A 56,630-nucleotide genomic window follows, 5' to 3' on the forward strand; every position below is an offset into this window, starting at 1 on the left:
CGGCATGACGCCGGAGATCATTTTTTCCAACAGCGACGCGGGGGGCATCGGCGGTGCGCTGGGCGGGATCATCGGCGGGGGCAGCGGCCGCGCGATCGGCGCGCTGGGCGGGGCGCTGAAGACGCGGGAGGCGAGCGCGATGCTGACGCTGGTGGACAACCGCTCGGGGGTGCAGGTGTCGGTGTCGGAGGGCAGTGCCTCCAAGAGCGATTTCGCGGGCTTCGCGGGGCTGTTCGGGGGCTCGGCGGGGGGCACGCTGGGCGGCTACCAGAACACGTCGCAGGGCAAGGTGCTGACGGCGGCGTTCATGGACGCGTACAACCAGATGGTGATGGCGCTGCGCAACTACAAGGCGCAGAGCGTGCAGGGCCAGGGGCTGGGCGGCGGGGGCCGGCTGGGGGTGGATGGCGGCGCGGCGCCGTCGCAGACGAAGGCGGGCACGGCGATGTCGGTGCGCGAGGCGCAGGCGCGGCTGAACGCGCTGGGCTACGACGTGGGAACGCCCGATGGCTCGGCGGGCCCGAAGACGGCGAACGCGTTGCGCACGTACCAGAAGGACAAGGGTCTGCCGGTGACGGGGCGGCTGGACACGGCCACGGCGGACGCGCTCTCGCGCTGAGCCGACGGCCCGGGCCCAGGCCCCTCGGCCCCCGGCCCGGCGCTACACTCCGCGCCCGGAGGAACCCCCCAACATGCGATATGCCGTCCCGCGCCTTGCCGGCGCCGCCTTGGTGCTGGCCGGGGCCCTGGCCGTGCCCTGCGCGGCCGTGGCCCAGCCCGCCGCGCACACCGCCCACGCCGCGCACGCTGCGTCCCATCCGCAGGAAAGCAGCGCCCGCGCCGCGGACCCCGCGTTCTCCCGGCCGGAGGCGGCCCGGCTGCCCGACCCGCCCATGCTGCGCGCCTTCCTGGCGGAGCTGGGCCAGGCGCGCCGCGCGAACACCTTCTGCTTCGTGCAGCAGCGGCTGTCGCCGCCCGAGACCGCGGAAGACGGCACGAGCGTGCTGTCGATGGTCTGGAACGAAGGCCAGCGCATCTACCTGGTCAACCTCGTGCGGCCCGGGCAGCGCTACCAGCCCGTGGAAGACCCCGTGGCCGAGGGCCAGGCGCTGGCGTCGTCCGGCAGCAGCGTGGATCTGCGCAAGGACGTGGTGCCGACCGACGCGGACGTGGGCTCCAGCACGACGCTCGTGAGCCGCGCCTGGGTCGATCGCCTGCGCGCGCAGTGCCGCCGCGTGGGCACCGTGGTCCGGGTGCCGGCCTTCCGGCCGCCGCCGCGCTCGCCCTGAGGCGGCCGCGCGATCGCCTCCACCCCACCGCTTCCTGGCCGCGCCCAGCCCCGGCGCCCGGGCCGCCGGCGCGGGGTTTTCCGCGGCCTGCCGCATCCGTCACCTGCCAAGCAACCTTCTCTCGCCATGCCCAACGCCCTGCTGAAATACATCTACGACGCTCCCCTGCCCGCATCGGTCACCCTCGTGGAGGGCAATGTGCTGCGCGTGAAGCTCGAAGCCATCGACAAGCGCTACACGCTCGTGGCCGTGAGCGACTTCCCGAACGTGCTGGAGGTCACCGGCACCCAGCACAACACGCGTGTGGATTCGTGGGCCTTCACCATCACCGCGGGGAAGGCGGGCAATGCCAAGCTGGCCGTGCAGGTGGGCGGCGGTGCGGGCGGGCCGGCGCTGACCATCACGCCGGCGCTGGTGAGCGTGACCGTGAAGCGCAAGACGGTGCTGCCCGAGGCCAACACGGACGAGGGCCTGCTCGTGCGCCTCTTCCTCGTGGAGGTGCCCGCGCCGCAGGAGTGGCGGGCCTCCGGCATCAACGGGGCCGAGGAGGCCCTGGAGATCATGCGCATGATGCGCCGCGTGATCGTCAACCGGCTCAACTCCGGCAACACCAAGGAATTCATGGCCGCGGGCGCGCGCGACATCCGCGGCATCGTTACGGCGAGCGACAGCGGCAAGGTGCAGTTCGCGGGCTTCGACACCTACCCGAACATCACCGGCGCGAAGCAGAAGATGATCGAGGCCCGCATGGCCATCGTCAACGACGCCACCAACACCCAGTGGTACCCCAAGTACGCGGCGTTCTACGAGGCCGCGTTGACCGCCGCCACCGAACCCCTGCCGGCCGACCCCAGCCCCACGGGCCTCTTCGGCTGGCGCACCGAGGGCCGCGGCGCGCCCTCGTCCGAGTACCTGCCGTTCCGGTCGCTGGGGCGCAACACGTTCTTCACGCACCAGCGCTACCGCATCAACGGGCGGTGAGAGAAACGGCCCGCCAGAGCGGGCATTGGGCGGGCACTGAGCGGGTGCCGGCTCAGCCCCCCGCGCCTTCCCGCGTGAGCCCGAGGAAGTGGTCCAGCATGTGGAAGTGGTCCTCGAAGAAGGCCTCCTCCAGCGTGGCCAGCGCGGCGATCGGGAGCCACTCCACGTGCGCCGCGTCGTCGTCGGCGCGCACGTCGGGGAAGGGGGCTTCGCCCAGGTCGAAGTAGTGCGCGTGCGTGATGGTGCGGCCGCGCTGGCTGCGGTCGGGGTGGTCGAAGACGGCCACCTCGCGCAGGGCGGCGCGCATGCGGGCCTCGGGCAGTTCGCAGTGGGTCTCTTCGGCCAGCTCGCGCAGGCACGATTGCCACACGGTCTCGCGCTGCTCGATGAAGCCGCCGGGCGCGGCCAGCTGGCCCTTGCCGGGCGCGTGGGCGCGGCGGATGAGCAGCACGTGGTCCTGGCAGCGCAGCACGGCGTCCACGGTGACGAACACGGGCGGGTAGGGGGCCTGGGCCCAGGCCTCGCGGTAGCCGCGCAGCATGCGCCATTCCTCCTGCAGCGCCGCGTAGTGCGGGCCCTGCGCGAAGGCGTGCAGGAAGTCGAGCGTGCTGTCCGGCACCTGCCCGGCGACCGGACCCAGGGCGGTGAGCAGCGTGTCCGGCGTGGCGGCGAAGTAGGCGTCGCGGATGGCGGTGGCGTCGATGCTGCCCTGGCGCTCCACGGCGATCAGGTCCCAGCCGGGGAAGCGGCGCAGGTAGCTGCTGGTGGCGTCCTTGAAGTGGCCCACGAGGCCGATGCGCGCATCGGGCGCGGTGTGGCGCGACACGGCGCCCAGCACGGCGGCCACCCAGGCGAGTTCGTTGTAATGGTCGCGCACCGGCAGCACGGTGAGGCGCGCGCGGTCGGCCTCGGGCAGGGCGTTGCGCAGCATGGCCTCGCGCTCCTGCCAGGTGAAGGGGTTCTTGGGCGAGCGGGCCTGCCAGGCCGAGCCCGCGATGACGATGGCGTGGCGCGCGCTGTCCAGCGCGCGGCGCAGCAGGGCCAGGTGGCCGTGGTGGACGGGCTCGAAGCGCCCGATGAGGATGGCGGTGTCGTACATGGCGTGGATGCGGGGCCTGCGCGCGCGGCGCGGGACCCGGGGGCGGGATTGCGGGAAATGTAGCCGCCTTGCCGGCGCCGGGTTCCCGGCCGGAAAGGGGCGGGAGGCCCTCCGGGGCCTGTTTCCAGGCCCTGAGGGCTCCATGTCGCCGTATTTTCTATATTGTTTGCTATTAATTTGGTAGCGATGGCGGTGGGCGGGAAAGCCTCACACGTACTGCGCCGCGATGGGCATTTGCCGTCCGTTGCCGAAGGCCTTGGCGCGCACGCGCAGGATGGGCGGGGCCTGGCGGCGCTTGTACTCGTTGCGCGCGACCATGCCGCGCACGCGCTGCACCAGCGCGCGGCCGGCCTCGTCCTGCTGCAGCCGGGCCGAGAACGCCAGCGCGGCCTCGTACTCGGCGCGCGAGAGGCCTTCGCCCTCGATGAGGAGCTTGAGCACCTCGTCGAGCACGGGGTAGGGCGGCAGGCTGTCCACGTCGCGCTGCCCGGGCGCGAGCTCGGCCGAGGGCTCCTTGTCGATGATGGCCTGCGGGATCCGCTCGCGGCCCGCGTGCGCGTTCACGTGGCGCGCCAGCGCGAACACCTCGGTCTTGTAGAGGTCGCCCAGCAGGCCCAGGCCGCCGTTGGTGTCGCCGTAGAGCGTGCAGTAGCCCACCGAGATCTCCGACTTGTTGCCGGTGGTCAGCAGCAGGTGGCCGAAGGCGTTCGAATATTCCATGAGGATGGTGCCGCGGATGCGCGCCTGCAGGTTCTCCAGCGGCAGGCCCGCGAGCGGCTGGCCGAAGCTGGCCTCGAACTGCGCGGCGTAGCCCGCCACCAGGTCCGCGATGGGGTGGGTGTGCAGCGCGATGCCGAGGTGGGCGCACAGCCGCGCCGAGTCGTCCACCGAGCCGCTGGACGAGAAGCGCGAGGGCATGGTGATGGCCGCCACGTTCTCCGGCCCCAGCGCCTCCACGGCGAGCGCGAGGGTGAGCGCGCTGTCGATGCCGCCCGAGCTGCCCACCACCGCCCGCGCGAAGCCGCAGCGCCGCGCGTAGTCGCGCAGGCCCAGCACGATCTGCTGGCGGTAGAACTCCATCGTGGGCAGGCCCTCGGCGGGCACCGGCGCCGGCGCGCCGCCGTCCTCCGCGAGGAAGCGGCCGTCCGTGAAGCGCAGCGTGCGCACGTCCTGCGCGAAGCGCGGCGCCTCGAAGACCACGCCGGCTTCGGGCTCCACCGCGAACGAGGCGCCGTCGTAGACGATCTGGTCCTGCCCGCCCACCTGGTTCACGTACAGCAGGGGCAGCCCGTGGCGCCGCGCCGCGTCGCCGAAGATCCGGTGGCGCTCCTCCCGTTTGCCGATGTGGCTGGGGCTGGCGTTGATGCTCACCACCAGATCGGGCGCGGCGTCGGCCAGGCGCTGGAAGGGGTTGGTGGCGTAGTCGGCCAGGGCGTCGTTCCAGCCGTCCTCGCACACCAGGAAGCCGATCTGCGTGCCGCCGATGCGCAGCACGCGGGCCACGTCGGGGCCGGGCTCGAAGTGGCGGCGCTCGTCGAAGATGTTGTAGGTGGGCAGCAGCTGCTTGGAATAGGTGAGCCGCACGGCGCCCTGGTGCAGCACGAGCAGGCTGTTGTGCAGCCGCTTGCCGGGGCCCTGCGCGCGCGTGGGCGCGCCCACCACCCAGTGCAGGCGCGGCGTCTCGCGCGAGGCGGCCTGCAGTGCGGCGATGCCGGCCTCCACGCGCGCCAGGAAGCCGGGCTCTTCCAGCAGGTCGCCGGGGTAGTAGCCGCACAGGGCGAGTTCGGTGAACACCACGAGGTCGGCATCGGCCCGCGCCGCCTGGCGCGCGGCATCCACCATGCGCTGCGCGTTGCCTTCGATGTCGCCCACGGTGGGGTTGAGCTGGGCGAGGGTGATTCGGAGCATGTCGGTTCCTTGGCGGGGGGATGCGGAGCGGAAGGGGGTCATACGGGTTTGCAATCAAAGAGAGAACAAGGCGCGAAGCCGCAGACAGTGCTGTAGCACAGGCCAAGGCGAAGCAACGCAGTTATCTTTTTGATTGCTAAACCGTATCAGGTGCCGGCGGGCAGGCCGAAGACCTGCCGCAGATAGGCCAAGTAGGTCGCATCGTCGCACAGCGTCTTGCCCGGGCTGTCGGACAGCTTGGCCACCGGCTGGCCGTTGGCGCGCGTGATCTTCATGACGATGTTGAGCGGGGCCGGGCCCAGGTCGTTGCTGAGCTGCGTGCCGATGCCGAAGCCCAGTTGCACGCGGTCGCCGAAGTGGCGGTGGAGGGCCAGCGCGCGGTCCACGTCGAGCCCGTCGGAGAACACCAGCCGCTTGCCGTGCGCGTCGATGCGCAGCCGCGCATAGTGCGCGAGCGCCTTCTCGCCCCAGGCGACGGGGTCGCCCGAGTCGTGCCGCAGCCCGTCGAAGAGCTTGGCGAAATAGAGGTCGAAATCCGCGAGGAAGGCGTCCATGCCCACGGTGTCGGTGAGCGCGATGCCCAGGTCGCCCCGGTATTCCTGCACCCAGTCCTCCAGCGCCGCCTTCTGGAAGTCGCGCAGCCGCACGCCCAGGGCCTGGTAGCTCTGCAGGTACTCGTGCGCCATGGTGCCGATGGGCACGAGGCCCAGGTCGCGCGCCAGCAGCACGTTCGAGGTGCCCTTGAACCACTGCGGCGCCCCGGCGGCGAAGGCCTGCACCACCTCGCGCTGCCACGCGCCGCTGTAGCGCCGGCGCAGGCCGAAGTCGAACATCTCGAACGGGTGCGCGCGCGGCGCCTCGCCGGCGAGCTGCCGCACGCGCGCGATCTTGGCGGCGAGCCGGCGGCGGCCTTCGTCCAGCGCCGCGTCGGCGCCTCCCAGGCGGCGGAAGTACAGCTCGTTGACGATGGCCAGCACGAAGATCTCGAAGCCCATCACATGCACCTGCGGCCCGCGCGCCACGATCGACAGGTGGGGCCCCTCGGCCCGCGCCTCGATGAAGGCGCGCTGGAACTGGAAGATGCGCAGGAAGTCGATGAAGTCGCTCTGGAGGTAGCGCAGCCCGCCCAGGTACTCCAGCTCGGCCGGCGCGAAGCGCAGCGCGCAGAGCGCGTCCAGCTCGGCATTCACGGCCGGCAGCAGGTCCGCGAGGGGGAAGGCCGGCGCGTTGCGGCACACGAAGCGGTATTCGGCCTGTGTCTGCGGGTGGCGGTGCAGCAGCGCCTGCCACATCGTGAACTTGTAGAGGTCGGTGTCCAGCAGGCTCTGGATGACGGGAACCATGCTTGCTCCTTGATTGATAGCTGAATGCCCAGTATTCGCGGCGACTAGACGGCGATTTCGCTCGAAGCCGCCAGTTGCACGCCCTGTGCGCGCATCGCATCGAGGAAGGCGCCGTGCTGTGCCTCGAAGCCGGCCACGGGGCTCATGCAGTCGGTCAGCAGCACCACCCGCGCGGGCGTCCAGCCCGGGCACAGCCGGGGCAGGTGCTCCACGATGTGCTCGGTGGTGGCGCGCACGCAGTGGCTGCTGGCCTCGCCCGCGATCACCAGCCGCTCCGCGGCGGCCAGGCGCTCTAGCAGCGGCCGGTTGAGCGCGGTGGCCGGGTCCTGCGGGTCGGGCACTTCGGCCTGGATGGCGCTGTAGTGCTCGGTCCAGGGGTTCATGCCCTTGAACACGGCGTGCACGGCCTGGCCGCGCGCCGCCTGCCATTCGGCGCAGGCCGCCAGCACGTCGGCATGCACCCCGTGGCCCCAGCCGCCGATCTCGCAGTGCACGGGCCAGACCATGAGCGTGTAGCGGCCCCGGGCCTCCAGCGCATCGAGGTAGTCCAGCACGCGCGGCAGGGCGGTGGCATCGCGCGGCGCGAAATCGCCCGCCCGCACCTGGGCGGCGGTGATGGGCGTGAAGGGCGGCACGGCCGCGCCGCCGCGCGCCTGCCAGAACGGCGGGTGCGCCACGTCGTGGCGCTGGTGCGAATCGAGCGTGACCGTCACGGCGCCGATGCGATCGCCCGCGCGGCGGATGAAGCCGGCCAGCCGCCGCAGGTCGGCATGCGCGCCCGCCACGGGCAGCGCGGGCGCGAGGCGGCGGCCGGTGAGCGGGTCGGCGGGGCACCAGGCCTCGGGCAGGTCGCAGAAGTCGTTCTGTGGATCGATCGCGAGCAGGTGGAGGGGGGCGGGGGAGGTCATGCAAGGCTCCGGAGCGGAAAGAGGGAAAGGGTGTGTGGCGCCCATTGTAGGCTGTTAGTTTAATTTTGCAACTAAGTGCCGGGAAGGGCCACGCAGGCCCGGTGATACGCTCGCCCGCATCGCCTTGCCCCGCCATACGTCCCCCTTGCCTTCCATGCCCTCCGCCGCGCCGGCCCCCGCTGTCATCTGCACCGTGGACGTGGTGCTGCTCACCCTGCGCGACGGCGCGCTGCAGGTGCTGCTGGCCCGCCGCGAGCGCGCGCCCTTCCAGGGCGCCTGGGCGCTGCCCGGCGGCTACGTGCATGCGCAGGAGGACGCCGACGCGCACGCCAGCGCCCTGCGGGTGCTGCGCGAGAAGGCGGGCGTGCGCGGCCCGTACCTGGAGCAGCTCGCGACGTTCTCCGGCGCCGGGCGCGACCCGCGCGGCTGGTCCGTCGCGGTGGCGTACTGCGCGCTCGTGCCGCCCGGCTGGGCGGATGGCGGCCCGGAAGGCGGCCTTGAAGGCGCCGCGCCGCGCCCGGGCGTGCGCTGGGCGGGCGTGGAGGAGGGCGCGCTGCCCGACCTGGCCTTCGACCACGCCGCCATCGTGCGCGCCGCCGTCGCGCGCGTGCGCAGCAAGAGCCAGTATTCGTCGCTGCCGGTGTACCTGTGCGGCGAAACCTTCACGCTGCCGCAGTTGCAGGCCGTGTACGAGGCCCTGCTGGGCGAGCCGCTCAACAAGGTGAGCTTTCGCCGCAAGGTCGAAGAGATGGACATGCTCGAACCCGTGCCGGGCGCCGTGCGCGGCGGCGCGCACCGGCCCGCGCAACTCTACAGGCTGCGCGACGAACTGCGCAGCCGCTACGCGCTGTCGCTGTCGCAGCGCGGGCTCTGAAGCCCCGCGGGGGGGCGCTTCACTTCAACGCGCGCCGCGCCGCCCCCACGCCGATGGCCGCCAGCACCACGAAGACCACGGCGACCACCAGGAACAGGAAGAACAGGATCTTGGCGATGCCCGCCGCGCCCGCGGCCACGCCGGTGAAGCCGAGCGCCCCGGCGATGAGGGAGATGATGGCGAAGAGGATGGCGTACTTCAGCATGGCGGGGCTCCGGTGGATGGGGTGGGGAATGGGTGCATCTTCCCGGTACCGCCTTGCCGCCGCCGTCAGCAGGCAATGGCTCCGCCTGTAGGAGAAAGGTGTGCGGGGCGAGGTGCCGCAGCGTGGCGGCGTGGTGTCGGCGCCCGGCGAGGCGTCCGTCTGCCGGGCAACGCTATCGGCCTCCCGCAGAGGGCTTGAACAGCTGCAGCACCTCCTCATGGCCTTTCGACCGCGCTGCCTTCACGGCCTGGGCGATTCCGTCCCTGGCACCGGCCTCCAGCAGCAATCTCACCACGCCAGCGTGCCCGTTCGCGGCGGCCATCACCAGTGCCGTGTCGCCGTTGAAAGCGCGATGCTCCACGCCGCAAATCTTGTGGCGCAGCAGCAGTTTGACCATGTCGGCGTGACCGTTGGCTGCCGCCCGCATGACGGGGCTTATGTGGTTGTCCTCGGTGGGCTCCCATCGCAAATCTTTCGGGGCGTTCCTGCGCAGCAGGGCCTCGACAGTCTCGATATGGCCATTGCCTACCGCCTCCTGGAACGGCTTCTGGCGGATGCCGGCCAGGTATTCCCAGTGATCTGCGTCCAGCAGCAGTTCGAGGGCGGCCGTGCAGCCATGGCTGGCCGCGGCGATGACGTCCCCCACGTCCGGCTTTCCGCCGGATTGGAGCAGCAGGGCCACCATCTCCGGCTGGCCCTTGATCGCCGCCGTTCTCAGCGGATCGGCGCCTAGCAGAGAGCCTTTCACCTTGGCCCCGGCGTCGATCAGGAACTTGGCGGCGCGCATGTTCTTCTGGTTCACCGCGCGCCCCAGTGCGCCGTGCCCGTCCCAATCGGGCTGGGAGAGATTGCTCTTCGGTGCGAGCAAAGCGGCCATCTCGTAGTGGCCACGATCGAGCGCCTCCATGAGCGGCGTGACGCCACCGTTGAGGATCCCCGTGTAGGCGTTGGGATTGGCGCGGGCATCCAGCAGCATCCGGGCGCAATCCATGCGGCCGTGGCGCGCGGCCTCGTGCAGGGCCGTGGTGCCGTCGCTGCTGAAGGCATCCACTTTGGCGCCCGCGCTGTGCAGCATCTTCACGATGGCGGTCTGGCCGGAAGCCGCGGCGGCCATCAAGGGCGTGCGGCCGGTCCGAGAGGCCGCATCCAGCATGCGGTGGCCCTTGGCGTTTTGCAGGCTGGCTTTCACCAGCACGCCCACCGAGGCCGCATCGCCTGCCTGCACGGCGAGGTAGAGCGCGGTCTCGCCCTTCTGGTTGGGCTTGCCGATGTCGGCCTTGGCCTGCAGAAGCTGGTGCACCGTCGTGGTCCGGCCGTAGCGTGCGGCGTGCAGGAGCGGGGTATCGCCCCGGGCGTTGGCGGCCTCGAGCAGAGCCGGTGTCATGAGCATCGAAACGAGGGAACCGGCCCCCGCGGCGACTGCGTGGTGCAGCAGGGTGTTCTTGTTGGCGTCCGCCCAGGACGGCGGCATGGGCAGTGTGGTCAGCCAACTGGCGGTGGCGGTATCGCCAGCCATGAGGCTCTTGGCCACGGCCTCGGGCCGCTCGGCTTCGGGCATTTTGTCGACCTCTTCCACGGCTTTGTTCACCAGGAATGATTCGATCTCCGGGGAGGCGGCCCGGTAACGCTGGAGTGCAGGGTGCATCAGGGTGGCCTGCCACGATGTGCCGCCCTGGTCTGCCGACGAGCGGACCAGGGCCCAGACCCGTTCGGGGTCGAGGCTGCGCAGCTCTTTGGGGTCCTTCGTGACGGTGAGCGCATTCATGAGCAGCGCCGATGACCACTCGGCGGCTGCAGGCAGGTCGGAGACCCGCACGTCGCGGTAGCCGACCTCGCCCGCCGTGGTCATCTCCTTGACGTAGAAGTCCCCGCTTGCGATCTGCTTGATCCTCCGGTCGCCTTCCTCGGTCGATGCGGTGTTGATGACGGCGAACTTCTCCTTTTCCAGCAGCCCCTGCGTTTTCATGTTTTTCGCGATGGTGCGCATGAGCAGTGCCGGGTTGGCGACGATGGAATACGGCGCGTCCTCATTGTCGGTGGGCTCGTGCTCGGAAATGACGAACATGCCCGGAATCGGGCCGAACCGGCTCTGCAGCCCGGCCTCCACGTTGTTCTCGTATTCGGTGCGCAGCTGGAATGCGGTTTCCAGCGTAAGCGGGCGGCCCAGATGCTCTCGGAAATGCTCGTGGATTTCCGACAGGCAGGTCTCGGCGAGGTGGCGCACCAGCTGCTCCGGGTTCACGCGGGCCTGCACGAACTGTGCAGCTTCTTCGGCATGGTTGCTGACGGCCTGCTGATCGACGAAGCTGTCGCCGCGTTCGGCCACATGGAACTGTTCCGCAAGAAAGTTGCGGTAGCCGTTCACATAGTGGATTTCGTTGCCTGCATAGTGCTCGACCTTGCCGTGCTTGGACTGGCTGAAATCGCGCACTGCCTGCTCCAGCATGCTTTCCCAGGTCTTGCGTGCGTGGGTGTGCAGGCCCTTGGCGAGGTTCAGGTCCTGGACGGCCATGATCAGGTTGGATGTGGTGCCTTCGGAGCAGACCAGCAGGCCCTTGGCGAGGTTCTCGATGATTTCCATGCGGGTCGAGAGCGGAATTGTCTCGTCGGCCATGGCCACGCACAGCGTGTCCAGCGATGCCTTGCCTTCGCTGTACAGGCGCGAGATTTGCGTGGAGTAGTGCCCGTCGGCACCCGCCTCCAGCCGGCTGCGGAACACTTCCAGCGCCTCTTCGGACCGCTGCGAACTGGCGGAGGGGTGCTCCTTGAGAAAGGTCTTGAGCTGCCCGATGCCGGCCCGGTACTGGGTCGCGAGCTGTTTGCCCCGCTCCGATTTCTCGAACGCCCGCAGGGAAGTGCCGTCCTGCCGCGGATCGTAGCGGACGGCTTTTTGCGAAGGGTAGGGTTCCGCGGCGGTATTCGTGCGCGGTGGGCGATGGAAAAGGGGGGTGACTTGCATGGGCGCTCCGGGGGTCGAGCGACGATAGGAGCGGTGTCGCAAGCGCAGTGCATGAACCCGAAGCGATTGCATGGCCGCCGCAGGCGTTCCACGCGGCACCTTCCCGCCAGGAAGCGCCACGCGTGCCGTGAGGACGGCATGCGCAGAAAAAAGCCACCCCCCGGAGGGGGGCGGCTTTGGGTTCGGCGGATCGGCGAGGAAAGCGCAGGGCCTACAGCCCGGCCGCTGCACGCAGCGCTTGGGCTTTGTGGCTTCGGCCCGGCCCTGCGGGCCTTCACTTCGCTGCGCGAAATGGGCCTGCGCCGCAAGGCTGCCGAACCCGCTGGCGCGGGTTGCCGGGCTTATCGCCCGGCCGCTGCGCGCAGCGCGGCAGCCTTGTGGTCTGCGTTCACATCGCTGCGCGATATGAACTTCGCCCCAAAGCCCAAGGCTTGGCCTGCGGCCAAGCTCCGGGCTTACCGCCCGGCCGCTGCGCGCAGCGCGGCAGCCTTGTCCGTACGTTCCCAGGTGAACTCGGGTTCCTCGCGGCCGAAGTGGCCGTAGGCGGCGGTCTTGGCGTAGATCGGGCGCAGCAGGTCCAGCATCTGGATGATGCCCTTGGGGCGCAGGTCGAAGTGCTCCTGCACCAGCGCGGCGATCTGCTCGTCGGGGATCACGCCCGTGCCCTCGGTGTACACCGTCACGTTCATGGGCCGGGCCACGCCGATGGCGTAGGCCACCTGGATCTGGCACTGGCGCGCGAGGCCGGCGGCCACGATGTTCTTGGCCACGTAGCGCGCGGCGTAGGCGGCCGAGCGGTCCACCTTCGTGGGGTCCTTGCCGCTGAACGCGCCGCCGCCGTGCGGGCAGGCGCCGCCGTAGGTGTCCACGATGATCTTGCGGCCCGTGAGCCCGCAGTCGCCCTGCGGGCCGCCGATGACGAAGCGCCCCGTGGGGTTGATCAGGTAGCGCGTCTCCTTCAGCCACTCGGCGGGCAGCACGGGCTTGATGATCTCCTCGATCACGGCCTCGGTGAAGCTGGCCTTCATCTTCGTGGGCGTCTCGGACTGGTCGGGGTGGTGCTGGGTGGAGAGCACCACGGTGTCGATGCTGTGGGGCTTGCCGTCCACATAGCGCATCGTCACCTGGCTCTTGGCGTCGGGGCGCAGGAAGGGCAGGCGGCCGTCCTTGCGCAGTTGGGCCTGGCGCTCGACGAGGCGGTGCGCGTAGTAGATGGGCGCGGGCATCAGCTCGGGTGTCTCGTCGCAGGCGTAGCCGAACATCAGGCCCTGGTCGCCGGCGCCGGTGTTCAGGTGGTCGTCGCTCGCGTGGTCCACGCCCTGGGCGATGTCGTTCGATTGCTTGTCGTAGGCCACCAGGACCGCGCAGCCCTTGTAATCGATGCCGTAGTCGGTGTTGTCGTAGCCGATGCGCTTGATGGTGTCGCGCGCCACCTGGATGTAATCCACGTGCGCGTTGGTGGTGATCTCGCCGGCCAGCACCACGAGGCCGGTGTTGGTCAGCGTCTCGGCGGCCACGCGGCTGCGGGGGTCCTGCGCGAAGATGGCATCGAGGATGGCATCGGAGATCTGGTCCGCCACCTTGTCGGGGTGGCCCTCGGACACCGATTCCGATGTGAAGAGAAAGTCGTTCGCCATTTGAATAAACTCCTGTCCTTTTTGGCATTTGGGCGTTGCCCTCAGCCTGGGGAGCCGTGTGGCGAACGCTTTAGCAGAGTTGTTTAACGTCGCCCTGCAAGTTGCTCATTTAACTCAGCGACCGCGCCATTCTAACTACCGATGTCTGCACTGTTCCGGTTTTTCGCCAGTCTCCCGCTGCCCGTGCTGCACGCCCTGGGCGCGGTGCTGGGCTGGATCGCGTTCCTCGCGTCGCCCACCTACCGGCGCCGCTTCAACGCCAACGCCGCGCTGGCGGGCTACCCGTTCGCGCGCGTGCGCGCCGCCGTGGCCCATGCCGGGCGCATGGTGGCCGAGCTGCCGCGCCTGTGGCTGCGCGCCGATGCGCCGCCCTGCGCCATCGTGGGCGCCGAGCACGTGGAGCAGGCCTGGGCCGCGGGCCGGGGCCTCGTCTTCCTCACGCCGCACATCGGCTGTTTCGAGCTGTCGGTGCAGGCCGCCGCGCAGCGCTGGAGCCCCGGGCACGGGCCCATCACGATCCTTTACCGGCCCGCGCGGCAGCCGTGGCTGGCCGAGATCATGCGCACCGCGCGCGACCGGCCCGGCATCCGCGCCGTGCCCACCGCGCTCACCGGCGTGCGGCAGATGATCAAGGCGCTGCGCCGCGGCGAGGCCGTGGGCCTGCTGCCCGACCAGGTGCCGCCCGAGGGGCAGGGCCTGTGGGCGCCGTTCTTCGGCCGGCCGGCCTACACCATGACGCTGGCCGCGCGCCTCGTGCAGCAGACGGGCGCCACCGTGGTCCTGGCGCGCTGCGAGCGCCTGCCGCGCGGCCGCGGCTACGTCCTGCATTTCGAGCCGCTGCCCGAGCCGCTCTCCGAATCCCTCGAAACCGCCGCCACGCAGATCAATCAGTCCATGGAACGCACCATCCGCCAGTCGCCCGACCAGTACCTGTGGGGCTATGGCCGCTACAAGCAGCCCCGCGCCGAGCCGCACGCGCCCCAGCCGCCGGCAGCTTCCGGAGAGCACGCATGACGGCGGGCCGTTTCAACGTCGCCCTGATGCGCGTGCTGGCACGCCTGCCGCTGCCCGTGCTGCGCGGCCTGGGCTGGGGGCTGGGGCAGCTGATCTACCTGCTCGCCGGGCCGCGCCGCAAGGTGGCCTTGCGCAACCTGGAGTTGTGCTTTCCGCAGGCCAGCCCCGCGCAGCGCCGGGCCTGGGCGCGCGAGGTCTTCGTGCGCTTCTGCCAGACCTGGCTGGACCGCAGCTGGCTCTGGATGGCGCCGCAGTCGGTGGTGGAAAAGCGCCTGGAGATCCACGGCGCGCTCCATGAGCTGGAGGGCGATGCGCCCACCATCATCCTCGCGCCGCACTTCCTCGGCATGGACGCGGCGGGCACGGCCCTCACGCTGCAGACCGGGCGCGCGTTCACGTCCATCTTCACGCCGCACCCCGACCCCGAGATCGACGCCTGGCTGTTTGCGGGGCGCCAGCGCTTCGGCAACGTGCGCATGCTCAACCGCGGCGACGGCGTGAAGCCCATCCTGAGCGGGCTGCGCAAGGGCGGGCTGCTCTACCTGCTGCCGGACATGGACTTCGGCCCGGGCGATTCGGTGTTCGTGCCGTTCTACGGCGTGCCGGCCGCCACCATCACCTCGCTTGCGCGCTTCGCGCGCCTGGGCCGGGCCAAGGTGGTGCCGCTGGTGGGCCGCATCACGCCGCGCGGCTACAGCGCGCAGATGATGCCGGCCTGGGAGAACTTCCCCACCGACGACGTGGAGGCCGACACCGCCCGCATGAACCGCGAGCTGCAGCAGTGGATCGACACCATGCCCGGCCAGTACTACTGGGTGCACAAGCGCTTCAAGACGCGCCCGCCGGGCGAGCCGCCGCTGTACGGCCGCTGACGCGCCCCGCGCGGGCAGGAAGTGGGTGGGACGCGGGCACTTTGGAAGCCCGGGAGCCGCCATGTGGCCGGTTTTGCTCGATAGTTTGCTATTGATTTGGTAGCGTTTGAAGAAAGCCGCCGATCTCGCGGGCGACGAGTTCGGGCTGCTCGTGCACGATCCAGTGCGACGCGCCCGGCACCTCGCGCAGCCGCAGCGCCGGCACCCACCGCGCGAGCCCTTCGAGCAGCCCGGGCCGCAGGGCCGGGTCGTCCAGGCCCCAGATCACCAGCGTGGGCCGCGCGACGGTGAACATGCCGTCGGGCAGCTCCACGCCCGCCGCGCCGGGCTCGCCCTCGCGCGGCGGGCGCAGGGGGCTGGCGCGGTAGTAGTGGCAGGCGCCGGCCAGGCCCGCATCCCAGGTGGCGCGGTAGCGCTCGCGCAGCGCGCGCGTGAGCCAGCCGGGGGCCGTGCCGTCCGGCCGCGCGAAGAAGCCGAAGAGCCGGCGATAACCATCGGCGGCCAGCAGCGCCTCGGCGTCGGGCCGGCAGAGGAAGTGCATGTATTCGCTCGCCGCCTGCTGCCCGGGGCTGTCCCGCAGCTCGCGCAGGAAGGCGCCGGGGTGGGGCGAGTTCACGATCACGAGGCGCTCCAGCAGATCGGGTCGCTGGTTGGCGAGGTTCCAGGCCACGGCGCCGCCCCAGTCGTGCGCGATGAGCGCGGCCAGGGGCGTGCCGGCGCCGCATTCGGCCTCGATGAGCGCTACGAGGTCCTGCACGAGGTGTTTGGCACGGTAGGCCTCCACGGCCTGCGGCTGGCTCGACGGCGCGTAGCCGCGCAGGAAGGGCGCCACGCAGCGGTAGCCGCCGTGCTCGGGGCGCGAGAAGTGCTCTATCAGCCCGTCCCACACGAAGGCGCCCTCGGGGAAGCCGTGCAGGAACACGAGCACCGGGCGGCCGCGCTCGCCGCGCGTGCGGCAGTGCAGCGTGATGCCGTGGGGCAGGGGGTGGACGGTGGTGTCCGTCGTCATGCAGCGGTCCTTTCGCGGGAGGCCCGCGCCAGTCCGGCTGCGCGGGCGGTCATCCGGTGGGTGAATCCTCGGAGCGGGCGGGCGGCGCGGTGTCCTGCGCCGCGCCCTCGGCGGTCCCGGCGGCTCCGGCGGCCGGCGCGGTGGCATCCACGGGGTGCGACCATTGCCACAGCAGCTGCGCCACCTCGTCCACGCCCTGCCGCTTGAGGGCCGAGAACATCTTCACCTCGCCGCCGCCCGCCTGCAGTCGCGTGATGGACAGCACCTTGGCCTGCTCGGCGCGCGTGAGCTTGTCGGCCTTGGTGAGCAGCACGAGGAATTTCAGGCCGGCCTCGACGCGCGGGCGCACGGCCTCCAGCAGGGCCTCGTCCAGCTCGGTCAGGCCCAGGCGCGGGTCGCACAGCAGCACGATGCCCGTCAGGCTCTCGCGGCTCACGAGGTAGTTCACCATCACCTGCTGCCAGCGCTGCTTGTCCGAGCGCGAGACGGCCGCGTAGCCGTAGCCGGGCAGGTCGGCCAGCACGGCGTCGGTCACGCCCTGGCGGCCCAGCGAGAAGAGGTTGATGTGCTGCGTGCGGCCCGGCTTCTTGGAGGCGAAGGCGAGCTGCTTTTGCTGCGTGAGCGTGTTGATGCAGGTGGACTTGCCGGCGTTGGAGCGGCCCACGAACGCGAACTCGGGCACCTCGATGGCCGGCAGGTGGTGCAGTTGCGCGGCGGTGGTGAGGAAGCGGGCCGTGTGCATCCACCCCATGGCGGCCTTCGCGTCGGGTGCGGGCGGGAGCGGGCCAGCAACTGGCGCATGTGATGTAGTCGTCATAAATGGGGGTTAGCAGGGGGATACCCGCAGAGGGCCGCATTGTAAGATTGACCGGCTCTGCGGCCCCTTCAGGCCCCATCTACAACACAGACCCCCGATATGAAGAAACTGCTTGCTCCCATGCTCATGGCTGCCGTGCTGGCGGTTCCCATGGTTCCCGCGTCCGCCCAGGCGCAGAAGGCGGGCAAGCCGGATCTGGCCAAGGGCGAAGCCAGCTTCACCGCCGTGTGCGCGGCCTGCCACGCGGCCGACGGCAATTCCACCATCGTCGCCAACCCCAAGCTCGCGCAGCAGCACCCCGAATACCTCGTCAAGCAGCTGCAGGAGTTCAAGTCCGGCAAGCGCAACGATCCCGTCATGAAGGGCATCGCCGCCACGCTCTCCGAGGACGACATGCGCAACATCGCGTACTGGGTGGCGGCCAAGCCGGCCAAGCCCGGCTTCGCGAAGGACAAGGACCTCGTCGCCCTGGGCGAGCGCATCTACCGCGGCGGCATCGCCGACCGCAACATCGCCGCCTGCGCCGGCTGCCACAGCCCCAACGGCGCCGGCATCCCCGCGCAGTACCCGCGCCTGTCGGGCCAGCACGCCGACTACACCGTCAAGCAACTGGGCGAGTTCCGCGAGGGCAAGCGCGGCAACAGCGTGCAGATGGCGCAGGTGGCCGCCAAGCTCAACGACCGCGAGATCCGCGCCGTGGCCGACTACATCGCCGGCCTGCGCTGAGATCGTGAACACGTTCCGAGGGGATATCCGGGATTTCCCGGCGCTTGACTTGCGTCAAAATCCCCCCGGATGGCCTTGAAGCCTTCCGGAACCAGCCGCCGATAATCACACCCAAGACGGGCGGGCCTCTCTGAACGGATGGCCCGCCCTTTTGCATTCCGGCGCGCCCCGATCCCTGCTTCCCGCGCACTTTCGCCCGCACCACGCCGCCCCAGTCCACGAGAGCCGCTTTCCGCCCATGTCCGAAACCGTTCACGGCATCCGCCTTTCCTCCCGCCAGGCCTCCGTGCGCGCCATGGTCGAGCTGCTGTCGTCCATGCGTTTCGCGATCTCGCTGCTCACCGTGATCTGCATCGCCTCGGTGATCGGCACGGTGCTCAAGCAGCACGAGCCGGCCGTGAACTACGTGAACCAGTTCGGCCCCTTCTGGGCCGAGCTGTTCCTGGCGCTGCGGCTCAATGCCGTCTACAGCGCCTGGTGGTTCCTGCTGATCCTCGCCTTCCTCGTCGCGAGCACGTCCATGTGCGTGGCGCGCAACGGGCCGCGCTACCTCGCGGACCTGCGCAGCTACAAGGAAAACATCCGCGAGCAGGGCCTGAAGGCCTTCCACCACCGCGCGCAGGCCACGCTCGCCGCCGAGGGGCCCGAGGCCGCCGCGCGGCGCATCGGCGGCCTGCTGGCCGGCGGCGGCTGGAGGGTGCGGCTGCAGCAGCGGGACACCGCCGCCGGCCCGGGCACCGGCTGGATGGTGGCGGCCAAGGCGGGCGCCGCCAACAAGATCGGCTACATCGCCGCGCACAGCGCCATCGTGCTCATCTGCCTGGGCGGGCTGCTGGACGGCGACCTCATCGTGCGCGCGCAGATGTGGCTGGGCGGCAAGACGCCCTACGCGGGCGGCGGCCTCGTCTCCGAGGTGGGCGACGGGCACCGGCTCTCCGAGCGCAACCCCACCTTCCGCGGCAACCTCTTCGTGTCCGAGGGCACGCAGTCGGGCACGGCCATCCTCAGCCAGTCCGACGGCGTGCTGCTGCAGGAGCTGCCGTTCTCCATCGAGCTGAAGAAATTCATCGTGGAGCACTACTCCACCGGCATGCCCAAGCTCTTCGCGAGCGAGATCGTCATCCACGACAAGGCCACGGGCGAGGCCACGCCCGCGCGCGTGGAGGTGAACCACCCCGCCAGCTACCGCGGCATCGAGATCTACCAGTCGAGCTTCGACGACGGCGGCTCGCGGCTCAAGCTGCGCGCCGTGCCCATGGCGCCGGGCGTGCGGCCCTTCGAGGTCGAGGGCACCGTGGGCGACTCCACCCGGCTCGAAAAGGCCGGCGGCTCCGAGGCGCAGGCGCTCACGCTGGAGTTCACGGGGCTGCGCACCATCAACGTCGAGAACTTCAGCGGCGCGGCCGGCTCGGGCACCGACGTGCGCAAGGTGGACCTGCGCCAGTCCATCGAATCGCGCCTGGGCGCGGGCAACAAGACCGCCACGCCCAAGGAGCTGCGCAACGTGGGCCCGAGCGTCACCTACAAGCTGCGCGACGCGGCGGGCCAGGCGCGCGAGTTCCATAACTACATGCTGCCGGTGGACACGGGCGACGGCCAGCCGGTCTTCCTGCTCGGCGTGCGCGAGACGCCGGCCGATCCCTTCCGCTTCCTGCGCGTGCCGATGGACGACCAGGGCCGCATGGACGGCTTCATGCGCATGCGCATGGCGCTGGCCGATGCCGCGCTGCGCGAGCAGGCGGTGCGCCGCTACGTGGCGCATGCCGTGGACCGCTCCCGGCCCGAGCTGGCCGAGCAGCTCGCGCAGTCCACGCTGCGCGCGCTCTCGCTCTTCGCCGGCGCGCACGAGGCGGGCAAGGGCGCTGCCGGCGAGCCGCCGCGCGCGGGCCTGCAGGCCATCTCGGACTTCATGGAGGCCAACGTGCCCGAGGCCGAGCGCGAGCGCGCCGGCGAGGTGCTGATCCGCATCCTCAACGGCGCGCTGTTCGAGCTGGCGCAGCTCACGCGCGAGCGCGCGGGCCTCGCGCCGCTGCCGCAGAACGAGGCCACGCGCGCCTTCATGACCCAGGCCGTGCTCTCGCTGAGCGACGCGCAGATCTACCCCGCGCCGATGGCCTTCGAGCTGGCCGACTTCACCCAGGTGCAGGCCAGCGTGTTCCAGGTGGCGCGCGCGCCGGGCAAGAACGTGGTCTATCTGGGCTGCGCCCTGCTGATCCTGGGCGTGTTCGCGATGCTCTACGTGCGCGAGCGCCGCGTCTGGGTGTGGCTCGCGCCGCAGCCGGACGGCGCGGGCGCCGAGGCCACGATGGCCCTCTCGACCAACCGCAAGACGATGGACGGCGACCGCGAGTTCGCCCGGCTCACCGAGAAACTGATCGGGGCGCGGCCCCACCATGGAGGCACCACCGCATGACCACGGCGACCACCATCACCCTGAACGAAGGCTTCTTCGCGCGGCGCACCCTGTTCGACTGGGTGTTCGCGGCCCTCGTGGCCGTGGGCGGGCTCTACGCGCTGCAGCGCTACGGCGCCTTCATGGACGGGTACGAGAAGGGCATCCTGCTGGGCTCGATCCCCTGCGCCGTGTGGCTCGGCTGGTTTTGGCGGCCGCTGCGCGCGCTGATGCTGGCCGTGGCCGCGTTCGCACTGCTGGCCATCGGCCTCTACCAGCAGGACGGCGCGGGCAGCCTCGCGCGGGCCGACACGGTCTTCGGCCTGAAGTACTTCCTCTCCAGCCAGTCGGCCATCCTGTGGATGAGCATGCTGTTCTTCATCAGCACGGTGTTCTACTGGCTGGGCATGTTCGCGCGCGGCGAGCGCGGCACGCTCTCGCTGCTGGGCTCGCGCATCGCCTGGGTGGCGATCGCCATGGCGCTCATCGGCACGCTGGTGCGCTGGTATGAGAGCTACCTCATCGGCCCGGACATCGGCCACATCCCCGTGAGCAACCTCTACGAGGTCTTCGTGCTCTTTTGCTGGATGACGGCGGCCTTCTACCTCTATTACGAAGAGCAGTACGCCACGCGCGCGCTCGGCGGCTTCGTGATGCTGGTGGTGAGCGCGGCCGTGGGCTTCCTGCTCTGGTACACCGTGGTGCGCGAGGCGCACGAGATCCAGCCGCTGGTGCCGGCCCTCAAGAGCTGGTGGATGAAGCTGCACGTGCCCGCCAACTTCATCGGCTACGGCACCTTCGCGCTCGCGGCCATGGTGGCCTTCGCCTACCTCATCAAGCAGCAGGCCGGCGAGACGCGCTGGTGGAAGCTCGCGCCGCTGTGGATGCTGGGCGTGGTGCTGTGCTTCGAGCCCATCGTGTTCCGCCAGGGCGCCACCGAGAACGGCGGGAGCTACTGGATGGTGTACTTCGGCGTCTCGGCCCTCATCGTGGCCGGCATCCTGCTGGGCCGCCGGCGCATCGCCGAGCGCCTGCCGTCCTTCGAGGTGCTGGACGACGTCATGTACAAGTCCATCGCCGTGGGCTTCGCCTTCTTCACCATCGCCACCGTGCTGGGCGCCCTGTGGGCGGCCGAGGCCTGGGGCGGCTACTGGAGCTGGGACCCCAAGGAGACCTGGGCCCTCATCGTCTGGCTCAACTACGCGGCGTGGCTGCACATGCGCCTCATGAAGGGGCTGCGCGGCACGGTTTCCGCCTGGTGGGCGCTGGTGGGCCTGGGCGTGACCACCTTCGCCTTCCTGGGCGTGAACATGTGGCTCTCGGGCCTGCACAGCTACGGAACGTTGTAGCGGCGGATGAATCCTTCGGAGGCGGGGGCGCGTATAACGGCGGCATCCCCCGCAGGCCCGCCCCCTACCCGAGGATTCCTCCATGCCCATCCGATACCACGACGACGGCCGCATCCACCGCGTCGGCAGCGAGATCACCCCCCGCGCGGTCTATGAAGGCCGGCGCGACCTCATGAAGCTCCTGGCGGGCGGCGTGGCCGGCGCCGCGCTGGCGTCGTGGGCGGGGCGCGAGGCCCTGGCCCAGGTGGCGCGCCCCGGCAAACTGGCGCCGCTGCCCGGCGCCCCCAGCAAGGTGGCCGGCGCCGCCACCATGGAAAAGCTGACCGAATACAAGGACGCCAGCACCTACAACAACTTCTACGAATTCGGCGTGGACAAGAGCGACCCCGCGCGCAACGCCCACACCCTCAAGACCTCGCCCTGGACCGTGGAGGTCGAGGGCCTCGTCAATAAGCCCGGCAAGTTTGCCCTCGAAGACCTGCTCAAGCTCAGCCCGCAGGAAGAGCGCATCTACCGCCTGCGCTGCGTCGAGGGCTGGTCCATGGTGATCCCCTGGGTGGGCTATTCGCTCGCCGAACTCATCAAGCGCGTGGAACCCCAGGGCAGCGCCAAGTACGTGGAATTCGTCACGCTGGCCGACAAGAAGACCATGCCCTACGTGGACCGCCCCGTGCTCGACTGGCCCTACACCGAGGGCCTGCGCATGGACGAGGCCATGCACCCGCTCACGCTGCTCGCCTTCGGCATGTACGGCGAGGTGCTGCCCAACCAGAACGGCGCGCCCGTGCGCCTCGTCGTGCCCTGGAAATACGGCTTCAAGAGCGCCAAGAGCCTCGTCAAGATCCGCTTCGTCGAGAAAGAGCCCGGCACGGCCTGGAACAAGGCGGCGAAGCAGGAATACGGCTTCTACTCCAACGTGAACCCCAACGTGGACCACCCGCGCTGGAGCCAGGCCACCGAGCGGCGCATCGGCGAGGAGGGCGGCCTCTTCGCCAAGAAGCGCAAGACGCTCCTGTTCAACGGCTACGAGGCGCAGGTCGGCCAGCTCTACGCGGGCATGGACCTCAAGAAGTTCTACTGAAGCCGCCGGCGGCGCCACCGCTGCCCCGGGAGGCGGGAGGCCCCCGACCGATGAAGAAACTGCTGCTGCATCCGGCCGCCAAGCCGGCCGTCTTCGTGCTCTGCCTGCTGCCGTTCGCGTGGCTGGTCTATGGCGCCGTGGCCGACCAGCTGGGGGCCAACCCGGCCGAGGCGCTGATCCGCTCCACGGGCGACTGGGCGCTGCGCGGGCTGTGCGTGGCGCTGGCCGTGACGCCGCTGCGCGTGGTGGCCGGCCTGCCGGCGCTTGCGCGGTTCCGGCGCATGCTGGGGCTGTTCGCCTTCTTCTACGCGCTGCTGCACCTCGTGGCCTACGCCTGGTTCGACATGGGCTTCGACGTGCCGGAGATCCTGCGCGACATCGCCAAGCGCCCCTTCATCCTCGTGGGCATGCTGGCCTTCGTGCTGCTGGTGCTGCTGGCCGCCACCTCCTTCAACCGCGCCATCCGCTGGCTGGGCGGCAGGCGCTGGCAGGCCCTGCACCGCGCCGTGTATGCCGTGGCCGGGCTGGCGCTGCTGCACTTCTTCTGGATGCGCGCCGGCAAGAACTTCTTCGGCGAGGTCGCCGTCTATGGAGCGATCCTGGGCGCGCTGCTGGGCTGGCGCGCCTGGCGGGCCCTGCGCGGCGCGCGTGCCGCCCGTGCCACGGCGGCGTGATTCGCTATGTATTTAATAGCTAACTATTGAGCATCTACGGCGACGTGGCGGCCAAAAGATCCAATAATCAGGCCCGCACCGCCTGCAGGGCCGGCCGCACCTGCCGCGTGGCGGGGTCGATGAACGCCGTGGGCAACTGGTAGGCCCGGTCGTCGAACAGGTCGATGCCGCACTGCAGGTTCTCGACCCAGTCGAAGAAATCGCTGATCGCCTGCCGCCCCATGATGGGCGCGCCGTGCTGGGGCACCAGCATGGCGATGTCGAGCTGCCGGGCCATGCGCGACCACAGGCGCAGGATCTTGTTGGACACCATGTAGCGGCGGTGGAAGCCCTCCATGCGCGGGATGTGGGCCTTCAGGTCGGTGACCGGCTCGCGGGCCTCGGCGCCGGACACCATGGACACCGCGAGGTCGCCCGTGAAGAGGATCTTGCTCACCGGGTCGTAGAAGTGGAAGTTGCCCTCCGAATGCAGGAAATGCGCGGGCAGCAGTACCAGCTCGTGCCGGCCCAGCGGCAGGTGCCCGCCGGCGTCGGGCACCCCGATCACGCGGTTCTCGGTCTTGCCCACCTTGGTGAAATGCGGCGCGAAGCGCTCCCACACGCGCGAGATCACCAGCGTGGCCTTGGTGCTGGTCATCCAGCGGTCGAGCGAGGCGATGATGTCCGGATCGGCGTGCGAGGCGATCAGGTACGACAGCTTGTGCGGGGCGAAGTGCTTGCTCATGCCCATGAACAGCTCGTTGAACGCGAGGTTGCCACCCGGATCGATGATCGCGCCCGTGTCCCCGTCCACGATGAGGAACTGGTTGGCCTGCACCGCCTGCCCGTCCTCCTCGATGAGGTCGGAGAACATCAGGCAGGCGTGGTGCTTGTCTCGGTAGAGTTCCAGGGGTTCCGCTGCCATACCGCTCCAATCGTCATGAAACGGTCACTGTACGGACATCGCTCCCCCCGGAGCTTGATGCGCATCAAGCGGAGCGGTCAGCCGGGCAGCTTCTCGTGCCGGAACGTATCGGCGAGGGATTCGCGCTCGCGGATGAGGTGGGCGGCGCTGCCGTCCACCAGCACCTCCGCCGGCCGCGCGCGGGTGTTGTAATTGCTGCCCATCGAGCTGCAATAGGCGCCCGCCGAGAGCACGGCGAGGTGGTCGCCGGCCTGCACGGCCAGCGTGCGGTCGCGGCCGATCCAGTCGCCGCTCTCGCACACGGGGCCCACCACGTCGTACACGGCGGGCTGCGCATCCGCCGCCGGCGCGCGCAGCGGCACGATGCCGTGGAAGGCCTGGTACATCGCCGGGCGGGGGAGGTCGTTCATCGCAGCATCGACGATGCAGAAGTTCTTCTGCTCGCCGGGCTTCACGTACAGCACCTCGGTCAGGCACACGCCCGCGTTGCCCACCAGCGAGCGGCCGGGCTCGATCATGAACTGCCGGTCGCCGAAGCCGCGCTCGTCCAGCCGGGCGAGCAGGTCGGTCCACAGCGCATCCGCCGCGGGCGGCGTGTCGCCGTTGTAGTCGATGCCCAGGCCGCCGCCGAAGTCGAGGTGGTGGATCGGGATGCCCGCGGCCTCGATCTGCTCGACCAGGTCGAGCACGCGCTCCACGGCGTCGAGGTAGGGCGTGGCCTCGGTGATCTGCGAGCCGATGTGGCAGTCGATGCCCACGACCCGCAGGCCCGGCAGGGCCGCCGCGTGCTGGTAGGCGGCCAGCGTGCGCTCGTGCGCCACGCCGAACTTGTTGCCCTTCAGGCCCGTGGAGATGTAGGGGTGGGTTTTCGGGTCCACGTTGGGGTTCACGCGGATGCTGACCGGCGCGCGCGTGCCGCAGGCAACCGCCACCTCGCTCAGCACCTCCAGCTCGGGCTCGCTCTCTACGTTGAAGCAGCCGATGCCGGCCTCCAGGGCCTCGCGCATCTCCTGCCGCGTCTTGCCGACGCCCGAGAAGATCACCTTGCGCGCATCGCCGCCCGCGGCCAGCACGCGCCGCAGCTCGCCGCCCGACACTATGTCGAAGCCGCAGCCGGCCCGCGCGAACAGCTGCAGCACCGCCAGCGAGGAGTTCGCCTTCATGGCATAGCAGATCTGGACCTTGCGGCCCGCGAACCCGCGCTGGTAGGCCTCCAGCGCCGCGAGCATCGAGGCCTTCGAATACACGTAGAGCGGCGTGCCGTGCCGCGCGGCCAGGTCCGCGAGGCGGACCGATTCGATGGAGAGATCGCCGCCTTGGTAGGCGACATGGGGGTGGCCGGGCAGTGCGGTCAGCGTCATGGAGTGGAAGTGGAGGCGGGAGGCGACGAAGGCGCCGGGGAAGGGGACGATGCCGGGGTGGCGGGCGCCGGCACGATGATGGGCACCGGAGAGGGCGCCTCGCGCATCGGATCGAGCGTCTGGGGCAGTGTGGCGCGCTGGGACCCGGCGGGATCGTTCGGCAGATACAGCGGGCCGCGCTGGCCGCAGCCCGCCAGCAGGACGACCGCGCCGGCACCAAGGACGAACGCCCTGACTAGAATTTGAGAAGCTCTCAACATCCGCAAATTGTAGAAGTAATGACCGATCTCGAATTTCTGGACCAGGCCGAGAAACTGTTGCTCGCCGTGGAACAAGGGTGCGACCGCATCAACGACGCCACCGATGCCGACCTGGATGCCCAGCGCTCGGGCGGCATGGTGACCATCACCTTCCCCAACCGCAGCCAGATCGTCATCAACCAGCAAAAGCCCCTGCACGAGATCTGGATGGCCGCGCAGTCCGGCGGCTACCACTACCGCCTCGATGGCGGGGCCTGGAAAGACACCAAGGGCGCCGGCGAATTCTTCGCGGCCCTGGACGAAAACGCCTCCCGGCAGGCCGGCATGCCCGTGTCGTTCCGGGGCTGAGCGCCCGGCGCCCGCCCGCCCGGTGCGCTGCGCCGATCCGTGAAAAAAAGCCCCCTACGCTCGCTTGCCGCGCGTGGTCGCTGTCCTCCGAGGGGAAGCTTTGCCCGGCGATGAAAAAAAGGCATCGCTGCCATCGCAGCGATGCCTTTTTGCCGTGCGGGCCTGCCCGGGTCAGTTCCGGAACAGGTCCAGGATGCGGGTGCGCTCCTCGGCCGCCGGAGGCGCCTGCGTCGGTGCGCCGGGTACGGCGGCGGGGTGGTCTTCCATGCCCACGCTGGCCACGCCCGCGTTGCGCGCGAACTCCTCGTAGAACCACTCGCCGCCCACGTTGACCACGCCGGGGGGCACCGTGGGCTCCGCCACGGGAACGCCCTTGAGCGCGCGCTCCATGAAGCTGATCCAGATCGGCAGGCTCAGCCCGCCCCCGGTCTCGCGGCTGCCCAGGTTGCGGGGTGTGTCGTAGCCGATCCAGGTGACGGCGGCGATGGTGGGCTGGAAGCCCGCGAACCACGCATCCACGGCATCGTTGGTCGTGCCGGTCTTGCCGTAGATGTCCGGGCGCTTGAGCGTGGCCTGGGCGCGGGCGGCCGTGCCGGAGCGGGTCACCTCCTGCAGCAGGCTGTTCATCACGAAGGCGTTGCGCGGCTCGATGGCGCGCGGATTCTCCGCGGTGGGGATGGGCTGGAAGTCCGACAGCACCCGGCCCTTGTGGTCGGTCACGCGGCTGATGAGGTAAGGGTTCACGCGGTAGCCGCCATTGGCGAACACCGAATAGGCGGACACCATCTGCATCGGCGTCACCGAGCCGGCGCCCAGCGCCATCGTGAGATAGGCCGGGTGCTTGTCCGCCTCGAAGCCGAAGCGCGTGATCCATTCCTGCCCCGTCTTCGGCCCCACGGCCTGAAGGATGCGGATGGAGACGACGTTCTTCGACTTGGCGAGCGCCGTGCGCAGGGTCATCGGGCCGTCGTACTTGCCGTCGTAGTTCTTCGGCTCCCAGGGCTGCCCGCCCGTGACGCCCGCGCTGAAGAACAGCGGTGCATCGTTCACGACCGTGGCCGGGGTGAAGCCTTTTTCGAGCGCCGCCGAGTAGATGAAGGGCTTGAAGCTCGACCCCGGCTGGCGCCACGCCTGGGTCACGTGGTTGAACTTGTTCTTGTCGAAGTCGAACCCGCCCACGAGGGCCCTGACCGCGCCGCTGCGCGGATCGATGGCCACGAAGGCGCCCTCGACTTCCGGCAGCTGCGTGATGTCCCAGGTCTTCTTGGGCGTCTGGATGATGCGGATCACCGCGCCCCGGCGGATCTTGATGTTGGGAGGCGCCTTGTCGCTGAGGCCGGACTGCGCGGGCTTGAGGCCGTCTCCCGTGATCTCGATGGGCTCGCCGTTGGCCCGGGCGGCCACGATCTTCTTGGCGGAGGCCTCCAGCACCACGGCCGAGAGCACGTCGCCGTTGTCGGGGTGGCCGGCCAGCGTGTCGTCGATCACGTCTTCCGCTTCCTGGGGATTGGTGGGCAGGGCGACGAACTTCTCCGGGCCCCGGTAGTGCTGGCGGCGCTCGTAGTCCATGATGCCCTTGCGCAGCGCCTGATAGGCGGCTTCCTGGTCGCCCGCGTTGAGGGTCGTGTAGACGTTCAGGCCGCGGGTATAGGCGTCGTTGCCGTACTGGGCGAAGATGAGCTGGCGCGCCATCTCGGCCACGTACTCCGCGTGGATGCGCGTGTTGTCCGGCCCCGAGCGGATCTTCAGATCCTCCTGCTTGGCGGCGGCGGCTTCTTCTGCCGTGATGAAGCCGTTCTCGACCATGCGGTCGATGATGTAGAGCTGGCGCACGCGGGCCCGCTTGGGGTTGCTGATGGGGTTGTAGGCCGAGGGCGCCTTGGGCAGGCCGGCCAGCATCGCCGCCTCGGCGATGGAGATGGATTTCAGCGGCTTTCCAAAATAGGCCTCCGAGGCGGCCGCGAAACCATAGGCCCTATTTCCCAGATAAATCTGGTTCATGTAAATCTCGAGAATCTGATTTTTGGTTAGCAGATGTTCGAGTTTGAAAGTTAGTAATATTTCGTAAACTTTTCTTGTAATTGTTTTCTCTGACGAAAGATAAACATTGCGCGCAACCTGCATGGTGATGGTGGAGGCGCCCTGGCTCTTCACCCGGCCCAGGTTGGCCAATGCCGCCCGCACCATGCCCTTGTAGTCCACGCCGCCGTGCTGGAAGAAGCGCGCATCCTCAATGGCCAGCACCGCGTTGGTCATTACCTTGGGGATCTCCTCGATGGGCGTCAGGTTGCGCCGTTCTTCCCCGAACTCACCCAGCAAGGCGCCTTCCACGGAATAGACGCGCAGCGGCAGCTTGGGCCGGTAGTCCGCGAGATCGGAAATATCCGGAAGATTCGGATAGGCCACCGCCAGGGCCACGGCAAGGGTCAGGGCCAGGCCCAGCGCGCCCGCCACGGCGAGTCCGAAGAGCCAGGCAACGCTCTTGAGCAGCCAGCGCAGCCATGTCGGCCGGGAGGGGGCGTCTCGCTGCGCGGTCTTTTCAGGTGGGGTGGGCGGCATGTCGGTCCAGTACAAATCAACGGGGCATTATAAAAAAGCCGCCCGCCGAACCGCCTTTTCACATGGCTGTCGCATCGGGGAAGGGGTTCGCGAAGACCTCTTCGCCCCCTCCGGAAATAACCTCTTTGGCAGGACTGAAAACCGTCTGCTTTTGACAACGCCACCCCGGTTACCACTGGGTAAAACACTTTGCTGGCCTACAACCTTACTGCTAGCATTCATGTGCAAGTGTTAAGTTTTGTTGCGTCAATAAGGCGTGTTACAGGGGGCCAATCTTGATCTCTTTGGGATCTTTGTTCAGTCGCCAGGCCGCGCCACTGCTGGGTATCGACATCAGTTCCTCCAGTGTCAAACTGGTTGAATTGGGGCGTGACAAGGCAGGGGGCCTGGTGCTGGAGCGGTGCGCGATCGAGCCCCTGGAGCGGGGGTGGATCAGCGACGGCAACATCGAGAAGTTCGATGAGGTCGCGGAAGCCTTGCGGCGGCTCGTGAAGAAAAGCGGAACGCGCACGAAAAACGTCGCTCTGGCACTGCCTCCCTCGGCCGTCATCACCAAGCGCATCACCCTGCCGGGCGGCATGTCCGAGCAGGAGCTCGAAGTGCAGGTGGAGTCCGAGGCCAATCAGTACATCCCTTTTTCGCTCGATGAGGTGAGCCTGGATTTCTGCGTCATCGGCCCGAGCAAGAATGCCCCGGGCGACGTGGATGTGCTCATCGCTGCATCGCGCAGGGAGAAGGTGCAGGACCGGCAAGGTCTTGCCGAGGCCGCGGGGCTCAAGCCGGTGATCGTCGATATCGAGTCGCACGCATCCCGGCTGGCGGCCGGCCGGCTCATCGAAGCCCTGCCCAACCACGGGGTCGATGCGCTGGTGGCCCTCTTCGAGGTCGGGGCCCTGACCACGAGCATGCAGGTCATCCGCAACGACGAAGTCCTTTACGACCGGGACCAGGCATTCGGTGGCGCGCAGCTGACCCAACTGATCGTCCGCCAGTACGGATTCTCGGCGGAAGAGGCCGAAAGCAAGAAGCGCAGCGGCGACTTGCCCGAGGACTACCAGTCCGCCGTTCTGCGCCCCTTCGTGGAGAGCATGGCGCAGGAAATCGGTCGCGCATTGCAATTCTTCTTTACCAGTACACCCTACAACCGGGTGGATCACATCATGCTGGCGGGAGGCTCTGCGCCCCTGCCAGGACTCACCGAGGCAGTCACCCAGCATTCCGGCTGTGCCTGCACGGCCATCAATCCCTTTGAGGGCATGGAAATCGGAAGTTCCGTCCGACTCAAGAAGATGGTGCGTGAGGCGCCTTCGTATCTGACGTCGTGCGGACTCGCCATGCGGAGGTTCCTGCAGTGATTCTCATCAATCTGCTGCCTCACCGCGAGGCCGCCCGAAAGCGCAGGAAAGAGCTGTTCCAGGCCACGATGGTCGCCTCCCTGCTCGTGGGCCTGGCGATTGCCGCTGGAATCTACTGGTGGTATCAGATGATGATCAGCGAACAGCAGGACAGAAACAACTTCCTGCAGTCGGAGATCAAGGTGCTGGAGGGCCAGATCAAGGAGATCGCGACGATCGAGGAAGAGATCGCCGCCTTGCGGGCACGCCAGAAGGCCGTGGAGGATCTCCAGTCCGACCGCAACCTGCCGGTCCACTTGCTCACCGAGCTGGTCCAGCAATTGCCCGACGGCGTCTATATCACCAGCCTCAAGCAGGCGGATCAGGTCATCACCATGCAAGGCATGGCGCAGTCCAACGAGCGCGTCTCGGAGATGTTGCGCAACCTGGCCGAAAACACGCCCTGGTTCTCCAAGCCTGAACTCGTCGAGATCGTGGCGGCCAATGTGGCCTTGACGCCCAGGGAGCAGCGCCGGGTGGCATCGTTCAATTTGCGCTTCCGTCTCATGCGGACCAGCGAAGCGCAAAAGGCCATGGATGGCGCCAGCGCGCCTCAGGGCGCGCCGCGTGCCGCAGGGGGATAAGCAAGCATGGCGACCAAGAAAAAAATATCCGTCGATTTCGCTGCGCTGCAGGGGGACCTGCAGCGGCAGTTCCGGAATCTGGATCCCAAGGATCCCTCCCTCTGGCCTCCGGTGCCCAAGGTGCTGCTGTGCATCGCGATTGCTGCCGGTATCGCGGTATTCCTCTGGTTTTTCAAGATCAGCGAGTACCAGGACGAGCTGGAGGCCGAGCGTGCCAAGGAAGTGAGCCTGCGCGAGGACTATCAGAAAAAGCTCGTGAAGGCGGTCAGCCTCGATGCGCTCAAGAAGCAGCGCGAGCAGATCCAGCAATACGTCATCCAGCTGGAAAAACAGCTGCCCAGCAAGGCGGAAATGGCGGCACTGCTCTCGGACATCAACCAGGCGGGCCTGGGGCGCAGTCTGCAATTCGAGCTGTTCCGTCCGGGGCAGATCGTCGTGCGCGATTACTACGCCGAACTGCCGATTTCCATCCGGGTGACTGGTAAGTACCACGATGTGGGTTCGTTCGCTTCTGATATTGCCAATCTCTCCCGCATCGTTACCTTGAACAATCTTTCTCTGGCGCCCTCGGGGACCAAGGATGCCCCGAACAGCATGCTCTCCATGGAGGCCACGGCGCGCACGTTCCGCTACCTGGATCCGGACGAAATCCAGGCCCAGCGCAAGGCTGCCGGAGGAGCGAAGAAATGATGCGGCTCTTTCCTATTGGCGCGGCACTGCTGGCGGTGCTGGGATTGCAGGGATGTGGGTCATCGAATGAAGATGAACTGCGTGCATGGATGACGGAACTTCGCGCCACGACCAAGCCGCATGTCACGCCCCTGAGCGAGCCCAAGAAGTTCCTGCCCGAGAACTACGGTGCTGCAGGTTCGACCGATCCATTCGACCCGATGAAGTTGACGCAGGCCCTGCGAAGGGATTCTGCCCAGCCGGCGGTGAATGCGACCTTGATTGCGCCTGAGATGGCGCGCCGCAAGGAGCCCCTGGAGGCTTATCCGCTCGATGCCATGGCCATGGTCGGCAGCCTCAACAAGAGCGGTATTCCCACGGCGCTGCTGAAAGTGGACAACCTGATTTATCAGGTGCGGGTCGGCAATTACCTGGGGCAGAACTACGGAAAGATCACCCAGATTTCCGAAACGGGCATTCAACTGCGTGAAATTGTTCAGGATGCAACGGGCGACTGGATAGAGCGTCCGACGACGCTTGATCTCCAAGAGGGGAAGAAATGATTCAAAAGAACTGGTTCAGTTTTCGTTGCCGAGCGGCCGTTCTCGCAGCAGCCGCGACACTGTGCAGCACTTGGGCGCACGCGCAGGCCGCGATCGAGTCCGTGCGCGGGATGTTGCAGGGTGGAACGGAGTTGGTGCGCATCGAACTCTCCCAGCCGCTGAGTGCCGTGCCTTCCGGGTTTGCGATCCAGGCGCCGGCGCGCATTGCCCTGGATTTCCCGAACACCACGAACGGCACGGGCCAATCGCTGGTCGAGGTCAATCAGGGCAATCTCAAGTCGGTGAACATCGTTCAGGCGGGGGACCGCTCGCGCGTGGTGCTCAATCTCAAGCAGCCCACCTCCTATCGGGCCGAGATCCAGGGCTCCGCGCTGCTGGTGTCTCTGGAGCCTGCTTCGGCTGGAACATCGACCCAGGCCACGGCATCGGCCGCATTCGCCGAAAGCCGCAATGTCGATGTCCTGCCGTTGCGCGATCTCGATTTCCGCCGTGGGGCCGATGGCGCTGGTCGCATCATCGTGGGCCTTGCGAACAACCAGGTCGGTGTCGACCTGCGCAAGCAGGGAAGCGGGCTGACCGTTGAGTTCCTGAAGTCTTCGCTGCCTGAAGGGCTGCGTCGCCGCCTGGACGTGACCGACTTCGGAACTCCCGTGCGCATCGTGACGACTTCCCAGCAAGGCGAGCGTGTGCGGATGACCATCGAGCCGGTCGGCGAATGGGAGCACAGTGCTTACCAGAGCGACAACCAGTTCGTGGTGGAGGTGCGGCAGAAGAAGGTCGATTTGAACAAGCTGAGCCAGGGCCCGGGTTTCAGTGGCGAGAAGCTGTCGCTCAACTTCCAGAACATCGAGGTCCGCTCGTTGCTGCAGGTGATCGCGGACTTCACCAACTTCAATATCGTCACGTCCGATACCGTCACGGGGGCCTTGACGCTGCGCCTCAAGGATGTGCCGTGGGACCAGGCTCTGCAGATCATCATGGATGCCAAGGGCCTGGGCATGCGCAAGTCCGGTACGGTGCTGTGGATCGCTCCCAAGGACGAAATCGACAACCGCACCAAGAAGGACTACGAAGCTGCCCTCGCGATCCAGAAGCTGGAGCCGCTGCGCACGCAATCCTTCCAGTTGAACTATGCGAAAGCCGCTGACATGGTGACCCAGCTGACCAACTCCAGTGGAGGGGGGACGGGTGGTGGTGGCACCTCGACGCGCTTCCTGTCGGAGCGCGGGAGCGCCATTGCCGAGCCGCGCACCAACCAGCTCTTCGTCACAGACACCCCCAGCAAACTGGAGGAAGTGCGCCAATTGCTGACGACGCTCGACGTCGCCGTGCGCCAGGTGATGATCGAAGCGCGCATCGTGGAAGCCCGCGACACGTTCGGTCGTTCCCTGGGGGTGCGCCTGGGCGGAGGCGATCTGCGCGCCAACCGTGGCGGCGACGGTGGCTACAGCATCGGCGGCAACAACCGCGTCGCCTTCGGGTCGAGCTACGACAATGCCGTGGCCTCCAGTGGTGCGGGCGGCACGGTGGCCACCACGGGCAGCAGTTCCAATTTCGTGAATCTGCCCGCTTCGCTTTCCTCCGGAGCGAGTTTCGGCAATTTCGCGCTGACGCTCTTCAATTCGGCGGCCAACCGCTTCCTGACGCTGGAGCTGTCCGCGATGGAAGCGGATGGCCAGGGCAAGGTGGTTTCCAGCCCGCGGCTCATCACCGCCGACCAGACGAAGGCCTTGATCGAGCAGGGTACGGAGTATCCGTATGCGGTGACCGCGCCGAATGGTGCGACCACGGTGGCTTTCAAGAAGGCCGTGCTGAAGCTGGAGGTCACGCCCCAGATCACGCCCGAGGGCAACGTCATCCTCGATCTGGACATCAACAAGGACAGCCGGGGCGAGACGACGACCCAGGGCGTGGCGATCGATACCAACCACGTCAAGACGCAAGTGCTGGTGGAGAATGGCGGCACCGTGGTGATCGGCGGAATTTTCCGCCTGGAAGAGACCAACCAGGAAAACAAGATTCCTGTGCTGGGGGATGTGCCTGTCGTGGGTAATCTTTTCAAAAATAGGACCAAGGAATCCACCAAGCGTGAAATGCTGGTGTTCATTACTCCGAAAGTCATTTCGGACAAAGGTCCAGTTCGTTAAATCAACTTGGGTGACAGAATGAAATCATTGATCAGAGCCGTTGCGTTATCGCTGGCCGCTGCGCTTGTGGCGTGCGGTGGGGGTGGGGGGAGTTCCGGTACCAGTTCCGGAGGGGGCTCCGGCACCACGACGCCGGTGACGGCGTCCATCGAAATCTTCACGTCCGCGACCAGTCTCGCTTCTGCCAGCACGACGGGCGTGACGGTGACGGCCGTGGTCAAGGATTCCGCGAACAATGCCATTGCCTCGCAGCCGGTCACGTTCAGCGCCGACAGCGGCACCCTTGCGAGCGCCCTCACGACCACCGGAACGGATGGCCGTGGCACCGCCGTGCTGACGGCTGGCAATAACCGTTCCAACCGGAATATCACCGTGACGGTGAGATCCGGCAGCGTGACCCAGACGGCGATCGTGCCGGTGGCGGGCACCACGCTCACGGCGTCGGGATCGACGTCGATGCTGGCTGGCGCCTCCACCAATTTCGCGGTCAGCGTGCGGGACAGCGGCAGCGTGGCCATTTCGGGCACCGCGGTGACCGCGACGTCATCCCTGGGTAATGCCATCACCGCCAGCAGCTCCACCACGGATGCGAATGGCGCGGTGACGCTGGCATACGCCGCGACCCGCAGCGGCACGGATACGGTCACGATCAACGGCGCAGGAGCGTCCCAGGTCCTGACGGTCAATGTCAGCAACTTGAATTTCTCGTTCATTTCTCCCACCGCCAACACGGAGGTGGAAGTGAACAGCACCCGTGATGTGACGGTGCGTTATGTGTCGGGTGGCGTGGGCGTCTCCGGCAAGGCGATTTCCTTCGGTACGACCCGTGGCAGTGTGTCTCCCATCCAGGCCGTGACGGACGCGAACGGCTCGGCAACGGTGCAGGTGACCTCTCCCTCGGTGGGGCTGGCGACGGTCAGTGCCCAGGTCGATGGGAATGCCACCACCACCCTGCCGCTGAGTTTCGTGGCCTCCACGCCTGCATCGCTGGTGCTGCAGTCTTCCGCTGCGGCTCTGGCCCCCAACGCGGCAGGCAGCACCACCAACCAGGTGGAACTGCGCGCCACCGTGCGCGATGCCGCCGGCAATGCCGTGCGTGGCAAGACGGTTTTCTTCACGGCAGTGCAGGACCTGAGCAATGGCAGCATCAAGACGGGAACGGCCGTGACGGATGCGAACGGCCTGGCGACGGACGTCTTCATCGCAGGGCCTACCGCGACGGCCGCCAATGGCGTGCAGATCCGTGCAACGGTTGCCAATACCAACATCAGCTCGACGACGTCCCTGACGGTGAACAATCAAGCGCTCTTCATCGCGATTGCCGCAAACAACACGATCGAGAAGCTCAGCACCACCTATCGCAAGACCTTCTCGGTTCAATTGACGGACGCGAATGGTGCCCCGGTCGGCAGTCGGAGCGTGACGCTGTCGTACTGGCCTCCCGTTTTCGGCAAAGGCTCCATGAGTTACAACGGTACGGTGTGGAACAACTCCAATGCCATCGTGCCCCAGTCCGTCTCGTGCGTGAACGAAGATGCAAACCGCAATGGTGTTCTGGATGCCGGAGAGGACATCGATGGCAATGGCCGGTTGAGCCCGGGGTTGCCGGCTGTCCTGAGTCCTGCATCGGTCACGACCGATGCCACCGGCCGGGCGGAATTCACGCTGGAATACGGCCAGCAGTACGCGAACTGGATCCTGTTCGAACTGGCGGCCAAGGCGACCGTCTCTGGCACGGAGTCGAGTTCTTTCTTCGACTTCCCGGCGAGCGCGGTGGCTTCCGACATGACGGATGCCAACGTGGCTCCGGCCTCCCGGGTCAGCCCCTTCGGTACGGCGCTCAATTGCACGAACCCCAACTGAGCATTCATCTCATCGGCCTTCCAGGCTCGGGTAAATCCACCGTCGGGCGGCATCTCGCCCGGCGGCTGGGGATGCCCTTCATCGATTCGGACCACGTGATCGAGCAGCGCATCGGCGGCTCGATCCGTGGTTTTTTCGATCGTGAGGGGGAGTCTGCCTTCCGGGACCTGGAGGAAGAGGTGATCCGCGAACTCACGGCCGAGGCCGGGCCGCGCGTGCTGGCGACGGGCGGGGGGGTGGTGATCCGCCCGGCCAATCGCGATCGGTTGCGTGAGCGGGGGAGGGTGGTGTACCTGAACGCCTCGCCCGAGGAGATCTTTCGCCACATCCGCCATGACCAGGCCCGCCCGCTGCTGCAGGTCGAGGAACCCCTGGAGCGACTGCGCGAATTGCAGAGCGAGCGCGATCCGCTTTATCGAGAGACGGCGCATTTCGTGATAGCGGCCGGGCGCGGCAAGAATGTGCCGGCGCTGGTGCAGCACATCGCGATGCAACTCGAACTGGCCGGGACGTCCCGGCCAGCCTGAAAGCCAAAGGCGCACGCCCGCCTGCGCAGGCGGTGCGCGTGCCGGCTTATTCCACCAGCCACCGGCACGGCGAATGGATGGCTGGGGATGGTGGGCGCGCTTGCCCCGGCGCCGGCGGTGGCCGGACGGAAGTCGATAGACTCCGGGGCCATGACTGCCGATGCCATTTCCGTACGCGACACCGACCGTTCCGAGCGGTCTTCCCCCATTCCGGCGCCTGCCGCCACGCAGGTGCCTGCGGAGCGGACACCGCCCGTACCGGCGGGGCAGGAGGGTGCCGCAGGCCGCGCGCGCGTAGGCATCTCCCTCGGAGACCGAAGCTACGCCATCGACATCGGCGCGGGCCTGCTGGGCGCGGCAGAAACCTATGCGGCCCTGCCCAAGGCGGCGGCTGCCCTGATCGTGACGAACGAGACGGTGGCGCCCCTCTATGCCGAGCGCCTGCGCGAGGCGGTGGCGCACCGCTATCCGCAGGTGTCCGTGGTGGCGCTGCCGGACGGCGAGGAGCACAAGAACTGGCAGACGCTGAACCTGATCTTCGATGCGCTGCTGGCCCAGGGCTGCGACCGCAAGACGGTGCTGTTCGCGCTGGGCGGCGGCGTGGTGGGGGACATGACCGGCTTCGCGGCCGCCAGCTACATGCGCGGCGTGCCGTTCGTGCAGGTGCCCACGACGCTGCTCGCGCAGGTGGATTCGTCGGTGGGCGGCAAGACGGCCATCAACCACCCGCTGGGCAAGAACATGATCGGCGCGTTCTACCAGCCGCAACTGGTGGTGTGCGACCTCGCCACGCTCGATACCCTGCCGCCGCGCGAGCTGAGTGCGGGGCTGGCCGAGGTCATCAAATACGGGCCCATCGCCGACATGGCCTTCATGGACTGGCTGGAGGCGAACGTGGACGCGCTGCGCGATGGCGACCATGGCGCGCTCGCGCAGGCCGTGCGCCGCAGCTGCGAGATCAAGGCCTGGGTGGTGGGGCAGGACGAGCGGGAGTCCGGCCTGCGCGCTATCCTGAATTTCGGGCACACCTTCGGCCACGCGATCGAGGCGGGCATGGGCTACGGCGTGTGGCTGCACGGCGAGGGCGTGGGCGCGGGCATGGTGATGGCGGCCGAGCTGTCGCACCGCCTGGGGCTGGTGGATGCCGACTTCGTCGCCCGCCTGCGCCGGCTCATCGAGCGCGCCGGGCTGCCGGTGCGGGGTGCCGTGCTTGATGCCGCCGACAACGCGGGCCGCTATCTGGAGCTGATGCGCCTGGACAAGAAGGCCGAAGGGGGCGAGATCCGCTTCGTCGTGATCGACGGACCAGGGCGCGCCGCCGTGCGGCCGGCGCCCGACGCACTGGTGCGCGAGGTCATCGACGCCTGCTGCGCCTGACGGGCCGCCGGTGCACCATGGCCTGCGATTCGTTGGCAGATTCATCCATGGATCCCGCGCCATGGACCCCGTGGGGCATTGAATGACGATGGCTCCCGAACTCGCCCCCTACGCCTGCCACCCCGGGCTGACGCGGGGCCGCCGGCACCCGCAGCCGCCCGCGCCCACGCGCACGGAATACCAGCGCGACCGCGACCGCATCGTGCATTCCACGGCCTTCCGCCGGCTGGTCTACAAGACGCAGGTGTTCCTCAACCACGAGGGCGATCTGTTCCGCACGCGGCTCACGCATTCGCTGGAGGTGGCGCAGCTGGGGCGCTCCATCGCGCGTTCGCTGCGCATCAACGAGGACCTGGTGGAAGCGGTCTCGCTGGCCCATGACCTGGGCCATACGCCGTTCGGCCATGCGGGGCAGGACGCGCTGCACGAATGCATGGAGCGGCATGGCGGCTTCGAGCACAACCTGCAGAGCCTGCGCGTGGTCGATACCCTGGAAGAGCGCTACCCGGACTACGACGGCCTGAACCTGACCTTCGAGACGCGCGAGGGCATCCTCAAGCACTGCTCGCGCGCGAACGCCGAGCGCATGGAGGCGCTGGAGCCGGGCGGCGTGGGCGCGCGCTTCCTGCGGCGCGAGCAGCCGGGCCTGGAAGCGCAGTTGTGCAACCTGGCCGACGAGATCGCCTACAACGCGCACGACATCGACGACGGCGTGCGCTCCGGCCTCATCACGCTGGAGCAGTTGCGCGAGGTGCCGCTGTTCGACCGCTTCCGCGCCGAGGCCGAGCGCGACCATCCGCACCTGGCCGATCCCCTGGCGCAGCGCCGCCTGCTGCACGAGGCCATCCGCCGCATGCTGAGCGCGCAGGTGTACGACGTGATCGGCGCCACCGAAGCCGCCCTGGCCGAAGCCGCGCCGCGCGACGTGGACGCCGTGCGCCGCCTGCCGCCGCTGGTGGGGTTCAGCGAGGGCATGCGGGGGCAGTCGCAGGTGCTCAAGCGCTTTCTGTTCCAGAACCTCTACCGCCATCCGCAGGTGATGGAGACCACGCGCCACGCCAAGGCCGTGGTGCGCGACCTGTTCCGCATCTATGGCGAGCGACCGGGCGAGATGAAGCCGCGCTTCGCGGTCCGCGCGATGGAGGCGCTGGAGGCGGCCGGTGCCCAGGGCCCGCAGACGCCGGACGGCCTGGCCCATGCGCGCACGGTGGCCGATTTCATCGCCGGCATGACCGACCGCTTCGCGGTGCGCGAGCATGAGCGCCTGACCGGCCAGCGCCTGCTGGCCTGAGCCGGCCGGAGGGCCGGCCGATAAAATGGCCGCCCCTCCGAAGAAAGCCCCCCATGAGCGATTCCTCCGCCGGCCCGGCCACGCCGGATGCCATCACCCGCGCCCCCTCTGACCAGATCGTGATCGACGACATGGTGCGCTGGCTGGAGCGGGCCGTTATCGGCCTGAACCTGTGCCCGTTCGCCAAGGCGGTGCACGTGAAGGGGCAGATCCACTACGTGGTGAGCGAGGCCACCGACGGGCGCGGCCTGTTGGAAGACCTGCAGCGCGAGCTGGAGGCACTGGCCGAGGCCTCGCCCGAGCGGCGCGACACCACGCTGCTCATGGCGCCGGACTGCATGGAGGATTTCCTCGACTTCAACGACTTTCTGGGCCTGGCCGACGATCTGGTAGAGGCGATGGACCTGGGCGGCATCCTGCAGGTGGCCTCGTTCCACCCGCGCTTCCAGTTCGCGGACACCGAGGTGGACGACATGGGCAACGCCACCAACCGCGCGCCGTATCCCACGCTGCACCTGCTGCGCGAGGAGAGCATCGACCGCGCGGTGGAGGCCTTCCCCGAGGCCGAGGCCATCTTCGAGAAGAACATCGAGGTGCTCGAAGCCCTGGGCGCCGAGGGATGGGCCGCGCTCGATGTCGGGCCGCGCTGCCCCGTCGCGCAGGGCCGCACGGGGGCCGGAGCGTGAAGCCCGCGCGGACACGCCCGGCGGCGCGCGCCCAGGCGCCCGGCGCCGATGCACAGGTGCTGCAGGAATTGCGGCCCGGCCAGTCGGTGGAACTGCTCCAGGAGCTGCACATCCTCACGCGCGAGGGGCGGCTCAACCAGGATTCGCGGCGCAAGCTCAAGCAGGTCTACCACCTGTTCCAGTTCATCGAGCCGCTCTTGAGCGAGCTGTCGCGGGACGGGCAGGCCCCGGTGCTCGCCGACCACGGCGCGGGCAAGTCGTACCTGGGCTTCATCCTCTACGACCTGTTCTTCCGGGAGCTGGGCCGCGGGCACATCCATGGGATCGAGACGCGGGCCGAGCTGGTGGAGAAATCGCGGGCGCTCGCGCAGCGGCTGGGTTTCGACCGCATGTCCTTCCTGAACCTGACGGTGGCGGAGTCCACCGACGCCGGCACGCTGCCGGAGCGGATCGACGTGGTGACCGCGTTGCACGCCTGCGACACCGCCACCGACGACGCCATCGCCTTCGGGCTCGCCAAGCAGGCGCGCGCCATGGTGCTCGTGCCCTGCTGCCAGGCCGAGGTGGCCGCCTGCCTGCGCAGCAACAAGGCGCTGGCGCTGGCGCGCACGCCGCTGGCCGAGCTGTGGCGCCATCCGCTGCACACGCGCGAGCTGGGCAGCCAGATCACCAACGTGCTGCGCTGCCTGCACCTGGAGGCCAGCGGCTACCAGGTGACGGTGACCGAGCTGGTGGGCTGGGAGCACAGCATGAAGAACGAGCTGATCGTGGCCCGGCACACCGGCCAGCGCAAGCGCAGCGCGGCCGAGCGGCTGCGCGCCATCCTGGCGGAGTTCGGGCTGGAGGAATCCCTGGCGCGGCGCTTCGGCGTGGAGGCGGCAAAGGCGGGCCACGCATCGGACCCGGACCCGGACCCGGCTCGGCAGGCCTGATGGGTGCCAGAATGGCTCCATGTCGCCGTATTCATTGTCTTGTTTGCTACTAAATCAATAGCGATCAGGCTTTCGAGTCCGAACGGCCGGCCCGCGCATCCCCGCCGACTAAGATCGCCTTCCACGCCGCCGCCTTCCTCCGCCCTTCCATGGCACGCCTTCCCCGCCTGACCCTGCCCGGTTATCCGCACCACGTCATCCACCGGGGCAACAACCGGCAGGTGGTCTTCGTGGACCGGCAGGACCGCGAGACCCTGCTGGAGCTGCTGGCCGAGCAGTCCCGGGCGTGCGGGGTGGCGGTGCATGCCTACGTGCTGATGGACAACCACTTCCACCTGCTGGCCACGCCGCGCACGGCCGAGGGGCTGCCGCTGCTGATGCAGGCCGTGGGGCGCCGCTATGTGCGCACCTTCAACCAGCGCCACGGGCGCAGCGGCACGCTGTGGGAGGGGCGCTACCGCTCCACGGTGGTGGAGGCCGGGCGCTACCTGCTGGCGTGCATGGCCTATATCGACCTCAATCCCGTGCGCGCCGGGCTGGTGGCCCAGCCGGCGGACTATCCCTGGTCCAGCCATGCCCATGCGCTGGGCCTGCGCCCCGACCGGCTGGTGACGCCCCATGCCCTGTACTGGGCGCTGGGCAACACGCCGTTCGCGCGCGAGGCCGCGTATGCCGCCCTGGTGCAGACGGGGCTGGGCGCGGCCGAGCAGGCGGCGATCACCGGGGCCACGCTGTCGGGCTGGGCGCTGGGCGGGCCGGATTTCGTGGCCGCGCTGCAGGGGCAGACCTCCCGCCGCGTCACCAAGGGTCGCCCCGGGCGTCCGCGCAAGAGCGACGCGGCGCCGCAGGAGGATTGAGCCCGCCACGCCTGTCCGGGCGGGCGGGTGTTTTTCGCATTCCTTGTTTCCCTCACGAGGCTTTCTCTGCTTTCGATAAATCTGTCCCCAATAAAATAGTCAGGTATTTTGTTTTGCATGTATTCATCATCTGACCCTAATTAAAATACTTGAAATGCATAAAGTCATGCACTAACCTCGGGCTCCCTGCGATTCTTTTTCCCTGAGGAGAGCGCCCATGACGACGGCCGCCGAAATCCAGCACCTGCAGCAGCACGGTCTCTATGCATCCGCCCACGAGCACGACGCGTGCGGCCTGGGCTTCGTAGCCCACATCAAGGGCGAGAAGCGCCACGACATCGTGACCCAGGCGCTCAAGATCCTGGAGAACATCGACCACCGCGGCGCCGTGGGCGCCGACAAGCTCATGGGCGACGGCGCGGGCATCCTGATCCAGATCCCCGATGCGCTCTACCGCGAGGAGATGGCCCGGCAGGGCGTCGTCCTGCCGCCCGCCGGCGAGTACGGCGTGGGCATGATCTTCCTGCCCAAGGAGCACGCCTCCCGCCTCGCCTGCGAGCAGGAGATGGAGCGTGCCATCAAGGCCGAGGGCCAGGTGCTGCTGGGCTGGCGCGACGTGCCGGTGAACGTCGACATGCCGATGTCGCCCACCGTGCGCAACAAGGAGCCGATCCTGCGCCAGGTGTTCATCGGCCGCGGCAACGACGTGATCGTGCAGGACGCGCTGGAGCGCAAGCTCTACGTGATCCGCAAGACGGCCAGCGCCGCCATCCAGAGCCTCAAGCTCAAGCACAGCAAAGAGTATTACGTGCCGAGCATGTCCAGCCGCACGGTGGTCTACAAGGGCCTGCTGCTGGCCGACCAGGTGGGCACCTACTACCTCGACCTGCAGGATGCGCGCTGCGTCTCGGCCATCGGCCTCGTGCACCAGCGCTTCTCCACCAACACCTTCCCCGAGTGGCCGCTCGCCCACCCGTACCGCTACGTGGCGCACAACGGCGAGATCAACACCGTCAAGGGCAACTACAACTGGATGCGCGCGCGCGAAGGCGTGATGGCCTCGCCCGTGCTGGGCCCGGACCTGAAGAAGCTCTACCCCATCAGCTTCGCGGACCAGTCCGACACCGCCACGTTCGACAACTGCCTGGAGCTGCTGACCATGGCCGGCTACCCCATCAGCCAGGCCGTGATGATGATGATCCCCGAGCCCTGGGAGCAGCACACCACCATGGACGGCCGCCGCCGCGCCTTCTACGAATACCACGCCGCGATGATGGAGCCCTGGGACGGCCCGGCCTCCATCGTGTTCACCGACGGCCGCCAGATCGGCGCCACGCTGGACCGCAACGGCCTGCGTCCCTCGCGCTACTGCGTGACCGACGACGACATCGTGATCCTGGCCTCCGAATCGGGCGTGCTGCCCGTGCCCGAGAACAAGATCGTGCGCAAGTGGCGCCTGCAGCCCGGCAAGATGCTCCTGATCGACCTGGAGCAGGGCCGCATGATCGACGACGACGAGCTCAAGGCCAACATCGTCAACACCAAGCCCTACAAGCAGTGGATCGAGAACCTGCGCATCAAGCTCGACAGCGTGGGCGGCGACGCGCCCGTGGCCGCGCTGCCGGCCGAGCTGCCGCTGCTGGAGCGCCAGCAGGCCTTCGGCTACACGCAGGAGGACATCAAGTTCCTCATGGCGCCCATGGCGCGCAACGGCGAGGAGGGCATCGGCTCCATGGGCAACGACAGCCCGCTGGCCGTGCTCTCGGGCAAGAACAAGCCGCTCTACAACTACTTCAAGCAGCTCTTCGCGCAGGTGACCAACCCGCCGATCGACCCGATCCGCGAGGCCATCGTGATGTCGCTCGTGAGCTTCATCGGGCCCAAGCCCAACCTGCTGGACATCAACCAGGTCAACCCGCCGATGCGGCTCGAAGTGGGCCAGCCCATCCTCGATTTCGCGGGCATGGCCAAGCTGCGCGACATCGAGCAGCACACGCAGGGCAAGTTCAAGAGCGCGGTGATCGACATCACCTACCCGCTGGCCTGGGGTCGCGAGGGCGTGGAGGCCAAGCTCGCGTCGCTGTGCGCGCAGGCCGTGGACGCGATCAAGGGCGGCGCCAACATCCTCATCATCAGCGACCGCGCCGTGAGCGCGACGCAGGTGGCCATTCCCGCGCTGCTGGCGCTCTCGGCCATCCACCAGCACCTGGTGCGCGAGGGCCTGCGCACCACGGCGGGCCTGGTGGTGGAGACCGGCACGGCGCGCGAGGTGCACCACTTCGGCGTGCTGGCCGGCTACGGCGCCGAGGCCGTGCACCCCTACCTGGCCATGGAGACGCTGGCCGACATGCACAAGGACCTGGCCGGCGACCTGTCGCCGGAGAAGGCCATCTACAACTACGTGAAGGCCATCGGCAAGGGCCTCTCCAAGATCATGTCCAAGATGGGCGTGTCCACGTACATGAGCTACTGCGGCGCGCAGCTGTTCGAGGCCATCGGCCTGAACACCGACACCATCGCCAAGTATTTCACCGGCACCCCCAGCCGCGTGGAGGGCATCGGCGTGTTCGAGATCGCCGAGGAAGCCATCCGCATGCACAAGGCCGCGTTCGGCGACGACCCGGTGCTGGAGACCATGCTGGACGCGGGCGGCGAATACGCCTGGCGCGCGCGCGGCGAAGAGCACATGTGGAGCCCCGACGCCATCGCCAAGCTGCAGCACTCCACGCGCGCCAACAACTGGAACACCTACAAGGAATACGCGCAGATCATCAACGACCAGAGCCGCCGCCACATGACGCTGCGCGGCCTGTTCGAGTTCAAGTTCGACCCGGCCAAGGCCATCCCCGTGGAGCAGGTCGAATCCGCCAAGGAGATCGTCAAGCGCTTCGCCACGGGCGCGATGTCGCTGGGCTCCATCTCCACCGAAGCCCACGCCACGCTGGCCGTGGCCATGAACCGCATCGGCGGCAAGAGCAACACCGGCGAGGGCGGCGAGGACGCCGCGCGCTATCGCCAGGAACTGAAGGGCATCCCGATCAAGCAGGGCGACACGCTCAAGAGCGTGATCGGCGCCGCCAACGTCGAGGTCGATCTCCCGCTGCAGGAAGGCGATTCGCTGCGCAGCCGCATCAAGCAGGTGGCCTCGGGCCGCTTCGGCGTCACGGCCGAATACCTGTCGTCGGCCGACCAGATCCAGATCAAGATGGCCCAGGGCGCCAAGCCCGGCGAGGGCGGCCAACTGCCCGGCGGCAAGGTGACCGACTACATCGGCAAGCTGCGCCACAGCGTGCCCGGCGTGGGCCTGATCTCGCCGCCGCCGCACCACGACATCTATTCGATCGAAGACCTCGCGCAGCTCATCCACGACCTGAAGAACGTCGCGCCGCACGCCGACATCTCGGTCAAGCTCGTGTCCGAAGTGGGCGTGGGCACGATCGCGGCCGGCGTGGCCAAGTGCAAGAGCGACCACGTGGTGATCGCCGGGCATGACGGCGGCACGGGCGCCTCGCCCTGGTCGTCCATCAAGCACGCGGGCTCGCCCTGGGAGATCGGCCTGGCCGAGACGCAGCAGACGCTGGTGCTCAACCGCCTGCGCGGCCGCATCCGCGTGCAGGCCGACGGCCAGATGAAGACCGGCCGCGACGTCGCCATCGGCGCGCTGCTGGGCGCCGACGAGTTCGGCTTCGCCACCGCTCCGCTGGTGGTCGAGGGCTGCATCATGATGCGCAAGTGCCACCTCAACACCTGCCCGGTGGGCGTGGCCACGCAGGACCCGGAGCTGCGCAAGAAGTTCTCGGGCAAGCCCGAGCACGTGGTGAACTACTTCTTCTTCATCGCCGAGGAAGTGCGCCAGATCATGGCGCAGCTGGGCATCGCGAAGTTCGACGACCTGATCGGCCGCACCGACCTGCTCGACATGCGCGCCGGCATCGCCCACTGGAAGGCGCGGGGCCTCGATTTCGGCCGCCTCTTCGCGCAGCCGCAGGTGCCCGCCGACGTGCCGCGCTTCCACGTGGACAAGCAGGACCACAACATCGACCACACGCTGGACCGCAAGCTCATCGAGCGCAGCCGCCCCGCGATCGAGAAGGGCGAGCGCGTGCAGTTCATCGAGGTGGCGCGCAACGTGAACCGCTCCGTGGGCGCGATGCTTTCGGGCGCGGTGACGCGCGAGCACCCCGAGGGGCTGCCCGACGACACCATCCGCATCCAGCTCGAAGGCACGGGCGGGCAGTCGTTCGGCGCGTTCCTCACGCGCGGCATCACGCTCTACCTGATCGGCGACGCCAACGACTACACGGGCAAGGGCCTCTCGGGCGGCCGCGTGATCGTGCGCCCGAGCATCGACTTCCGCGGCGACACGGTGCGCAACACCATCGTGGGCAACACGGTGATGTACGGCGCCACGACCGGCGAGGCTTTCTTCGGCGGCGTGGCCGGCGAGCGCTTCGCGGTGCGCCTCTCGGGCGCCTCCGCGGTGGTGGAGGGCACGGGCGACCATGGCTGCGAATACATGACGGGCGGCACGGTGGTGGTGCTCGGCAAGACGGGCCGCAACTTCGCGGCCGGCATGAGCGGCGGCGTGGCCTACGTCTATGACGAGGACGGCCTGTTCCACACGCGCTGCAACCTGTCGATGGTGACGCTGGAGCGCATCCTGCCCTCCGACGAGCAGATGTCCACCACCCATGCCGGCATCTGGCACCGCGGCCAGACCGACGAGGCGCAGCTCAAGAAGATGCTGGAGGACCACAACCGCTGGACGGGCAGCAAGCGCGCGCGCGAGCTGCTGGACCACTGGGCGGCCTCGCGGGCGAAGTTCGTCAAGGTGTTCCCCACCGAGTACAAGCGCGCGCTGTCCGAGATCCATGAACGCCAGGCGCTGCAGGAGCCGTCCACCCCGCCGGTGGCCGACCCCGCACCGGCCGCCGCGCGCGTGGCGGTGCCGGCCAAGTAAGGCCGGGCCCCACGCTCCGACGACGCAACGCTTCGCACCGCACCAACGACAGGACACACCATCATGGGAAAGACCACCGGCTTCATGGAATACGAGCGCATCGAGGAGGGCTACCGCCCCGCCCCCGAGCGCCTGAAGCACTACAAGGAATTCGTCATCGGCCTCGATGAGGCGCAGGCCAAGATCCAGGGCGCGCGCTGCATGGACTGCGGCACGCCGTTCTGCAACAACGGCTGCCCGGTCAACAACATCATTCCGGACTTCAACGACCTCGTGTACCAGCAGGACTGGAAGAGTGCGTGGGCCGTGCTGGATTCGACCAACAACTTCCCCGAGTTCACCGGCCGCATCTGCCCCGCGCCCTGCGAGGCCGCCTGCGTGCTGAACGTGAACGACGACGCGGTGGGCATCAAGTCCATCGAGCACGCCATCATCGACCGCGCCTGGGCCGAAGGCTGGATCCAGCCCCGCCCCGCGAAGCACAAGACCGGCAAGAAGGTGGCCGTGGTGGGCTCGGGCCCCGCGGGCATGGCGGCCGCGCAGCAGCTCGCGCGCGCCGGCCACGACGTGACGCTGTTCGAGAAGAACGACCGCATCGGCGGCCTGCTGCGCTACGGCATCCCCGACTTCAAGATGGAGAAGTCGCACATCGACCGCCGCGCCGAGCAGATGAAGGCCGAGGGCGTCCACATCCGCACCGGCGTGTTCGTCGGCGCCGCGAAGGACGGCCTGGGCAAGGGCTCCAAGGTCACCAACTGGGCCAAGGAAACCGTGACGCCCGAGCAGCTGCAGGCCGAGTTCGACGCCGTGCTGCTGGCCGGCGGCGCCGAGCAGAGCCGCGACCTGCCCGTGCCGGGCCGCGACCTGGACGGCATCCATTTCGCGATGGAGTTCCTGCCGCAGCAGAACAAGATCAATGCGGGCGACAAGCTCAAGGGCCAATTGCGCGCCGATGGCAAGCACGTGATCGTGATCGGCGGCGGCGACACCGGCAGCGACTGCGTGGGCACCAGCAACCGCCACGGCGCCGCGAGCGTGACGCAGTTCGAGCTGATGCCCCAGCCGCCCGAGGTCGAGAACCGCCCGCTCACCTGGCCCTACTGGCCCTACAAGCTGCGCACCAGCTCCAGCCACGAAGAGGGCTGCGAGCGCGAGTTCGCCATCGCCACCAAGGAATTCCTGGGCGAGAAGGGCAAGGTCACGGGCCTGAAGACCGTGCGCGTCGAATGGAAGGACGGCAAGATGGTCGAGGTGCCCGGCTCCGAGCAGACGCTCAAGGCCGACCTCGTGCTGCTGGCCATGGGCTTCGTGAGCCCCGTCGCCCCCGTGCTCGAAGCCTTCGGTGTGGACAAGGACGCGCGTGGCAATGCCCGGGCCACCACCGACTTCACCGGCGGTTATGCCACCAGCGCGCCCAAGGTGTTCGCCGCGGGCGACATGCGGCGCGGCCAGTCGCTGGTGGTGTGGGCGATCCGCGAGGGCCGGCAGGCCGCGCGGGCCGTGGACGAGTTCCTGATGGGGTATTCCGACCTGCCGCGCTGATTCCCCTGCGGTGGGACGAAAAAAATGGCGCCCGTCGGCGCCATTTTTTCTGGGCGATGCAGCCGTTCAGGGCTGGATATCGATGATCTGCGTGATGTGCGGCTGGCCTTGCGGCGGCTGGTAGATGTGCAGCTTCACCACGCGCGTCTGCGCGTTGGGGACCACGGTCTGGGCCTTGGCCAGGAAGGAGTAGTTGGTGCCTGCGACCACCTGGGTGGCAAAGGCGAAGGGGGTGTACGTGACGCCCACGAGGTTGACCGCTTCGGTGAACACCTTCTTGGCTTCGGGGGTGAGGTCGAAGTTGAAGGCAGTCCAGCCGCCGGGGATGCTGTTGTTGGACATGGTTGGTTTCCTCTCTGATGTTGGTCGCTTGGAAGTGGCGCCGGGGACGTGCGAGCCTTTGCGTTCCCGGCCATTTGCCGGGGGGGCGCCGGTGTTCCGGAGCCCCCCAGGTGTCCCCTTTCGCGGGGACGGCCGGATTCTATGCCGGCCCCGGGGGCCTGCTGCATACCCGATAAGCGCTTGCATGCGCGGTTTTCGAGTTTGCTATTGAAGAAGGAGCAATCCATGCAGTGTTCACGGCGACATGGAGCCACTTTCGTGGCCCATCCGGCTCAGAATTTGTACTGCATGCCCAGCGTGATCTGGCGCGGGCTGCCCGGCATGACCCACACGCGGTTGTAGGCGCTGTGGTAGTAGGTCTTGTCGAACAGGTTGTCCACGTCCAGCGACAGGCGCAGGCGCTTGTCGAAGTTCCAGTAGGTGGTGAGCTTGGCGATGGTGTAGGCGGGCAGGCGGGGCTCGCCGGTGTCGCCGCGCCGCGCGCCCACGTGGGTCAGGCCCGCGCCCACGCCCAGCAGGCCGCCGCCGGGGGCCGCGCGCTCGTGCGTGACGAAGGCGCTGGCGCTCTGGCGCGCGAACTGGGTGATCTGCGGGTCGGCGTCCAGGTAGGTGTAGCTCAGGGCCACGCGCCAGCCCGGGGCCACCCAGCCGGCCAGTTCGGCCTCCAGGCCCTTGTTGCGCACGGTGCCGGGCAGGGGCACGAGGTGTACGCCGTCGTCGTCCCAGGTGGCCATGTTGCGCTTGCGGATGTCGAAGACGGCCAGGTTGCCGCCCAGGCGCTGGTCGGCGCTCTCCCACTTCACGCCGGCCTCGCGCGCGGTGCCGATCTCGGGCTCGATGGGCTGGCCCGAGGCCGTGGTCTGCGCTTGCGCGCGGAAGGACTTGCCCACGCTGGCATAGACGGCGAGGTTGGGCTGCGCGAGCCACGTGAGTCCCAGGCGCGGCGAGGTCGCGCTGGGCTCCTGGCGGGTGATGCCGCCGCCGCTGCGCTCGTTGATCTCGCCGCGGTAGCGGTCGTGGCGCAGGCCGGCCAGCAGCTTCCACTGCGGCGCGAGGGCGATCTGGTCCTGCACGTAGAAGGCGGTGGTGCGGTCATTGACCGTGCGGTCGATGGCGGGCACGGTGAGGGCCGGGCGGGTCACGGCGCCGTAGACCGGATCGAACACGCTGATGCCGTAGGCGAAGCGGCCGCCGCCAGCCTGGGTCATCATGGTCTGGTCCATGCGGAAGCGCGAGATTTCGGCGCCCACGAGCAGTTCGTGGCGCAGCGCGCCCGTGGCGAAGCGGCCGTTCAGGTCGAGCTGCACCGTGGTGTCGTTGGAGCGGAAGTCGCGGTCGATGAGGCGGCGGCAGAGCCAGCCGGTGGTGTCCATCGAGGTCTGGCAGGGCGCGGGGCCGTACTGGTGCGATTCGCTCGCCAGGCCGGAGAGCGTGCCGCGCTTGTACTGCAGGCCCGCGCGCAGGTTCCAGTCGGGCGAGAGCGCCTGCTCCAGGAAGAACTGGTGGGTCTGGTTGTCGATGGTGATGTCGCCGTCGCCCGGCTCGCCGTAGAAGCGCGAGGTGGGCACGGCGCCCACGCGGCCGTTCACGGCGATCACGCCGCGGTCGAGCGGCGCGCGCTGGCGCAGCCATTCGCCGTCGTAGCGCAGCACGGTGTCGGGCGTGAGCTTCCAGGTGAGGGCGGGCGCGACGAGTTCGCGGCGGCTGTGCACGAAGTCGCGGAAGCTGTCCTTGTCCTCCACCGACACGTTCAGGCGGTAGGCGAGGCGCGCGGGTTCGGTCTCGCTGCCGCCGATGGGGCCGGTGGTGTCCAGCGCGAGGCGCCTGGCGTCGTGGCTGCCGTAGTAGGCCTCCACCGAGTGCGCGGCGCGCCACAGCGGCTGCTTGGTGACCACGTTTACCGTGCCGCCGGGCTCGCTGTTGCCGTAGAGCGCGCCCATGGTGCCCTTGAGGAACTCGAAGCGCTCCACGTTGGCCGTGTCGCGCGGGGCGTTGAAGCCGCGGTTGGCCGGCATGCCGTTGCGCAGCAGGCCCATGCCCATGTCCTCGTGGCCCACGAAGCCGCGCATGGCGATGTTGTCCCAGGTGCCGCCGAAATTGTTCTGGCGCGAGACGCCGGCCACGTAGTCGAGCACGTCGTCCAGGCGCAGCGCGCCCAGGTCGTCCACGAACTGGCGCGTGACCACGCGCACGGCCTGGGGCACTTCGAGGGCCGGGGTCTCGGTCTTGGTGGCGCCCTCGGATTCCTGGGCGTGGTACTGGCCGGACTGCTGGCGGCCCACGACTTCGGTGGCGGGCAACTGGGCCTCGGGCGCGGCCTGCTGCGCCTGGGCGCTGGAGAGGGCGACGGCCTGGGCGAGGGCGGCGAGGGCCGTGGCGACGAGCCGGCGGCGGCGCGCGGCGCGGGACGGATGGCGGAAACATGCGGGGCGCATGCGGTGCATGGGAATCTCTCCTCTCGGTGGTGGATGCAGAAGGTGGCGATCGAGAGGGAGGACACGCGGCGCGCGCCGCAGGGGACAGGCCGGTGCGGCCTTTTGTGTATCAAAATGTATTTCGCAGCGTGAGCGAGGCGCTGCGCGGCGCGCCGGGGGTGATCCACACGCTGTGGTAGGCGCTGGCGTAGTAGCGCCGGTCGAAGAGGTTGTCCACCTGCAGGGAAAGGCGCCAGTCCCGCGCCGCCTGCCAGTGGGCCAGCAGGCGCGCGGTGGTGTAGGCCGGCAGGCGCGGCGAGCCCGCGTCGCCCGTGCGCGCGCCCACGTGGGTGAGGCCCAGGCCCACGGAGGCCTCGCCGCCGTCCGCCAGCGCCCAGTCGCGCGCCAGCAGCACGCTGCCGCTCGCGCGCGGGAACTGCGGCAGCGCCTCGCGCAGCCAGGAGGCGCCGGCCACCACGCGCCAGGCGGGCGCGATCCGCCCGCTCAGCTCCGCCTCCAGGCCCCGGCTGCGCACGCGGCCTGCCGCAATGCTGTGGTCGGTGTGCTGCGGATCGATCACCAGCACGTTGCGCTTGACCACGTCGAACACCGCCAGCGAGGCGCCCAGGCGGCCGCCGGCGGGCTGCCATTTCACGCCCGCCTCGCGCGCCAGGCCCTTCTCGGGGTTGAACGGGGCGCCGTTCGCGTCCACGCCGACGTTGGGCCGCAGCGAAGCCCCCGCGCTCGCGTACACCGCCCAGTCCGCGCGCGGCAGCCAGGTGAGGCCCGCGCGCGGCGACCACGCGCCCTGCGACTGGCGCTGGGTGGCGCCGACCAGGCGGTTGTCCATCGTCTGGCGGAAGCTGTCGTGGCGCAGCCCCAGCAGCAGGCGCCAGCGCGGCGCGAGCGCGATCTGGTCCTGCAGGTACAGGCCCTGCCCGCGCTGGCGTTCGCGCGTGGACTGCAGGGTGTCGGTGGTGGCGGGCAGCACGTCGCGGTAGACCGGGTGGCGCACGTCGATGCCGTAGTCGCGCCAGCCGCCCTCGGGGTTGCGCAGCAGCAGCTGGTCCATGTCGAAGGCGAACACCTCCGCGCCCAGCAGCAGCGCGTGGGCGCGCCCGCCGCCGTCGGTGAACTGCCCGCGCAGGTCCCATTGCGCCGACAGGTCGGTGGAGGCGAAGTCGCGCCAGCGGCGCTGCCGCCAGAGCCAGCCGTTCGCGTCGAGGTCGGCCAGCGCCTCGCCGTAGCCGTGGCCGTAGGTGGTGAAGCCGCGCATGGTGCCGCGCCGCGCCATCGCGCCGGCGTGCAGCTGCCAGCCGGGCGCGAGGTCGTGCGTGAGCAGCCACTGGTGGGTCTGGTTGACCATCGTGAGGTCGCCGTCGCCAGGCTCGCCGTAGAACAGCGTGTCCGGCACCGTGCCGGGCACGCCGCCGATGGCCACCACGCCCCGGTCCAGCGGCGCGCGCTGGCGCAGCCATTCGCCGTCGTAGCGCAGCACCGTGCCGGGTTCGGGCTTCCAGGTGAAGGCCGGCGCCAGCATCTCGCGGCGCGTGCGCACGTGCTCGCGGAAGCTGCCCCGGTCTTCCGCCACGGCGATCAGGCCCCAGGCCATGCGCGGCGGTTCGTCGGCCTCCGCCGCCGCCAGCGGGCCGCCCAGCTCCAGCACGCCGCGCCGGCCGGCGTGGCTGGCCAGCGTCCATTCGGCGGCCCGCACCGATTCCCAGGGCGCGGCGCGGGTCACGCTGTTGAGCGTGCCGCCGGGCTCCGAGAAGCCGTAGAGCGCCGCCATCGGCCCGCGCAGGAACTCGAAGCGCTCCACGTTGGCCGTGTCGCGCGGGGCGTTGAAGCCCCGGTTGGCCTGCATGCCGTTGCGCAGCAGGCTCATGCCCGTGTCCTCGTGGCCCGCGAAGCCGCGGATGGCGATGTTGTCCCAGGTGCCGCCGAAGTCGTTCTGCCGCGAGACGCCGGGCACGTAGTCCAGCACCTGGTCCAGCCGCGTGGCGCCCAGCGCGCCGATCGTGGCGCGGTCCACGGTGGAGAGCGCCTGCGGCACCTCCAGCGCGGGCACGTCCAGGCGCGTGGCGGCGTGGGCGGCCGGGCCGCCGGCGGCGCCGGGCGCGGGGCCCTCGGGGCCGTCGGGGCGCAGGGCGGCCACGCGCACCTCGGGCAGCACGGTGGCGTCCGGGTCGGGCAGGGCGGCTGCGCCCGGTGCGGAGGGCATGCGCCGCAGCACGAAGAGCCCGGGGGAGACCTCCTCGGCCGCCAGCCCCGTGCCCGCCAGCAGCCGCCCGAGCGCCTGCGCGGCGGAGAAGCGGCCCGCCACGCCGTGTCCCGCGATCCCCTGCAGCCCCTGCGGCAGCGCGCCGTCGGCCTGGATGGTCACGCCCGCGCGCGCGGCCAGGGCGGCGAGCTGATCGACCAGCGGGCCGGCGGGAATGTCGAGCGCGGCCGCCGGGGCACCGTCCGGCGGCGCCGCGCCGGCCGCCGGCAGCAGCCCCGCCGCGAGCAGCCACGATGCGAGGCCGTGCCCCATCGCGCGGCCGTGCCACCGGGCCTGTCGGGCCGCACGCAGCATGCCGTCAGGCCCCGCTGCCGGCGGGCAGCACCCGCGCCCAGTAGCGCGTGCGCCAGAGCACGCGCACGGGCAGCGAGCGGGGCAGCGCCTCCAGCACCGCGTCGCCCTGGTCGATCTGGAACGCGCCCGTGACGGGCAGCCCGGCCACGGCGGGATCGCACTGCACCCAGCCGTGGCGGTAGCGCGCCAGCTCGGCCAGGAAGTCGCCCAGCGGCTGGCCGCGCGCCACCAGCAGGCCTTCCGACCAGCGGCCCGCGAAGGGGTCCGCCGGCCCGGCCGCGCCGAGGTGGCCGGGGCCGAAGGCCAGGGCCTGGCCGGCGTCCACGCGCGCGTCCAGGCCCTGGCCGGTGCGCAGGGCCACGGCGCCGGCCTGCATGGTCACGCGGCAGTCCGCGCCGTCCAGCGCCCGCGCCAGGAAGTGCGCGGGCGGCAGGGGCGGCGCGTCCAGGGCCTGCAGCGTGCCGGCCGCGGTGTGCAGCGCCAGGGGCTGGGGCCCGGGCGTCGTGCCCGCGAGCAGCCGCACTTCGCCGCGCAGCAGGCGCACGCTGCGCTCCCCGGGGCCGAAGGCCAGGGCCACGGCGGTATCGGTGTCGAGCCACAGCCGCGAGCCGTCGGGCAGCGCGGCCTCCCGGCGCTCGCCCACGCCCGTGCGCAGGTCCGCCGCCCAGGCCGTGCCGGCCTCGCGCCAGGCCAGGTGCGCCACCGGCAGCGCCAGGGCCAGGCCGCCCAGGGCGCGCAGCGCGCGGCGGCGGCCCGGGGCATCGGGGCGGCCCAGCACGGCGCGCGCCAGCGTGGGGGGCACCAGGCCCAGTTGCTCCTGCATGCGCCGGGCGCGCTGCCAGGCCTGTTCGTGGTCGGGATGGGCCGCGCGCCAGCGCTCGAACGCGGCGTGGTCCTGTGCGCTGGCGTGTCCCGCGTGCAGGCGCGCCAGCCAGCGCGCGGCCTCGCGCACGGCGGCCCGGCTGGGCGGCGCGCCGCCGTCCGCCCCGGTCAGTCCGCCGCCAGGATGCATGCCTCGAACGCCTGGGCCATGTAGCGCTTCACGCTGCGCTCGGTCACGCCGAGCTCGGCGGCGATGGCGGCGTAGTCCAGGCCCTCGACCTGCGAGAGCAGGAACGCGTGCCGCGCCCGCTCCGGCAGGCCCGCCAGCGCCGCGTCGAGCCGGTGCAGCGCCTCGCGCGCCATGGCGTGCCGCTCGGCCGAGGGCCACTCGGCGGGCGGCAGCGCGGCCAGCGCATCCAGCCAGGCCCGCTCCAGCGACAGGCGGCGGAAGTGGTTGGCCACCAGCCGCCCGGCCACCGTCGCGAGGAAGGCGCGCGGCTCGCGGGGGGCCTGCGCGGCGGCCTCGCCCGCGCCGCGCAGGCGGTGCGAGAGCAGGCGTACGAAGGTGTCCTGCGCCAGGTCCGCCGCCTGCTGCGGGCAGCCCAGCCGGCCGCGCAGCCAGCCCTGCAGCCAGCCGTGGTGATCCCCGTACAGGCGGCCGAGATCGTCCACGGCGGCGGGTGCGGAAGCGGCGGTCAGGACGGACGCGGAAGCCACGGGAGGTTGCGATGGAAAAGGGCGGCGGGCCCGGTGCGGCCGCAGGGGCCCCGGCCATGGCGCGCCGGGCCGGGGCCCGCGCCAGCCAAACAGATGCAAATGACTCGCATTATCCCATGTATGAATCCGGCAGGGGGCGGGGCCTGCGGCGCGGTGGAGGGGTGTTTGCTATTGAAAACATAGCTGCTCATGCAGTGTTTTCGGCGACATGGAGGGGTTTTCGTTCGGGAAATGGCCTGCGGGGTCGCGCGTGCGGGCCTGGCCGGTGGGGGTGGCCGCGGGCGATCGGGGACAATACCGGCTGGTTCCAGACCTCCCGCGCGTGTCCGTCTGCCATCTCCCGCAGGCCGCCACGCGCTGTTTTTTTGCCCTTTCCCCCTTTTTTCGCCACGCGCCGGCCCCGGGCCGGCCTCCATCGCCATGAAGAAGATCGCCGCCGTCCTGTTGATGTCCCTGGGTGCCCTGCTTGCCGGTTGCGGCAAGAACGAAAGCGCCCAGCCCGCCCCCGCCGCCGCGCCCGCCACGCCCCCCGCCGCCGCCGTCACCCGGATCGTGGTCGGCCTGGACGACAACTTCCCGCCCATGGGCTTTCGCGACGAGAAGAACCAGCTCGTGGGCTTCGACATCGACATGGCCCGCGAGGCCGCCAAGCGCATGGGCGTGGAGGTGGAGTTCAAGCCCATCGACTGGAGCGCCAAGGAGGCCGAACTCTCCGGCAAGCGCGTGGACGCGCTCTGGAACGGCCTGACCATCACCGAGGAGCGCAAGCAGAACATCGCCTTCACCGCGCCCTACATGGAGAACCACCAGATCATCGTCGTGGCCGCCAAGGCCGCGATCAAGACCAAGGCCGACCTCGCCGGCAAGGTCGTGGGCGCGCAGGAGGGCAGCAGCGCCGTCGATGCGGTCAAGAAGGACGACGCCGTGTTCAAGTCGTTCAAGGAGTTCAAGACCTTCGGCGACAACGTGACGGCGCTCATGGACCTCTCCACCGGCCGCCTGGAGGCCGTGGTGGTCGATGAGGTGGTGGGCCGCTACTACGTCGCCAAGAAGCCGCAGGACTACGCCGTGCTCGACGAGCACTTCGGCACCGAGGAATACGGCGTGGGCGTGCGCAAGGACGACGCCGAACTGCAGGGCCGCATCGACAAGGCCCTGGCCGCGATGAAGCAGGATGGCGCCGCCGCGACCATCGCCACGCAGTGGTTTGGCAAGAACATCATCAAATAACTTCGGCGCATCCCCCTGAGCGGCTGCGCCGCTTCCCCCTTCTCTCGCGCTGGCGCGCGGGAAGGGGGACACCGCCAGCGCGGCGGGGCGGCCCTTGCGCGGCGGTTGCTGGTCTGGGCCGCGCCGGTTGCCGAGGCCCTGGGCCTTGCCGGCCGCAGTCGTTTAGCCACGGATTTTCGTAGCAGATGGATTACGTTCTTTCACTTCTGGGGCCGCTCGCGCAGGGCGCTGCGGTCACGCTGAAGCTCTTCGCGATCACGCTGGCGCTGGCGGTGCCGCTGGGCCTGGCGCTGGCGCTCGCGCGCGTGTCGCGCTGGGGGCTGCTGTCGGGGCTGGTCAACGGGTACATCTGGCTCATGCGCGGCACGCCGCTCATGCTGCAGATGCTGTTCATCTACTTCGCGCTGCCGTTCGTGCCGGTGATCGGGGTGCGGCTGCCGGATTTCCCGGCCGCGATGGTGGCCTTCGCGCTGAACTACGCGGCGTATTTCGCCGAAATCTTTCGCGCCGGCATCCAGTCGATCGATCGCGGCCAGTACGAGGCGGCCAAGGTGCTGGGCATGACCTAC

The 56,630-nt window shown here is 69.1% G+C and carries 47 protein-coding genes (1 of these 47 running past the window's edge); 28 read left to right on the forward strand and 19 right to left on the reverse strand.

The genetic code is table 11. From position 1 onward, the window contains the following. The 3 genes from AX018_RS12615 to AX018_RS12625 all read left to right on the forward strand — a co-directional run. On the forward strand, window positions 1-619 hold a 619-nt coding region (locus AX018_RS12615; protein WP_146749300.1), incomplete at its 5' end, for a peptidoglycan-binding domain-containing protein. 73 nt (window positions 620-692) lie between these two features. Further along, on the forward strand, window positions 693-1,289 hold the full coding sequence (locus tag AX018_RS12620) for a hypothetical protein (protein ID WP_111877638.1): 597 nt from the start codon (window positions 693-695) through the stop codon (window positions 1,287-1,289). 126 nt (window positions 1,290-1,415) lie between these two features. Further along, complete coding sequence (locus AX018_RS12625) at window positions 1,416-2,270, forward strand: hypothetical protein (protein ID WP_111877639.1); 855 nt, start codon at window positions 1,416-1,418, stop codon at window positions 2,268-2,270. Window positions 2,271-2,322: 52 nt separating this feature from the next. On the opposite strand, the gene AX018_RS12630 is transcribed toward AX018_RS12625, so the two are convergent. The 4 genes from AX018_RS12630 to AX018_RS12645 form a co-directional block, all read right to left on the reverse strand. Then, the gene (locus AX018_RS12630; protein ID WP_111877640.1) at window positions 2,323-3,369 is read right to left on the reverse strand and encodes a bifunctional nicotinamide-nucleotide adenylyltransferase/Nudix hydroxylase; all 1,047 of its coding nucleotides are present in this window, start codon (window positions 3,367-3,369) and stop codon (window positions 2,323-2,325) included. Between the two features lie 207 nt (window positions 3,370-3,576). Continuing rightward, window positions 3,577-5,277 (reverse strand): NAD+ synthase, encoded by a 1,701-nt coding sequence (locus AX018_RS12635; protein WP_111877641.1) that lies wholly within the window; start codon window positions 5,275-5,277, stop codon window positions 3,577-3,579. Window positions 5,278-5,423: 146 nt separating this feature from the next. After that, window positions 5,424-6,620, reverse strand: coding sequence for a nicotinate phosphoribosyltransferase (gene pncB, locus AX018_RS12640; protein ID WP_111877642.1), 1,197 nt, complete (start codon window positions 6,618-6,620; stop codon window positions 5,424-5,426). Window positions 6,621-6,664: 44 nt separating this feature from the next. After that, window positions 6,665-7,528, reverse strand: a complete 864-nt coding sequence (locus AX018_RS12645; RefSeq protein WP_111877643.1) for a cysteine hydrolase family protein — start codon at window positions 7,526-7,528, stop codon at window positions 6,665-6,667. A 154-nt stretch (window positions 7,529-7,682) separates the two neighbouring features. On the opposite strand from AX018_RS12645, the gene AX018_RS12650 reads away from it, so the two are divergent. After that, window positions 7,683-8,402: an NUDIX hydrolase gene (locus tag AX018_RS12650; protein WP_111877644.1), complete on the forward strand. Its 720-nt coding sequence runs from the start codon at window positions 7,683-7,685 to the stop codon at window positions 8,400-8,402. Between the two features lie 19 nt (window positions 8,403-8,421). On the opposite strand, the gene AX018_RS12655 is transcribed toward AX018_RS12650, so the two are convergent. The 3 genes from AX018_RS12655 to metK all read right to left on the reverse strand — a co-directional run bounded on the left by AX018_RS12655 (window position 8,422) and on the right by metK (window position 13,203). Beyond that, window positions 8,422-8,607 (reverse strand): DUF1328 family protein, encoded by a 186-nt coding sequence (locus AX018_RS12655; protein ID WP_111877645.1) that lies wholly within the window; start codon window positions 8,605-8,607, stop codon window positions 8,422-8,424. 172 nt (window positions 8,608-8,779) lie between these two features. Further along, a complete protein-coding gene (locus AX018_RS12660) occupies window positions 8,780-11,566 on the reverse strand; it encodes an ankyrin repeat domain-containing protein (RefSeq protein ID WP_170146244.1) in 2,787 nt (928 codons plus the stop codon). Between the two features lie 455 nt (window positions 11,567-12,021). Continuing rightward, the gene (metK, locus tag AX018_RS12665) at window positions 12,022-13,203 is read right to left on the reverse strand and encodes a methionine adenosyltransferase (protein ID WP_111877647.1); all 1,182 of its coding nucleotides are present in this window, start codon (window positions 13,201-13,203) and stop codon (window positions 12,022-12,024) included. A gap of 141 nt (window positions 13,204-13,344) precedes the next feature. Between metK and AX018_RS12670 the strand changes: the two genes are divergently transcribed. Both AX018_RS12670 and AX018_RS12675 read left to right on the forward strand, forming a co-directional pair. Then, on the forward strand, window positions 13,345-14,217 hold the full coding sequence (locus tag AX018_RS12670; protein ID WP_111877648.1) for a lysophospholipid acyltransferase family protein: 873 nt from the start codon (window positions 13,345-13,347) through the stop codon (window positions 14,215-14,217). Further along, complete coding sequence (locus AX018_RS12675; RefSeq protein WP_111877649.1) at window positions 14,214-15,089, forward strand: lysophospholipid acyltransferase family protein; 876 nt, start codon at window positions 14,214-14,216, stop codon at window positions 15,087-15,089. Before AX018_RS12670 ends, AX018_RS12675 begins: the two co-directional genes overlap by 4 nt. 88 nt (window positions 15,090-15,177) lie before the next feature. Here the strand turns inward: AX018_RS12675 and AX018_RS12680 are convergent, their stop codons facing one another. Both AX018_RS12680 and yihA read right to left on the reverse strand, forming a co-directional pair. After that, complete coding sequence (locus AX018_RS12680) at window positions 15,178-16,098, reverse strand: alpha/beta fold hydrolase (RefSeq protein WP_111877650.1); 921 nt, start codon at window positions 16,096-16,098, stop codon at window positions 15,178-15,180. A 49-nt stretch (window positions 16,099-16,147) separates the two neighbouring features. Then, window positions 16,148-16,915: a ribosome biogenesis GTP-binding protein YihA/YsxC gene (gene yihA, locus AX018_RS12685; RefSeq protein ID WP_111877651.1), complete on the reverse strand. Its 768-nt coding sequence runs from the start codon at window positions 16,913-16,915 to the stop codon at window positions 16,148-16,150. A gap of 99 nt (window positions 16,916-17,014) precedes the next feature. Here yihA and AX018_RS12690 point away from each other — a divergent pair, with 99 nt between their 5' ends. The 5 genes from AX018_RS12690 to msrQ all read left to right on the forward strand — a co-directional run bounded on the left by AX018_RS12690 (window position 17,015) and on the right by msrQ (window position 23,137). Next, window positions 17,015-17,641, forward strand: a complete 627-nt coding sequence (locus tag AX018_RS12690) for a c-type cytochrome (RefSeq protein ID WP_111877652.1) — start codon at window positions 17,015-17,017, stop codon at window positions 17,639-17,641. 238 nt (window positions 17,642-17,879) lie between these two features. Then, on the forward strand, window positions 17,880-20,054 hold the full coding sequence (locus tag AX018_RS12695) for a cytochrome c biogenesis protein ResB (protein WP_111877653.1): 2,175 nt from the start codon (window positions 17,880-17,882) through the stop codon (window positions 20,052-20,054). Next, window positions 20,051-21,382, forward strand: a complete 1,332-nt coding sequence (gene ccsB, locus AX018_RS12700) for a c-type cytochrome biogenesis protein CcsB (protein WP_111877654.1) — start codon at window positions 20,051-20,053, stop codon at window positions 21,380-21,382. The genes AX018_RS12695 and ccsB overlap by 4 nt, the downstream gene beginning before the upstream one ends. A gap of 82 nt (window positions 21,383-21,464) precedes the next feature. Continuing rightward, a complete protein-coding gene (gene msrP / locus AX018_RS12705) occupies window positions 21,465-22,463 on the forward strand; it encodes a protein-methionine-sulfoxide reductase catalytic subunit MsrP (RefSeq protein WP_111877655.1) in 999 nt (332 codons plus the stop codon). A gap of 50 nt (window positions 22,464-22,513) precedes the next feature. Further along, complete coding sequence (gene msrQ / locus AX018_RS12710) at window positions 22,514-23,137, forward strand: protein-methionine-sulfoxide reductase heme-binding subunit MsrQ (protein WP_111877656.1); 624 nt, start codon at window positions 22,514-22,516, stop codon at window positions 23,135-23,137. A 67-nt stretch (window positions 23,138-23,204) separates the two neighbouring features. Here the strand turns inward: msrQ and AX018_RS12715 are convergent, their stop codons facing one another. From AX018_RS12715 to lptM, 3 genes are all read right to left on the reverse strand, one after another. Continuing rightward, window positions 23,205-24,041 carry an oxygen-binding di-iron domain-containing protein gene (locus AX018_RS12715; RefSeq protein WP_111877657.1) on the reverse strand — a complete coding sequence of 279 codons (837 nt, stop codon included), beginning with the start codon at window positions 24,039-24,041 and terminating at the stop codon, window positions 23,205-23,207. A gap of 77 nt (window positions 24,042-24,118) precedes the next feature. Further along, a complete protein-coding gene (lysA, locus tag AX018_RS12720; RefSeq protein WP_111877658.1) occupies window positions 24,119-25,402 on the reverse strand; it encodes a diaminopimelate decarboxylase in 1,284 nt (427 codons plus the stop codon). Next, complete coding sequence (gene lptM / locus AX018_RS12725) at window positions 25,399-25,662, reverse strand: LPS translocon maturation chaperone LptM (protein WP_111877659.1); 264 nt, start codon at window positions 25,660-25,662, stop codon at window positions 25,399-25,401. The genes lysA and lptM overlap by 4 nt, the downstream gene beginning before the upstream one ends. Before the next feature lie 18 nt (window positions 25,663-25,680). Here lptM and cyaY point away from each other — a divergent pair, with 18 nt between their 5' ends. Beyond that, window positions 25,681-26,010: an iron donor protein CyaY gene (cyaY, locus tag AX018_RS12730; protein WP_111877660.1), complete on the forward strand. Its 330-nt coding sequence runs from the start codon at window positions 25,681-25,683 to the stop codon at window positions 26,008-26,010. Window positions 26,011-26,181: 171 nt separating this feature from the next. Here the strand turns inward: cyaY and AX018_RS12735 are convergent, their stop codons facing one another. After that, window positions 26,182-28,569, reverse strand: a complete 2,388-nt coding sequence (locus AX018_RS12735) for a penicillin-binding protein 1A (protein ID WP_111877661.1) — start codon at window positions 28,567-28,569, stop codon at window positions 26,182-26,184. Between the two features lie 275 nt (window positions 28,570-28,844). Between AX018_RS12735 and AX018_RS12740 the strand changes: the two genes are divergently transcribed. Genes AX018_RS12740 through AX018_RS12760 form a run of 5 tightly spaced genes read left to right on the forward strand, consistent with a single transcriptional unit; the run spans window position 28,845 to window position 33,926 of the window. Then, the gene (locus AX018_RS12740; RefSeq protein ID WP_111877662.1) at window positions 28,845-29,924 is read left to right on the forward strand and encodes a pilus assembly protein PilM; all 1,080 of its coding nucleotides are present in this window, start codon (window positions 28,845-28,847) and stop codon (window positions 29,922-29,924) included. After that, complete coding sequence (locus AX018_RS12745) at window positions 29,921-30,547, forward strand: PilN domain-containing protein (protein ID WP_111877663.1); 627 nt, start codon at window positions 29,921-29,923, stop codon at window positions 30,545-30,547. The genes AX018_RS12740 and AX018_RS12745 overlap by 4 nt, the downstream gene beginning before the upstream one ends. 6 nt (window positions 30,548-30,553) lie before the next feature. Beyond that, window positions 30,554-31,237 carry a type IV pilus inner membrane component PilO gene (locus AX018_RS12750; protein ID WP_111877664.1) on the forward strand — a complete coding sequence of 228 codons (684 nt, stop codon included), beginning with the start codon at window positions 30,554-30,556 and terminating at the stop codon, window positions 31,235-31,237. Beyond that, window positions 31,237-31,779 carry a pilus assembly protein PilP gene (locus tag AX018_RS12755; protein ID WP_111877697.1) on the forward strand — a complete coding sequence of 181 codons (543 nt, stop codon included), beginning with the start codon at window positions 31,237-31,239 and terminating at the stop codon, window positions 31,777-31,779. Before AX018_RS12750 ends, AX018_RS12755 begins: the two co-directional genes overlap by 1 nt. Continuing rightward, entirely contained in the window at window positions 31,776-33,926 is a 2,151-nt protein-coding gene (locus AX018_RS12760; RefSeq protein WP_111877665.1) for a type IV pilus secretin PilQ, read from the forward strand. The genes AX018_RS12755 and AX018_RS12760 overlap by 4 nt, the downstream gene beginning before the upstream one ends. On the opposite strand, the gene AX018_RS25665 is transcribed toward AX018_RS12760, so the two are convergent. Continuing rightward, window positions 33,923-34,639 carry a hypothetical protein gene (locus AX018_RS25665; RefSeq protein WP_245951537.1) on the reverse strand — a complete coding sequence of 239 codons (717 nt, stop codon included), beginning with the start codon at window positions 34,637-34,639 and terminating at the stop codon, window positions 33,923-33,925. The genes AX018_RS12760 and AX018_RS25665 overlap by 4 nt on opposite strands. Here AX018_RS25665 and AX018_RS25670 point away from each other — a divergent pair. The 9 genes from AX018_RS25670 to AX018_RS12805 all read left to right on the forward strand — a co-directional run bounded on the left by AX018_RS25670 (window position 34,623) and on the right by AX018_RS12805 (window position 47,961). Continuing rightward, window positions 34,623-35,789 (forward strand): Ig-like domain-containing protein, encoded by a 1,167-nt coding sequence (locus AX018_RS25670; RefSeq protein WP_245951538.1) that lies wholly within the window; start codon window positions 34,623-34,625, stop codon window positions 35,787-35,789. The genes AX018_RS25665 and AX018_RS25670 overlap by 17 nt on opposite strands. Further along, a complete protein-coding gene (locus tag AX018_RS12770; RefSeq protein WP_111877667.1) occupies window positions 35,771-36,316 on the forward strand; it encodes a shikimate kinase in 546 nt (181 codons plus the stop codon). Before AX018_RS25670 ends, AX018_RS12770 begins: the two co-directional genes overlap by 19 nt. A gap of 150 nt (window positions 36,317-36,466) precedes the next feature. Further along, the gene (gene aroB / locus AX018_RS12775; RefSeq protein WP_111877668.1) at window positions 36,467-37,693 is read left to right on the forward strand and encodes a 3-dehydroquinate synthase; all 1,227 of its coding nucleotides are present in this window, start codon (window positions 36,467-36,469) and stop codon (window positions 37,691-37,693) included. Between the two features lie 82 nt (window positions 37,694-37,775). Further along, complete coding sequence (locus tag AX018_RS12780) at window positions 37,776-38,984, forward strand: deoxyguanosinetriphosphate triphosphohydrolase (protein WP_245951539.1); 1,209 nt, start codon at window positions 37,776-37,778, stop codon at window positions 38,982-38,984. Between the two features lie 131 nt (window positions 38,985-39,115). Next, window positions 39,116-39,670 (forward strand): DUF1415 domain-containing protein, encoded by a 555-nt coding sequence (locus AX018_RS12785; RefSeq protein WP_415842004.1) that lies wholly within the window; start codon window positions 39,116-39,118, stop codon window positions 39,668-39,670. Continuing rightward, the gene (locus AX018_RS12790; protein WP_111877670.1) at window positions 39,667-40,602 is read left to right on the forward strand and encodes a class I SAM-dependent methyltransferase; all 936 of its coding nucleotides are present in this window, start codon (window positions 39,667-39,669) and stop codon (window positions 40,600-40,602) included. The genes AX018_RS12785 and AX018_RS12790 overlap by 4 nt, the downstream gene beginning before the upstream one ends. Window positions 40,603-40,751: 149 nt before the next feature. Further along, the gene (locus AX018_RS12795; RefSeq protein ID WP_111877671.1) at window positions 40,752-41,459 is read left to right on the forward strand and encodes a transposase; all 708 of its coding nucleotides are present in this window, start codon (window positions 40,752-40,754) and stop codon (window positions 41,457-41,459) included. Between the two features lie 217 nt (window positions 41,460-41,676). Then, the gene (locus AX018_RS12800; protein WP_111877672.1) at window positions 41,677-46,419 is read left to right on the forward strand and encodes a glutamate synthase-related protein; all 4,743 of its coding nucleotides are present in this window, start codon (window positions 41,677-41,679) and stop codon (window positions 46,417-46,419) included. A 63-nt stretch (window positions 46,420-46,482) separates the two neighbouring features. Then, the gene (locus AX018_RS12805; RefSeq protein ID WP_111877673.1) at window positions 46,483-47,961 is read left to right on the forward strand and encodes a glutamate synthase subunit beta; all 1,479 of its coding nucleotides are present in this window, start codon (window positions 46,483-46,485) and stop codon (window positions 47,959-47,961) included. Between the two features lie 66 nt (window positions 47,962-48,027). Here AX018_RS12805 and AX018_RS12810 read toward each other — a convergent pair whose 3' ends face one another. From AX018_RS12810 to AX018_RS12830, 5 genes are all read right to left on the reverse strand, one after another. Further along, window positions 48,028-48,303 (reverse strand): hypothetical protein, encoded by a 276-nt coding sequence (locus AX018_RS12810; RefSeq protein WP_111877674.1) that lies wholly within the window; start codon window positions 48,301-48,303, stop codon window positions 48,028-48,030. A gap of 272 nt (window positions 48,304-48,575) precedes the next feature. Then, complete coding sequence (locus tag AX018_RS12815; protein WP_245951540.1) at window positions 48,576-50,747, reverse strand: TonB-dependent siderophore receptor; 2,172 nt, start codon at window positions 50,745-50,747, stop codon at window positions 48,576-48,578. Window positions 50,748-50,847: 100 nt separating this feature from the next. Further along, on the reverse strand, window positions 50,848-53,292 hold the full coding sequence (locus AX018_RS12820) for a TonB-dependent siderophore receptor (protein ID WP_111877675.1): 2,445 nt from the start codon (window positions 53,290-53,292) through the stop codon (window positions 50,848-50,850). A 4-nt stretch (window positions 53,293-53,296) separates the two neighbouring features. Further along, a complete protein-coding gene (locus tag AX018_RS12825) occupies window positions 53,297-54,304 on the reverse strand; it encodes a DUF4880 domain-containing protein (protein ID WP_111877676.1) in 1,008 nt (335 codons plus the stop codon). Then, entirely contained in the window at window positions 54,283-54,831 is a 549-nt protein-coding gene (locus AX018_RS12830; RefSeq protein ID WP_415842003.1) for a sigma-70 family RNA polymerase sigma factor, read from the reverse strand. Before AX018_RS12830 ends, AX018_RS12825 begins: the two co-directional genes overlap by 22 nt. Window positions 54,832-55,251: 420 nt before the next feature. Between AX018_RS12830 and AX018_RS12835 the strand changes: the two genes are divergently transcribed. Next, a complete protein-coding gene (locus AX018_RS12835) occupies window positions 55,252-56,061 on the forward strand; it encodes an amino acid ABC transporter substrate-binding protein (RefSeq protein ID WP_111877677.1) in 810 nt (269 codons plus the stop codon). Between the two features lie 185 nt (window positions 56,062-56,246). Beyond that, window positions 56,247-56,630, forward strand: the 5' portion of a protein-coding gene (locus tag AX018_RS12840) for an amino acid ABC transporter permease (protein WP_111877678.1). The gene runs 270 nt beyond the window's last position; only the first 384 of its 654 coding nucleotides appear in the window; the start codon lies at window positions 56,247-56,249; its stop codon lies beyond the right edge, outside the window.

Source organism: Paracidovorax anthurii (assembly GCF_003269065.1).
GTDB lineage: Bacteria > Pseudomonadota > Gammaproteobacteria > Burkholderiales > Burkholderiaceae_C > Paracidovorax > Paracidovorax anthurii.

What these genes read in the sequence shown, in the direction of transcription:
- AX018_RS12620 (WP_111877638.1), top strand. Translation starts at nt 693, where the DNA reads ATGCGATATGCCGTCCCGCGCCTTGCCGGCGCCGCCTTGGTGCTGGCC.
- AX018_RS12625 (WP_111877639.1), top strand. Translation starts at nt 1,416, where the DNA reads ATGCCCAACGCCCTGCTGAAATACATCTACGACGCTCCCCTGCCCGCA.
- AX018_RS12630 (WP_111877640.1), bottom strand. Translation starts at nt 3,369, where the DNA reads ATGTACGACACCGCCATCCTCATCGGGCGCTTCGAGCCCGTCCACCAC.
- AX018_RS12635 (WP_111877641.1), bottom strand. Translation starts at nt 5,277, where the DNA reads ATGCTCCGAATCACCCTCGCCCAGCTCAACCCCACCGTGGGCGACATC.
- pncB (WP_111877642.1), bottom strand. Translation starts at nt 6,620, where the DNA reads ATGGTTCCCGTCATCCAGAGCCTGCTGGACACCGACCTCTACAAGTTC.
- AX018_RS12645 (WP_111877643.1), bottom strand. Translation starts at nt 7,528, where the DNA reads ATGACCTCCCCCGCCCCCCTCCACCTGCTCGCGATCGATCCACAGAAC.
- AX018_RS12650 (WP_111877644.1), top strand. Translation starts at nt 7,683, where the DNA reads ATGCCCTCCGCCGCGCCGGCCCCCGCTGTCATCTGCACCGTGGACGTG.
- AX018_RS12655 (WP_111877645.1), bottom strand. Translation starts at nt 8,607, where the DNA reads ATGCTGAAGTACGCCATCCTCTTCGCCATCATCTCCCTCATCGCCGGG.
- AX018_RS12660 (WP_170146244.1), bottom strand. Translation starts at nt 11,566, where the DNA reads ATGCAAGTCACCCCCCTTTTCCATCGCCCACCGCGCACGAATACCGCC.
- metK (WP_111877647.1), bottom strand. Translation starts at nt 13,203, where the DNA reads ATGGCGAACGACTTTCTCTTCACATCGGAATCGGTGTCCGAGGGCCAC.
- AX018_RS12670 (WP_111877648.1), top strand. Translation starts at nt 13,345, where the DNA reads ATGTCTGCACTGTTCCGGTTTTTCGCCAGTCTCCCGCTGCCCGTGCTG.
- AX018_RS12675 (WP_111877649.1), top strand. Translation starts at nt 14,214, where the DNA reads ATGACGGCGGGCCGTTTCAACGTCGCCCTGATGCGCGTGCTGGCACGC.
- AX018_RS12680 (WP_111877650.1), bottom strand. Translation starts at nt 16,098, where the DNA reads ATGACGACGGACACCACCGTCCACCCCCTGCCCCACGGCATCACGCTG.
- yihA (WP_111877651.1), bottom strand. Translation starts at nt 16,915, where the DNA reads ATGACGACTACATCACATGCGCCAGTTGCTGGCCCGCTCCCGCCCGCA.
- AX018_RS12690 (WP_111877652.1), top strand. Translation starts at nt 17,015, where the DNA reads ATGAAGAAACTGCTTGCTCCCATGCTCATGGCTGCCGTGCTGGCGGTT.
- AX018_RS12695 (WP_111877653.1), top strand. Translation starts at nt 17,880, where the DNA reads ATGTCCGAAACCGTTCACGGCATCCGCCTTTCCTCCCGCCAGGCCTCC.
- ccsB (WP_111877654.1), top strand. Translation starts at nt 20,051, where the DNA reads ATGACCACGGCGACCACCATCACCCTGAACGAAGGCTTCTTCGCGCGG.
- msrP (WP_111877655.1), top strand. Translation starts at nt 21,465, where the DNA reads ATGCCCATCCGATACCACGACGACGGCCGCATCCACCGCGTCGGCAGC.
- msrQ (WP_111877656.1), top strand. Translation starts at nt 22,514, where the DNA reads ATGAAGAAACTGCTGCTGCATCCGGCCGCCAAGCCGGCCGTCTTCGTG.
- AX018_RS12715 (WP_111877657.1), bottom strand. Translation starts at nt 24,041, where the DNA reads ATGGCAGCGGAACCCCTGGAACTCTACCGAGACAAGCACCACGCCTGC.
- lysA (WP_111877658.1), bottom strand. Translation starts at nt 25,402, where the DNA reads ATGACGCTGACCGCACTGCCCGGCCACCCCCATGTCGCCTACCAAGGC.
- lptM (WP_111877659.1), bottom strand. Translation starts at nt 25,662, where the DNA reads ATGTTGAGAGCTTCTCAAATTCTAGTCAGGGCGTTCGTCCTTGGTGCC.
- cyaY (WP_111877660.1), top strand. Translation starts at nt 25,681, where the DNA reads ATGACCGATCTCGAATTTCTGGACCAGGCCGAGAAACTGTTGCTCGCC.
- AX018_RS12735 (WP_111877661.1), bottom strand. Translation starts at nt 28,569, where the DNA reads ATGCCGCCCACCCCACCTGAAAAGACCGCGCAGCGAGACGCCCCCTCC.
- AX018_RS12750 (WP_111877664.1), top strand. Translation starts at nt 30,554, where the DNA reads ATGGCGACCAAGAAAAAAATATCCGTCGATTTCGCTGCGCTGCAGGGG.
- AX018_RS12755 (WP_111877697.1), top strand. Translation starts at nt 31,237, where the DNA reads ATGCGGCTCTTTCCTATTGGCGCGGCACTGCTGGCGGTGCTGGGATTG.
- AX018_RS12760 (WP_111877665.1), top strand. Translation starts at nt 31,776, where the DNA reads ATGATTCAAAAGAACTGGTTCAGTTTTCGTTGCCGAGCGGCCGTTCTC.
- AX018_RS25665 (WP_245951537.1), bottom strand. Translation starts at nt 34,639, where the DNA reads ATGAACGAGAAATTCAAGTTGCTGACATTGACCGTCAGGACCTGGGAC.
- aroB (WP_111877668.1), top strand. Translation starts at nt 36,467, where the DNA reads ATGACTGCCGATGCCATTTCCGTACGCGACACCGACCGTTCCGAGCGG.
- AX018_RS12780 (WP_245951539.1), top strand. Translation starts at nt 37,776, where the DNA reads ATGACGATGGCTCCCGAACTCGCCCCCTACGCCTGCCACCCCGGGCTG.
- AX018_RS12785 (WP_415842004.1), top strand. Translation starts at nt 39,116, where the DNA reads ATGGTGCGCTGGCTGGAGCGGGCCGTTATCGGCCTGAACCTGTGCCCG.
- AX018_RS12795 (WP_111877671.1), top strand. Translation starts at nt 40,752, where the DNA reads ATGGCACGCCTTCCCCGCCTGACCCTGCCCGGTTATCCGCACCACGTC.
- AX018_RS12800 (WP_111877672.1), top strand. Translation starts at nt 41,677, where the DNA reads ATGACGACGGCCGCCGAAATCCAGCACCTGCAGCAGCACGGTCTCTAT.
- AX018_RS12805 (WP_111877673.1), top strand. Translation starts at nt 46,483, where the DNA reads ATGGGAAAGACCACCGGCTTCATGGAATACGAGCGCATCGAGGAGGGC.
- AX018_RS12810 (WP_111877674.1), bottom strand. Translation starts at nt 48,303, where the DNA reads ATGTCCAACAACAGCATCCCCGGCGGCTGGACTGCCTTCAACTTCGAC.
- AX018_RS12815 (WP_245951540.1), bottom strand. Translation starts at nt 50,747, where the DNA reads ATGCACCGCATGCGCCCCGCATGTTTCCGCCATCCGTCCCGCGCCGCG.
- AX018_RS12820 (WP_111877675.1), bottom strand. Translation starts at nt 53,292, where the DNA reads ATGCTGCGTGCGGCCCGACAGGCCCGGTGGCACGGCCGCGCGATGGGG.
- AX018_RS12825 (WP_111877676.1), bottom strand. Translation starts at nt 54,304, where the DNA reads ATGCATCCTGGCGGCGGACTGACCGGGGCGGACGGCGGCGCGCCGCCC.
- AX018_RS12835 (WP_111877677.1), top strand. Translation starts at nt 55,252, where the DNA reads ATGAAGAAGATCGCCGCCGTCCTGTTGATGTCCCTGGGTGCCCTGCTT.